This is a genomic window from Nonomuraea sp. NPDC048901, assembly GCF_040649695.1.
In the GTDB taxonomy this organism is placed as follows: Bacteria; Actinomycetota; Actinomycetes; order Streptosporangiales; family Streptosporangiaceae; genus Nonomuraea.
Genome location: NZ_JBEZFW010000003.1, coordinates 1 through 56295 on the forward strand (window position 1 = coordinate 1; position 56295 = coordinate 56295).

Sequence of the window (56295 nt, forward strand, 5' to 3'; positions counted from 1 at the left end):
CCTTGGCATCTTCCACCTGACCGGCGGTGATGGTAATGGTCTTCCCCATCTGGAGGATGGTCTCAAAGGCGAGGGCGTTGACCAGCCACGGTTGTCCCTGGGTCAGCTCGAAGACCCGGTCTACCGCGTCCTTGGTGAACTCCTGGCCGGTCGCCTGTGTGTGCTGGCCGTACAGCTCGGCGATCTGATCAGTGGTGAAGTCGCCCAGGCGCAACGACTCGGCGACGATGTTGAACGGGCTGGCCGGGTTGGACCGGCCGGGTTCGCCGCCCGAGGCGACCTTGTAGTCACGCAGGTCACGCAACCCGCACAGCACCACGGACGCGGGGAACGGACGTCCCTTATGGCGTGTGTTGTGACCGTCGCGAAGCTGGCTGAGAATGCTGACCAGGCTGTTGCCCTGCAGGGCGTCGATCTCGTCGAGGAACAGCACCACCCGGCGCGGGCAGCGGTGGCACCACTCGGTCAGCGCCGAACCGAACCGGGTGCCCGCTGGGGCCTCCGGCCAGGGATCCGGCGGCAGCAGTTCGTCTGGCCATCCCGCCCACTCGACGGCCTGGCGGAGGGACTTCAGCAGAATCTCCTCCGCGGCGGCATAGTCGTCGCCGGCCGATTTGGCGCGCTCGCAGGAGAGCATCAGGGCGGCGGTGTCGCCTTCGGCGGTCAGCTCGGAGGCCAGGGTGTCCAGCGTGGTCGTCTTGCCGGTCTGCCGGGGCGCGTGCAGCACGAAGTAACGGTCCATCTCGACGAGCTCGCGCGCCTGCGGGAGCCGCTCCGCGGGGGGAAGAATGTAGTGGTGCTGAGGACTGCACGGACCGGTGGTGTTGAAGTATCTCGCTCGGGGTGGCCGCATGGTCACATAGTGCCATCACCTAGTCACTCGCGTCCGGCCAGTCGGAACCATGTCAGTGGGTCGGTGACGGTGATGTGCTCCAGGTGGTGGATGAGCACGTCGATCGGGGATGATGGCCCGCGAATGCCCGCAGTTGTCCCACCCCCTGAGAACGCTTCGGCCCTGGACCCGGCTAGGGGGCGGTAGCCCAGACGAAGGCCGTGCTTGTCTATAGCCAGCCGGGTTTCACCAGGCCGGATTCGTAGGCGATGACGACGAGTTGGGCGCGGTCTCGGGCGTGGAGTTTCATCATGGCTCGGCTGACGTGGGTCTTCGCCGTCGCGGGGGACATGAAGAGGTCCGCGGCGATCTCGTCGTTCGTCTTTCCGGTGCCTACCAGTGACAGGACTTCGCGTTCGCGGTCCGTTAGTTGGTCCAGGTGGTGGTTGGTGGTCGAGGGTTCCTTGGCGCGGGTGGCGTACTCGGCGATCAGGCGGCGGGTGACGCTGGGGGACAGGAGGGCTTCGCCGGCCGCGACCACGCGGACCGCCTGGATGAGCTCCGCCGGCTCCGTGTCCTTGACGAGGAAGCCGCTGGCGCCGCCGCGCAGGGCCTCGAAGACGTACTCGTCCAGCTCGAACGTGGTCAGGATGATGACGCGCGGGCCCGGTGGCATCTGGCGGGTGGCGGCCAGGCCGTCGGTGCCGGGCATGCGGATGTCCATGAGCACCACGTCCGGCTCGTGCTCGCGGGACAGGCGTACCGCCTCGGCGCCGTCTGCGGCCTCCGCGACCACCGTCATGTCGGGCTGGGCATCCAGCAGGGCCTTGAAGCCCGCCCGGACGAGAGCCTGGTCGTCGGCCAGTACGAGCTTGATCATGAGGTCTCCTCGGGGAGGGGCAGTGTGGCCTCGACCTGGAAGCCGTTGCCTGCGGGGCCGGCGGTCAGGGTGCCGCCGAGGGCTGAGGCGCGTTCGCGCATGCCGGGGATGCCGTTGCCGCTGCCTGCCTCGGTCAGTACGGCCGGTTTCGTCGCGCCCGTGTCCGTGACCAGGATGCCCAGCGCGCCTGTGCCGTACTCGAGCCGGACCGTCACCTGGGATCCGGGCGCGTGGCGGGCGGCGTTCGTGAGGGCCTCCTGGATGATCCGGTACGCGGCGCGTTCGAGCTGCGGCGGCAGCGGCCGGGAGCCGACGCGTTTGAGCGTCACGTCCAGGCCGGAGCGTGTCACGAGTTCGTCGAGGCGGTCCAGCCCGGCCGTGGGGGAGCGGGGGGCTCCTTCGCGCAGCACGTTGAGGACTGAGCGCATCTCGCCGAGAACCTCCTTGGAGGCGGACTTGATGGTGGTCAGGGCGGTACGGGCCTGCTCGGGCTGATCGTCCATGAGATGCAGGGCGGTGGACGCCTGGACGTGGATCAGCGAGATGTTGTGCGCCAGCACGTCGTGCAGCTCCTGCGCCATCGTCAGCCGCTCCTCGCTGGCCTGTCGCCTCGACTCCTCCTCGACGACCCGCTGGTGCTCGGCGCGCCGCTCGCTGCGGATCCTGACCAGCTCGGCGATCACCATGAACAGCAGGATGAACGCGGTGATCGCCAGCGTGTGGAAGATCCAAAGGGTCTGGTTGGCCACCAAATAGGCATAAATCAGGAAAACGGCGAGCGTGACCCCCGAGAGAATCCACGCGACCAGCCGCCGCCCGCTGACGACGAGCGACCCGAGCATGTACACCGGCGCCAGAAAAACCGGCCCATACGGGTAGCCAACCACCACATACGCATATGTCGCCAAAAGCGTGATGGCAGTCGAAAGAACGGGAAATTTCCGGCGGGCCACGATCGCCACCGGCCCCACCAGCAGCAACACGTACGCCAGCGAATCCAGCGGCGCCCTGAACCCCTGCTGCCCCCAGGCCGCCCCCTGCGACAGCACCACCTGGATCACCGCGACGACCAAAGCGATGTAGACGTCGTTCCCCGGCTTCTTTCGCACCCCCCAACGCTAGGCCACCCGCTTGACCTGCGCATCATCCTCCCGCCGCAGGGGGCCCTACCACGATGGGCGTACCTGGGCCAAGGTGGATACATGCGCCGAGTGATCGTTCCTGCAGCAGCAGCAATCCTCATCTCGCTGGTGTCCACCCCCGCGCTGGCATCCACGCCAACGCTTGTGTCCACCCCAGCGCCGGCCGCCACCCCCACACCGCAGCAGAAGGCCCCCGTCGCCGAGGGGTACGGCGGTGCGGTCGCCACGGTGGACTTCGACGCCAGCAAGGCCGCCATCGCCGTACTCAAGCAGGGCGGCAACGCCATGGATGCGGCCGTCGCCGCCGGCGCGGTGCTCGGCGTGACCGAGCCCTATTCCTCGGGTCTGACCGGCGGCGGCTTCATGGTCTACTACGACGCCCGCAGCCGCAGGGTGGTCACGCTGGACGGCCGCGAGACCGCCCCGAAGGCCATGACCGCCACCACGCTGGAGGGCATCCCGTTCGACGAGGGCGTCACCAGCGGCCTGTCGGCCGGCATCCCCGGCACGCTCGCGCAGTGGGATGTGGCCCTGCGGAAGTACGGCACGCTCTCGCTGAAGCAGGCGCTCCAGCCCGCCATCGAGGTGGCGTCCAAGGGCTTCGTCGTCGACCAGACCTTCTACGACCAGACCGCCGCGAACCTCGCCCGCTTCAAGGACATCACCTCCACCGCCAAGCTCTACCTCCCGAACGGCGCCCCGCCGCCCGTCGGCTCCGTCTTCAAGAACCCCGAACTCGCCGCCACCTACCGTGAGCTGGGTAAACGCGGAATCGGCTGGCTGTACGACGGGCAGCTCGGCAAGGAGATCGTCGCCACGGTCAAGCAGCCGCCCGTCACCCCCGGCGCCACCCGCAACGTACGGCCGGGCCTGATGGAGCTGTCCGACCTGCGCGCCTACCGGGTGCTCCAGCGCGACCCCACGCGCGTGGACTACAACGGCATGCAGGTGTACGGCATGGCGCCCCCCTCCTCCGGCGGCTCGACCGTGGGCGAGGCGCTCAACATCCTGGAGTCCCTGCCGAGCGTGGGCCTGCACGAATACCTGGAGGCCTCCCGTCTGGCCTTCGCCGACCGCAACAAGTACGTCGGCGACATCCCGAACGTGCCGCTCAAGGAGCTGCTGTCCGACGGCTTCGCCAAGGAACGCGCCTGCCTGATCGGCGACAAGGCGATGCCCAACCCCGCTCCCCCCGGCAACCCCGACGGCAGCTATGAGGCGTGCGCCACCCCGGCGGGTACGGCCACGGCGACCACCGACGAAGGCCCCGAGACGACCCACATGACCATCACCGACCGGTGGGGCAACGTGGTCGCCTACAACCTGACGATCGAGTCCACCGGCGGCAACGGCATCGTGGTCCCGGGGCGCGGGGTGCTGCTCAACAACGAGCTCACGGACTTCACCTTCGGCCCCGCCCCCGGTGACCCGAACCTGCCGGCCCCCGGCAAGCGCCCCCGCTCGTCGATGGCGCCGACGCTGATCTTCGCCCATGGCCGGCCGCTGCTGGCGGCCGGTTCGCCGGGCGGCTCGACGATCATCACGACCGTGCTGCAGATCCTGGTCAACCGCTTCGAGCTGGGCATGAGCCTGCCCGACGCGGTCGCCGCGCCGCGGGCCACGCAGCGCAACACCGAGCAGACACTGGCCGAGCAGGCCTTCCTCGACAAGTACCGAGCCGAGCTGGAGGCGCGCGGGCACAAGCTCGCGCTGACCACGGAGATCGGCGCGGCCACCGCGCTGGAGTTCCTGGGCCGGGGCAAGGTGCAGGCGGTCGCCGAGCCGGTCCGGCGGGGCGGCGGCAGCGCCCTCGTGGTGAAACCCGGCTAGTAGATCAGTTCGTACGCGCCGGGCTTCATCTTCCGGGTACGCGCCCAGTACTCGAAGGTGAAGCCCGGCCACAGCGTCCGGTTCACCCCGTGCTCGTCCAGGTACCAGGACCGGCAGCCGCCCGCGTTCCACACCAGCGGGTCGAGCCGTTCGCGCAGCCGCCGGTTGAACGCCCGCTGCCGTCCCGGCTTGACGTCGATGGCCCTGGCCTGGGTCTTGGAGAGCAGCCGCAGGCAGTCCATCACGTAGCGGACCTGCGACTCGATCATGAAGACGACCGAGTTGTGGCCGAGGCCGGTGTTCGGGCCGAGGAGGAAGAACAGGTTCGGGAACCCGGCGGTGGAGATGCCGTAATAGGTCTCGATACCGTCCTGCCAGGCGTCCTGGATCTTCAGCCCGTCGCGGCCCACGATCCGCTGCCGCTGGAGCGCCTCGGTCACCTTGAACCCGGTGCCGTAGACGATCACGTCCACCTCGTGCTCGACCCCGGCGGCGTCGACGATCGAGTGCTCCCTGATCTCGGCGATCCCGTCGGTGACCAGCGAGACGTTCGGCCGGGTCAGCGCCGGATAGTAGTCGCTGGACAGCAGGATGCGCTTGCAGCCGATCGTGTAGTCGGGCGTCAGCCGCTCACGCAGCTCCGGGTCGGGGATCTGCCTCTCCAGGTGCTTGAGCGCCGCTTGCTCGGACGCCTTCATCAGTTTCGGGTCGACGGTGAAGCCCAGCGCCCTGGTCTCCAGCAGCCAGTAGATGGCGTTGCGGACCGTCCTGGCGGCGCCCGGCAACCGCATGAGCCGCTGTGCCCAGGGCGAGAAGCCGAAGTCCGGCTTGGGGTGGATCCAGGGTGGTGTGCGCTGGAACACGGTGAGTCGCGCCGCGCGTTCGGCGATCCGCGGCACGAACTGGATGGCCGAGGCCCCGGTGCCGATGACCGCGACGCGCTTGCCGGTCAGATCGACCGAGTGGTCCCACTCGGCGGAGTGGAAGGCCGCCCCCGCAAAAACCTCACGTCCCGAAATTTCGGGGAACGATGGGATGTGTAGGGCACCGATGCCCGACACCACGGCATTCGTCCGCAGAGTCTCGCCGTCGTCCGTGGTCACCGCCCACCGGCGGTCGAGGTCGTCGTACTCCAGCGCGACGACGCGCTTGCCGTACCGGAAATGCGGGGTGATGCCATGCTTCTCGCCGCACGCCCGCAGGTAGTCCCAGATCTCCTCCTGCGGGGAGAACATCCGCGACCAGCCGGGATTGAGGTCGAACGAGTAGGAGTACATGGGCGACGGCACGTCGCACGCGCAGCCGGGATAGGTGTTGTCGCGCCAGGTGCCGCCCAGGTCGGCGGCCTTCTCCAGGATGACGAAGTCGTGGTAGCCGGCGGCCTTGAGCTTGATCGCCATGCCGATCCCGGCGAAGCCCGAACCGATGATCACTATTCCTGGCTCGTCCACTGCTCCTCCGCTTTATTAGACGACTTGTCCAATGTAATGAGAGGCGTCCGGGTCCGTCCAGGGTGACCCATATCACACCGACTGGTCGGTATGTTACCTGTCCTCAAGGCACACGAAAAGCGCCGAGAGCGGGTGGCCGTCGGCGCTCTGAAGTGCGCGGGGTTAGCGCAGGAGCAGGAAGGCCGCGACGCCGATGATCACGACGACGGCGATCACCGCGACGATCGGCAGAATGGGGGACTTCTTGCTCGGCGCCGCCTCCTGCTCGGACCGCTGCGCGAACGCGCGGAACTGCTGAGTGTTGCCGGCAGGGTCGATATGCTGGTCAGACATGCCCAGCAGCTTAGCGTGATCGTCTGGTGCGCTTGCCGCTTTTGGTGTGATCTGTGGACATGGGCTGATTAGGGGACCGGCCTAGTGGCCGGATAGCTTTGAAGCATGCTCCGGACCCTGTTCTCCCCACGCGTGGTGGGGTTGCACCTGCTGACGATCGGGGTCCTCATCGCGTTCATCCTGCTCGGCCGCTGGCAGCTCGGCGTGTTCCAGGATTCCGGTAAGCCGCACGCGGACACCGATCCCGCCGCCGTCGGCGTCGCCACGCTGTCCCAGGTGGGCGCGCAGCTGACCGGGCCCGCAGTGGGCCGCAAGGTCTCGGCGGAGGGCGTCTACGACGCGCCGCGCCAGTTGCTCGTGGCCGACCGGCCGGCCGACGTCGACGCGCCCGGCGGCAACGTCTCGCGCGACGAGGGCTACTGGGTCCTCACGCCGCTCCGGCTCGACGACGGCACGCTGGTGCCGGTCGTTCGCGGCTGGGTGGCCAAGGCCGGCGATCCGGCGGCGGCCGTGCCCGGTGGCAAGGTCGCGGTGACCGGGCGGCTGCGCCCGTCGCAGGGCACCGACAGCGTTCAGCGCCGCACCGAGGGGCTACCCGCGGGGCAGGTGCAGACGGTGTCCACCGGTGAGCTGATCAACCTGTGGAGCGGGCAGAAGGTGCGCAACGGCTATGTCGTCGCCCAGCCCGCCTCGGGGCCGCTGACGCCGGTGAAGGTCCGGCCGCCGGTCGTCGGCGGGGAGTTGACTTGGCGTAATCTCGCTTATGCCGCCAACTGGTGGATCTTCGCGGGGTTCGCCGTGTTCATGTGGTTCCACTTCGTACGCGACGCCGTGCGAGCGGATCGTGATCGGGACAGTGGCAAGTCCCCTGAGATGGTTCTGGAAGGTTAACGGTGGAATCGGCTCTGAAGCCCTTCCGGGTGCTCGCCTACATCGTCGGCGTGATGCTGCTCGTGCTCTGCGTGGCCATGGTGCTGCGCTACGGCTTCGGCATCGTGGGCCTGTCGAAGATCGTGGCGCCCATCCACGGCTTCCTCTACATGATCTACCTGATCACGGTGATGAACCTGGGGATGAAGGCGCGCTGGAGCTGGCCGTACATGCTGGGCATCATGCTCGGCGGCACGGTGCCGTTCCTGTCGTTCTACATCGAACGCCGGGTGACGAGCCGGGTGCACACGGCCCTGGCCGCGGCGGCGGCCTGAGGCCCCGCCGCGCACCCGGCCCGGGTCGGGCTGGGTTCAGCTGCCGATGCCGCGTCTGCGGGCTCGCTTGAGCCGCTCGCGCTGCGACGGGTCGAGCATCAGGTAACCGACCACCGGGGCGGCGACCACGCCGAGGACGACCAGCAGGGTGAGCCAGCCGGGCAAGAAGATCAGCGAGAGCAGAACCGCGGCGCCTGCGCCGATGGCGTACTTCTGGACTGGTGACATCCTCAACTTCCTCCGTACGCGGAGCGCGCGCCCCGCCTCTCCCATTGTGCGTCTTGAGTCCAACGAGTGGACCACTCCAGTGGTTCCATTCGCGATATGTCTTAAAGATTCGTATCTCAAAACAGGTCCGCGACGGCCTTAAGGTCCTTGCGGAGCGCGTCCGGCCCCGGCCGGTGCGCCGGGAACCCCGACAGCAGGCGGAACAGGACCGGCGCCAGCGCACCCGCCTTGGCCAGCGGGGCGCCGGGCGCGGGCGGATGCCCCTCGACGGCCGCGAACAGCGTGGCGCCCAGCGACCACAGGTCCGCCGCCGGTCCTGGCACGCGTTCTGGCGCCGTGTAGGCCGGGATCGTCGCCGGCATCACGGGCGCGTGCGACACCGGCCCGGGCAGGGGAGTGGTGGCCAGCGTGGCCCGGCCGGCCGTGTCGATCAGGACGTTGCCCGGCTGTACACCGCCGTGATGCGATCCCCGGGCGTGCAGGTCGGCCAGTTGGTCGAGCACGGCCAGCCCGATCTCGGCCACCCGGGCGGGCGGCAGCGGCCCGGCCGTGGCGAGGACGTGCCCGAGCGTCTGCTCCACGGCGAGCCGGTCGAGCATCCCGGCCACCACGTCGACCGGAGGCGGTCCGGAGGGCTCCAGCATGGCCCTGACCAGCCATCGGAAGGCGTCGGTGCTTTCCGCGGGGGCCCGCCCCGGCGGTCTGCCCTCGACGGCGAAGTGCAGCGTCGCGGCCATCGACCACATGTCGGCGGCCGGCCGCATGCCCAGCCCCGGCAGCCCGAACCCGGTGAGCACCGCCCGGCCCGTCGAGGTGAGCAGCACGTTGCCCGGATTGACCCGCCCGTGCACGATCCCCGTGTCATGAGCGGTCCGCAACGCCGACAGCAGGCACACGCCCACCCGGGCGGCCTGCTGCACGGGCAAGGGGTGCCGCGAGTCCACAGTCTGCTCCAGCGAGGTGCCGGAGACGAACTCCATCACCAGCCACGGCTCGCCGTCCTCCACCACCACGTCGAGAACCGGTACGACGGAGGCATGCCGGAGCCCGGCGGCCCGCCGCGCGTCCTGCAGCGCGGATCCGCGTAACTCGGCGGGCACACGTAGCTCCCTGACCGCGACGTCACGATGTTCTACCTCGTCGAATGCCAGTCGTACGGAACCCGCGCCCAAAGGGTTCAGCAGCCGGTAGCGACCGGCGAGCTTCTTGGTCTCTCCCATCCCGAGGTGCACGATATCGCCACGTTCTATGGCAAAGCCATGGGCTAGGCGTGGGTTCCCGACAGCCACTTTTCATGCGCGTCGTGAACCTTCCCGAACAGGGCTTCTTTCTCTTCTTGACTGACGTCGTCCAGGTGCAATCCGAACACGTCGGACAACGCGGAGTAGTAGTCACGAGCCGTGTGGAGGGTGATGGAATGGGCACCGTTGCCCACGCGCGACAAGGCGAGCCCGCGGAGGAGGTCCACGCCGGAAGCGTCCCGCCGGGCGACCGTCGCGACCCGCACGAAACCCGACTCCCGCGACGTCGACAGGTGATGATGCATCGCAGTAAAAGCTGACATGTCGGTCGGGGCGGGGTCGAAGTCCATGCCCGGGAACGAGCCGCTCGGGTCGTGGTCGAACCGCCAGCCTCCCGGCGCGACCTCGGAACGCCGCAGGCCGTACGAGAAGGGCCCCTGCCGGTAGACGCCCGCGACCAGCGGGAGCGGCTCATGCAGCGCGTCGCCCAGCCCGAGGTCGGCCAGCCACTCGCCGTCCGGATTGTCGTCGGACGGCAGCCCGCGCACGGTGAGCACCAGGTGGTTGGCGGTGATGCCGGGCGCGCCGTTGGGGACCTGCACGCCGCCCACGTGCCTGGTCACGTCGTAGCCGAGCGTCATGAGCAGCAGGGAGAACGCGCCGTTCAGGTGGTAGCAGTAGCCGCCGCGGCCGCGGATGATCCGCCCGGCCGACTCGACGGGATCGACCGTGGTGGGACGGCCGAGCCAGATCTCCAGCGCCTCGTACGGGACCCGCTCGATGTGCGCGACGTGCAGCCGGCGCAGGTTCTCGGCCGTGGGCGGGGCGGTCAGCAGGTCGGGAAGCCCGAGGCGGCGCAGGTATCCGTCCGTGTTCACCGGCTCAGTCTGCACCGGATATGCACAGATTGGGGAGTGCCGTCTGCACAGCCCCCTTCTAGGCTTTCGTCCGTGGCAGAGCAGCGACGCATCCTCCTGGTCGAGGACGACGAGACCATCGCCCTGGCCGTACGGAACCGGCTGGCGGCCGAGGGGTTCGACGTCAGGGTGGCGGGGGACGGGGAGACGGCCCTGACCGAGTACGGAAGGGCGGAGCCCGATCTGGTGATCCTGGACCGGCTGCTGCCGGGACTCGACGGGCTGGAGGTGTGCCGCCGGATGCAGGCGGCCCGGCCGGTGCCGGTGCTCATGCTGACCGCGCTCGGTGAGGAGACCGACGTGCTGGTCGGGCTCGGGGTGGGCGCGGACGACTACCTGGCCAAGCCGTTCAGCATGCGAGAGCTGGTGGCCCGGATCCACGCGCTGCTGCGCCGGGTCGAGCGGGCCCTTCAGCTCGCCTCCGAGGACACGGTGATCAGGGTGGGCGAGGTGGAGATCGACACCGCGGCCCGCCGGGTGTTCGTCCGCGGCGCCGAGGCGCAGCTCACCAGGACGGAGTTCGACCTGCTGCGCCGCCTGGCCGAACGGCCCGGCCAGGTCTTCGAGCGCGACCGGCTGCTGTCGGACGTGTGGGGCTTCTCCGAGGCCGCCGCGACCAGGACCGTGGACAGCCACGTACGCGCGTTACGCCGCAAGCTCGGCTCCGGCGTCGTCCGTACGGTGCACGGCGTCGGCTACGCGCTGGTCCGCCGATGAGGCAGCCGCTCGACTTCCTCGGCCGCATCAAGGTCAAGCTCGGCCTGGTGATCGTGCTGGCCGTGGGCACCGCCTTCCTGGTCAACGAGGTCGGCATCAACTCCGGCCTGTCCCGGCCCATCCGGATCGTGGTCGCGCTGATCCTCGCCCTGATCATGGTGCAGGTGCTCGCCATGGGCATGACCAAGCCGCTGCGCCAGATGGCCAGGGCCGCCCAGACCATCGCCAAGGGCCGCTACACGCTGCGCGTCCGCGCCACCTCGCGCGACGAGGTCGGGGAGCTGGCCAGGGCGTTCAACGCGATGGCGGCCGACCTCGGCGAGGTCGACCGGCAACGGCGCGAGCTCGTCGCGAACGTCAGCCACGAGCTGCGCACCCCCATCACCGGCCTGCGCGCCGTCCTGGAGAACGTCGTGGACGGCGTATCCGCGGCCGACCCGGTCACCATGAAGACCGCGCTCGCCCAGACCGAACGGCTCGGCCGGCTCGTGGCGCAACTGCTCGACCTGTCACGGCTCGACTCGGGCGCGCGCCTCATGGAACCGGAGGCGGTCGAGCTCGCGCCGCTGCTGGAGCAGGCCGTGCGCGAGGCCGCGCTGGCGCGGGAGGACGTCCGGCTCACCCCGGCGGCCCCCGCCGACCTCGTCGTACGCGCCGACCCCGACCTGCTCGCCCAGGTCCTGGCGAACCTGCTCGACAACGCGGTACGCCACAGCCCGCCCGGCGGCTCGGTCACCGTGACGGGCGCGCCCGACGGCGACGGGGTCCGCATCACCATCGCCGACCAGGGGCCGGGGATCCCCGCCTCGGCTCACGGGCGGGTGTTCGAGCGCTTCTCCCGGCTGGACGCGGGGCGGACGGCGGACGGCGGGGGTGCCGGGCTGGGGCTGGCGATCGTGAAGGAGATCGTCGAACTGCACGGCGGTTCGATCCGCATCGACGACTGCGCGGGGTGCCGCATGATCGTCGATCTACCAGGGAGGACCATCATGGCGGATACGCCATTAGAACCCGTTTCGGGGGCCGACGAAGGGGTGGCGCCCGTTACGGCGGGTGATGCCTTACTTGAGGGCGGGGTGCCGGAGGCTCGTGTGGCGCCGGCCGTCGGTGTGGTTGAGCCGGGTCTGTCTGAGGTGAAGGCCGCGGGGGATGCGGAGGCCACGCCGGAGACCGAGACGGCGGGGCAGGCGGTGCTCGCGGCTTCGTCGGCTCAGGAGCCGGAGTCGCCGGTGTCGTCGGCCCCACCGGTCCCGTCGGCCCAGCCGGTCCCAGCGGCTTTGTCGGACTCGTTGGCGCAGCTGGTCGCGCTGGCTCAGCCGGTGGTTTCGGGTCAGCCGATGGTCTCGGGTCAGCCGGTCGCTCTGGCTCCGGCGGGGGGTTCGTCGGGAGCTTCGCCGTCGTCGGCGCGGGCGGCCATGTCGGCGGTGCCGGTGTCCGCTGGGCGGCTTGCGCGGATGGTCGGGGGAGGAGTCATCGGGTTGCTTCTCGGGTTCCTGGCCGGGCTGTTCGGGGCCGTGTTCGTCAGTGTGGCGACGGGCAGCGATACGGCCGCGCTCATCACGCTCGTGCTGGTCACCGCGCTCATCGGGGGTGTCGGGGTGTCTCTGGGGGCGGGCACCGGGCGACGGGCTGCCGGTGCATTGCCGTACCAGCCCGCTCAGGGTCGGCTGCCGGGCCAGCCGTACCAGGGGCCGGGGCAGCCTGGTCCGCAGGTCCACGGGCCGCAAGTGCCTGGTCCGCAGGTGCATGGGCCGCAGTCCCCGCCTCCGCCGTACGTCCCGCCGCCGCTCTTCCCACGTCCGGACCTGCCCGAGACGCCGCGCTGGCTGCTGCCGGCGGCGGCGGGGGCCGGCGTGTTCACGGCCGTGGCGTTGCCGGACGCGCAGGTGGGACTGGGCATCGTCCTGGTCACGATGGTGCTGGGCGCCGCGGCGCTGCCCGCGGTGCTGCGGCGGATCACGCCGTGGACGGTGCTGTTCGGCCTGACCGCCTACTGGCTGATCGCGATGGCCGCCGTACGGGACGCCGACTGGCTGGTCGGGATCCTGTTCATGGCCGGGTGCGGGCTGCTGGCGCTGGCCGTCTCCGGGGCGGGGTTCGGCTGGCTGGGCGTGATCAGGGGCGGCGTGTCGGTGCTGCTCGCGCTGGGGCCGGTGCCGTGGTTCCTGGCCAAGCCGCTGAAGCGGCTGACCGCCAAGCGGCGCATCCTGCCCATGGTCGCGGCGCTGGGCATCACGGCGGTGTTGCTGGTGGTGTTCGGGCTGCTGTTCGCCTCGGCCGACGCCGTGTTCGCCACCTACCTGGAGCGCCTGACCGCGACCCCGGACTGGGCCGAGTCGGTGCCGCTGCGGATCTTCCTGTTCGTGGTCGGGGCCGTGCTGCTGGCCGCCGTGGTGCTGGTCGCGCTGCGGCCCGTGGTGGATCCGGTCGGGCCCGAGGTCAAGTTCAGCGTCTCCAGGAGCGTCTGGGTGGTGCCGCTGACCGCGGTGAACCTGCTGTTCGCGGCGTTCGTGGCAGTACAGATCACCGTGCTGTTCGGCGGCGACTCCTGGGTGCTGAAGACCGCCGGCCTCACCTACGCCGAGTACGCCCGGCAGGGCTTCTTCCAGCTCGTCGTCGTCAGCGTGTTCGTGCTGTGCATCGTCGCCGTCGTGGCCGGCCTGCTCCGGACCGAGCGGCGCGAACGCTGGCTGCTGGCCGGCCAGCTCGGCGTGCTCTGCGCCCTCACCATGGTCGTGCTGGCCTCCGCACTGCACCGCATGGACCTCTACACCGAGGCGTACGGCCTGTCCCGGCTGCGCCTGTCGGTGCAGGCCACGGTGTGGTGGCTGGGCGCGCTGTTCGCCCTGGTCATACTGGCGGGCGCGGCCCGGCTGGCCGGTCGCGGCTCCGGCTGGCTGCCCCGCACGGTCGTGCTGGTCACCGGGCTCGGACTGGGCGCGTTCGCGATCGTCAACCCGGACTTCCAGGTGGCCCGGACACAGGTGGTGGTACGCGGGCCGGCCAAGCTGGACGCGGACTACCTGGGCGACCTCGGCGCGGAAGCCGTACCGGCCCTGGACCGGCTCCCGGAGCCGCAACGCAGCTGCGTACTGACCGACGTGATCAAGACCAACGGCCTGAACCAGCCGGACGCGTGGAACGGCTGGAACCTGGCCAGGTCGCAGGCCCGCGAACTGCTCGCCAAGCATCCGGTCGCCACCACGACCACGGGCTGCGACCGCCCGGAGCTCCGGATCTCCGACTGACGGCCGGTGGTCCTAGCAGTGGGGGTTGGCGGCCTTATAACCGTGCTTGAATGTCTTCGACCGGCCCTTGAAGTGCTTCTTCACACACCGGTGGAACCTGGCCGCGTCCGCGGCGCCCCGTCTCTTGCCCTGGTGCCTGGACTGGGCGCGTCCGGAAGTACCGCCCCCGCCACAGCCGGCGTGTTTCCGGCCCACCGCCCAGCCGACCTTGTAGCCGAGTCTGTAGTCCGGCTGGCCTGAGGCCGGGTGTTTACCTGGGCGGGAGGGCTGGCACCGTACGCCGTTGGCGTAGCCGTCGGAGTAGCCCTTCGGGCAGCCCTGGCCCTTGTCGTCGCACGGGTTCAGCCGTGTCGACAGGGCCGCCGTACGGGTGGCCGGGATCGCCGCGGTGAAGCCCTGAGGCAGGGCGAGGGCGGCGACAAGAGCCGATCCGAGGACGACGAGCGCACCTCTTTCGATCATGACCTTCTCCGTCTCCGGCGAAGAGCACGGCCATGTGTCCCGCCTCGACCAACGAGCGTCTTGAGGTAATTCCCGCTCATATAGTGGACAAATAGCCATGTAGCGCATTAACCATCTCAAGCTTGATCAAAAGTGATCATGTTCTGTTTTGTCGGCCGTTCGAGTCGACGACAGCCGCCGGACGGGTTTCCCGGGTAGGACCGCAGCCGCGCGGTACCTGCTGGATCATGTTTAATCCTTGAGTGGCTTTCGATGTGATCATCAGCGGCGGACACGTGCTCGACGGGACGGGGGCGCCGCCGTACCGAGCCGATGTGGCGATCACCGGCGACCGGGTCGCCGCCGTGGGCCGCCTCGACGGCGCGGAGGCCGCCTCCGTGATCGACGCGAACGGACGGTTCGTCGCACCGGGGTTCATCGACTGCCACGCCCACGGCGACGCGGCCGTCTTCGACCCCGCCGTACAGTTGGCGACGCTTCGCCAGGGAGTGACCACTTTCGTACTGGGACAGGATGGCCTGTCCTTCGCCCCCGGCTCCGCCGACACCGTCGCCTACGCCGAACGCTACTTCGCAGCGGTGAACGGCCCCCGTGTCTCGGATGGCGTGCGTTCCGGTGGCGGGCTGTCGGTCGCCGAGTTGCTCCAGGGGTACGACCGCGCGGTCGCGCTCAACACCGCCTACCTGATCCCGCACGGCACGATCCGCTACGACGTCATGGGCCCCTCCTCAGGCGTCCCCGCACCCGACGAGCTGACCCGCCTGCTCGCCCACGTCGAACGCGGCCTGGCGGACGGCGCGGTCGGCCTGTCGAGCGGCCTGGAGTACCTGCCGGGCCGCTACGCCTCAGCGGCGGAACTGGCCGCCCTGTGCGCACCACTCGCGGGCCTGCCGTACGTCACCCACATGCGCGCCTACGGCGAGCGAGCCGACGTAGGCATGTCGGAGGTCGTCGAGATAGCCCACCGATCCGGTACGGCCGTGCACATATCCCACCTGCACGGACCCGCCGACGTCCTGCTCCCCCTGGTGGAGGAGGCACTGTCCGATGGCGTGGACCTGACCTTCGACTCCTACCCCTACCTGCGCGGCAACACCATCCTCGCGATGGTCGTCCTGCCGCCCGAGGTCCCGGGCGCCGAGCCGGACCGCGCCCTGGAGATGCTGTCGTCCGGGGAGCTCGACGCCTGGTGGCCGGAGCTGGCGCAGACCTGGCCGCGCCTGACCATCTCCCACGCTCCCGGCCTGGAGTGGGCGGAGGGCCTGGGCATGGTCGAGGCGGCCGAGCGGGCGGGCTTGGCGCCGCACGAGTTCTGCCGCCGCCTGCTCATAGAGACGCGCCTGGAGGCGGGCTGCGTGACGGCGCGTCCCGACGAGGGCCCGGAGGGGGAGGAGTCGGTACGCCGCGTGCTGCGCCACCCTTCGCATACGGGCGGCTCGGACGGCATCTACGTGGGCGGGCACCCGCATCCTCGTGGCTTCGGCGCGTTCGCCCGGTTCCTGGGACGGCACGTGCGTGAGCTGGGCGACTGGACGTGGGGGCAGGCCGCCGTTCACCTGTCGTCGCACCCGGCGCGACGCTTCGGCCTGACGGACCGCGGCCTGCTCCGGCGCGGCTTCGCGGCCGACGTGGTGGTGATCGATCCGGCGACGGTGACGGACCTGGCCACGTACGAGACTCCGCGCACACCGGCGATGGGCGTGGACGACGTGCTCGTGTCGGGGGTGCCGGTGCTGGCGAACGGCGTCTTGACGGGCAAGACTCCGGGACGAGCACTGCGCCCGTAACCGGTCGGCGCCCCCTGGAACCACGGACGGGGCCCAGAATGCGCACGTCACGGCGCCCAGCCACCTCCACCGGAGGAGCGTGCCCCTGGACAGGGCCCGGCCCCGTGCGGCGGGTGGGGCTCACCGGGCTTGCCGTACAAGATCATAAAAACATCGGCGCCCAGCCACCTCCACCCGGCCCGCCATACAAGATCATAAAATAAACATGAGATAGGGTCAGGCGCGGACAAATGGGGGTGTTGTGCAGGGAATCCACGAACACAATCGGTCCGTCTTCGACGGGGCCACCCTCCCCCTGATGCTCGTGCATCAGGAGGCGCTCGAGCACAACATCGCGACCATGGCCGCCTTCGCCCGCGATCACGGCATGGAGCTGGCGCCGCACGCCAAGACGCACATGTCCCGAGAGATCGCCACCATGCAGCTCGAAGCGGGCGCATGGGCGCTCACCGTGGCGACGGCGCGGCAGGCGATGGCGGTGCGGGAGTTCGGCGCGGCCAGGGTCATGGTGGCCAACCAGATGGTGGACCCGGCCGGGCTGGAGTGGGCGGCGACGGAGCTGGCCGCCGACCCGGGCTTCGACTTCCTGTCCTTCGTGGACTCCGTGGCCGGGGTGGACATCCTGGCCCGGCATGCCTCGTCGCGGCCGTTCAGCGTGCTGGTCGAGCTCGGGCATGAGGGCGGGCGGGCCGGGTGCCGGACGCTGGATCAGCTGCTGGAGGTGGCCGCGCATGTACAGCGGACCGACGGGGTGGAGCTGGCGGGTATCGCCGGGTACGAAGGGGCGCTGAAGACGGCGCCCGAGGTCCGGAAATATCTGTATCTGTTGCAGGATGCCGCCGAGCACATCCGCGTCAAGAATCCCATCCTGACCGTCGGCGGCAGCCAGTGGTTCGACGTGATCGGGCGCGAGCTCGTCGCCACCCAGGCCAGGATCGTCCTGCGCGCCGGAGCGTACGTCACCCACGACGACGGCTACTACCGCGAGCGCACGCCCTTCAACCGCGTCCCCGGCGAGCTGCGGCCCGCGATGGAGGTGTGGGCGCACGTGCTGTCCACGCCCGAGCCGGGGCTGGCGATCGTCGGCCTGGGCAAGCGGGACGCGCCGTACGACGAGGGCCTGCCCGTTCCCCGGCGCGGCGGCGTCACGATCGTGAAGATGCAGGACCAGCACACGGTCGTTCGCGCCGACGGGCTCAAGCCGGGCGACCTGCTCGCCTTCGGCATCTCGCACCCGTGCACCGCCTTCGACAAGTGGCGCACGCTCCCGGTGGTCGACCGGGACTACCGCCGCGTCGGCACAATAAGCACCCAATTTGGCTGATAAATGCTGGTAAATAGGGAGATGTTGTGAAGAAGGAATTGAGGACCACCGAGGGCGCGGCCCCGGTCGGCGCGTACTCCCAAGGTCTGGTCGTCGGCGACTTCGTCTACACCTCGGGCGCGGGGCCGCTCGACCCGCAGACCGGTGAGGTCGTCGGCGACGACGTGGCCGCCCAGACCCACCAGACCATGCGCAACCTCGGCGCCATTCTCGCCGCCCACGGCCTCGGCTTCGACGACGTGGTCAAGGCCACGGTCCACCTGCAGCATCTCAAGCGCGACTTCGCCGCCTACAACGAGGTGTACAAGTCGTACTTCAGCCAGCCGTACCCAGTCCGCACGACCGTCGGCTCGGACCTGATGGACATCCTGGTGGAGATCGACTTCGTCGCGCACAAGAGCGCGTAAGGTCGGTCCGTGGACAGTTCGGTGTACGTCTTCGTCGAAGATCTACGCGGCGAGGGCGTCGAGCGGGTGCTCGACAGGATCAGCGGGTACGGCGTTGCGGGCGTGACCGTCGGCGCCGTACACCATGCCTCCCGCGACGTCACCCCGCATGGACTGTCCAGGCTCACGCTCCGTCACGACGGCGCCCACTTCGTCCCGCCGGCCGACCTGTTCTCCGGTCTGCGGCTCAGGCCGACGGCCGGATACCAGAACGCGCTCGACGGCCTGCGCGAAGCCTGTTCGGAGCGAGGGCTGAAGCTCCATGGCTGGACGGTTTTCCTGCGCAATGCCACGATCGGCACCCAGCATCCAGATGTGACCGTACGCGACTGCTTCGGCGATCGAGGCTCGCTCACCGACCTGTGCCCGGCGCATCCCGATGTGCGGCAGTACGCCGTCGCGTTGGCCAGGGCGGTCGCCCGGCTCGGCGTCGACAGCGTCGTGGCCGAGTCACTGCACTTCAGACCGCTCAAACCGCAGCGCTCGTTCGTACCGCTCGGGCCGATGGACGCCTACCTGTTCGGCCTGTGCTTCTGCGACTACTGCATGCGCCGGGCCACTGACCTGGGCGTCAACGCCGAGGTGGCCCGCGAGGAGTGCGCCAGGATCGTGGGCGGGGTGTTCGACGGCGATCCGCCCGCGCAGGGCGAGGTGACGCGGGCGGCGCTGACGGCGTACGCGGGGCCCGAGGTGGTCGCCTACGCCCGCGCCCGGTCGGAGACCGTCACCACGCTGGTCTCCGACGTGGCCTCCGCCGTGGCGGACGAGGGCTCAAAACTGGTGTTCATCGACTCCACCGGCGCCGTCAAGGGCTACACCGACGGGCTGCCCTCGCCCGGCCTGGCCGCGCACGACGCCTGGCAGCTGGGCGTGGATCTGGTGGCGCTCGGCGACCTCGTGCCCGCGTTCGGGGTGCTCGCCTACGCGCGCGACGCCGCCCGGGTGGCCGACGATGTGGGCGCGTATCTGCGGTCGGTGGGCAAGGATCGGGAGGTACGCGCGGTGCTGCGGCCCGGTTATCCCGACAGCGACTCGGCCGACCGGCTGGTCGCGAAGGCGCGGGGGGCCAAGGCGGCGGGGGCGTTGGCGGTGGACTTTTACGCCTATGGACTGATGTCGTACCCGGTGCTGGACCGCATCCCGGCCGCACTTGCCGAGGCCCTCTGACAGGCTGCGTGGGCGGTCCCGATTTATCCCACTAAGACATGACACCGCCACCAAGCATCACGGGCACCGCCTGGCTCGCGAAGTCGTCCCTTAGGACATGACACCATCGAGCACCATGGACACCGCCTGACTCGCGAATTCGTCCGTGAGCGGCAACCCCCGGAACACCGCCCTGACCCACACCGCCCCGGCCAGCAGATCGACCACGAGCATCGGGTCGACCGACCGCTTCAGCTCGCCCCGCCGTACCGCACGCTCGAAGACCTGCCGCTCCCGCGCGAACCGATCCGCGAAGAACCGCCGCGCGTCCAGCTCGGGATGGCGTACGGCGGCGCCGAGCGCGGCCACCGCGATGTCCCTGGCCGGCGGCTGGGTGAGGAGCCGCCTGACCCCCTCCACGAGCGCGACGAGATCGCCACGCAGGCTCCCCGTGTCCGGCGCCTCGAACTCCAGCGCCTCCGCCTCCACCAGCGCCGCCCCCAGCAGTGCGGCCTTCGACGGCCACCAGCGGTAGATCGTCGTCTTGTTGACGCCCGACCGCTCGGCCACGCCCTCGACGGTCAGACCGTCATACCCCTTCTCCGCGACCAGCAGCAGCGTCGCGTCGAAGATCTCCTGCTGCTTCCTCGGCGCCATGCGGTCATTTTCTCCCGGCGAACGCCGTGATCACGCCCAGCCCCAGGTACACCACACCGCTGAAGAGCCGCAGCCCCCTGGCCCTCCTGACGAGGCGGCTGCCGAGCGCCCCGGCGGTGAACGCGTACACCAGGTCAGAGAGCACCCCCAGCACCAGCAGCGTGACGCCGAACACCACGATCTGCAGCGCCGGCGACCCTGCGGACGGCTTCACGAACTGTGGCAGCAACGCCAGGAAGAACAGCGTGACCTTGGGGTTGAGCAGGTTCACCACGACACCTTCGAGGAACACCTTGCCGAGCGGCTGCGGCGGCCGCGCCACCTCGGATTCGGCCTGCTCCTTGCCGGTGAGCGCGCGTACCCCCAGATAGACGAGATAGGCGACTCCTGCCCACTTGACGATCCCGAACAGCGTCGCGGACCTCGTGATCAGATACGAGAGCCCGGCCGCGGCCGCCACGATGTGCACCAGCGTGCCGGTCTCCACGCCGAACGCGCTGGCCAGCCCCGCCGCCCGGCCCTGGGAAAGGCCCCTGGCGGTGATGTAGAGGTGGTTCGGACCCGGGATGAGCACCAGTGCGAGCGAGGCGCCCACGAAGAGCACGTACGTGGACCAAGGGATCATGAAATATAAGCGTAAAGCGGCTTTGGCCCGCTGTTGAGAGCCAATCGGGTACCCCGTTCCTGGGCCAATCGGAATGTCGGCCAGGCGTGGCATAGTTGCTGCCGTGAAGGGTCTCCTGGTCGGGCGCGCTGCTGAGCTGGCGAGACTCGCGCGTGTGCTCGAATCCGCCGCCCTCGGCACCGCCGAGGTGGCGCTCGTCGGCGGCGACGCCGGCATCGGCAAGACCCGGCTGGTGTCCGAGCTGGTCGCCGAGGCCGGTTCCCGTGGCTTCAACGTGCTGGTCGGGCAGTGCGCCGAGCTGGGCGACACGCTGCCCTACCTCCCGCTCGCCGACGCCCTGCGCGGCGCCGAGCCCGCCGTCCGCGAGGCGGCCGCCGCCCATCCCCTGCTCGGCCAGCTGCTGCCGGGCGTGGAGAGCGCGCCTCCGGCCGGGCTCACGCAGCAGCGGTTGTTCGGCTCGCTGCTGGGGCTGCTGGCCGAGGTTCAGCCGGTGCTGTTCGTGATCGAGGACCTGCATTGGGCCGACCGCTCGACCCGTGACCTGCTGGTGTTCCTGAGCCGCATGGTGCAGAGCGAGCGCGTGTGCGTCGTCGGCACCTACCGCACCGACGACCTGCACCGCCGTCACCCCCTGCGGCCGGTGCTGGCCGAGCTGAAGCGCCTGCCCAGCGTCACCCACCTGGAACTGGGCCCTCTCGACTCCGGCGAGATGTCTGATTACGTCGCGACATTGGGCGATGTGGACGCACAGGAGCTCGGCGTGATCGTCACCCGCGCGGGCGGCAACCCGTTCTATGCCGAGGAGCTGTTCGCCGCCCTGGCCGAGGGCGACACGCTGCCCGACGGGCTGGCGAGCCTGCTGATGTCCCGGGTCGAGGTGCTGTCCGAGCCCGGCCAGCGAGTGCTGCGCGCCGCCGCGGTCGCCGGTCGCCGCGTCGAGGACGAGCTGCTGCGCGAGGTCTCCGGGCTCCCGCTGGCCGACTTCGAGGAGGCCGTACGCGAGATCGTCTCGCGCGGCCTGCTCCGCGTCGACGGCTACGGTTACGCCTTCAGGCACGCTCTGCTGCAGGAAGCCGCCTACACCGACCTGCTGCCCGGAGAGCGCAGCAGACTGCACGCCGACTTCGCACGACTGCTCACCTCGCCCGCCGAGCTCGCCCACCACCACCTGGCCGGCCACGACCTGGCGGGAGCCCTGGCAGCCTCGGCGAAGGCCGGCCGGCTGGCCGAGCGCCTGGGCGCGCCCGCCGAAGCCCACAGCCACTACGACCGGGTGCTGAGCCTGTGGGACCGAGTCCCCGACGCCGCCGAACTCGCCGGTGAGGAGCGGGTCACGCTGGCCTTCCGCAGCGCGGTGATGGCGGCCGACAGCGGCGACAACCACCGCGCCGTCCAGCAACTGCTCGCCCTGCCCCCGACCTCCGAGGTCAACGAGCGGCTGGCCTATTACCTGGTCGAGCTCGACGACCAGGAAGGCGCCATCGCCGCGGCCCAACGTGCCGTCGAAGCCGCCGCCGACCCGCCCACCCTCGCCCGAGCCCTGGCCACCCATGCCCGTACGATCACCTGGTCCGCCTGGCACGCCGAAGCCGAGGACATCGCCCGCCGCGCCATCGAGACGGCCAGAGCCGCAGGCGCCCGCGACGCGGAAGCGGGCGCCCTGCTCACCCTGGCCCTGCACGCGGAAAACGAAGGCGACATGACCCGGGCCCGCTCGCTCGCCCAGACCGCCGCCGCCGCGAACACCGGCCACCTGGCCATGGACCTCCGTGCCCGCTTCCACTACGCCCGCATCCTCTACGAGCAGGGCCTGCTCGTAGAGGCGGCCGAGATCGCCGACGCGGGCATCCACCTGGCGGTCGAAACCGGCCTCAACTGGAGCACCTACGGCACCGACCTGCGCTTCCTTCGCTTCCTGATCCACTACGTGGCCGGCGAATGGGACGAGGCCGAGGCCACCGCCGCCGGCTTCGGCGCTCGAGTAGGCACACTGCCGGAGGCGGTCCTGTCATCGTTCGCCCTGTTCGTAGAGGTCGCCCGCGGCCTGCCCGCCGTCGAAGCCCGCCTCAACTGGCTACGCCCGTTCTGGTCCGACCTCCTCGTCGCCTACATGTCCCGAGGCATGGCCGCCGAACACGCCCTCTGGTGCGGCGACCCCGCCCTCGCCCTGGAACACGTAGAGGCCGCCATGGCCACCCTCGAACCCGGCGAGACGGGCACTTTGCGCGTCGCCGCCATCGGCCTGTGGGCACTAGCCGACCTAGGCCAGGTGGAGGGCGCCGACGACCTCCTCAACCGCGTCCGCTTCGCCGTCGAATCCGGCCCAGTGGGCGAACGCGGCCCCATGGGCCCGGAGGGCCAAGCCTGGGCCCTGCGAGCGGAGGCCGAATGGCACCGCGTCCACGGCCGCCTCGACGTGGAGCTGTGGCGGCGCGTGGTGGCGGCCTTCGACTTCGGCTTCGTCTACGAGGCAGCCCGCGCCCGCTGGCGCCTCGCGGAGGCCTTGCTGGCAGCAGGCGCCCGTACAGAAGCCCAGGCCGAGTGGGACTTGGCCCGCGAGGCAGCCGGCAAACTCCGTGCCACACCGCTGGAGACCGCGCTGAGCGACTTCGCCCGCCGAGCCCGCTTCACCACCGGCGGCGGCGGGCATGGCGACGGGGGCCTGACGGCACGCGAGACCGAGGTGCTGAGGCTGGTGGCGGAGGGGTTGACGAACCGGGAGATCGCGGAACGGCTGTTCATCGCGCAGAAGACGGTGAGCGTGCACGTGTCCAACATCTTGGGCAAGCTGGAGGTCTCTACGCGTACGCAGGCTGCGGCGGAGGCCCGGACACGCGCACTGCTGTAGCCCCGACGACCTTCGTGCGCTCCTCTTGCCCTGTGCCCTCACGCGGCTGCACTGGGCGCCCGTGGCCCTGCGTGCTGCCCTAGCTCTATCGCTCTATGCCACCCGCACGCCTGCACTGGGCCGAGGACCGATAGCCCCGCGTGCCTGGCTGTGGCGGACGCTGACGCTTCGGTGGTGGGGGAGTGGCCCGACGACGACGTCAACGGGCCCTGAGGTCGGCACATCGGGACACTTCGCGCATTCTGCGCCGCAACTGCCCACCCCGCCCGACCCAAACCCCTACCAGAATCCTTCACCCGAACAGCGACCTGATTGACGGCGATCACCATCGAGGCCGCTCGATCTCAACGCCCATCGAGGCGCTTGAGCTCAACCCCACTCACTCGTTGAACGAAACGAGTTGGGCTCAGACCCGGCTTCCCGCCGCAAGATCGCGGACCACCTCAATGAGCTCCGCCGGGTCGAACGGCTTGGTGAGATAGGCGTCGACGCCGATCCCTCGCCCCCGCCGCTTGTCGTCGTCCTGCGCCCGCGCCGTGATCAACACGACCTTGATGTGACTGGTCGCCTCATCGGTACGCAGCCTCTCCGCTGTCACCCAGCCGTCAAGAAACGGCATCATCACGTCAAGCGTGATGACATCGGGCATGACATCGAGCACCCGCTCGAGACAGTCCTGCCCATCGGTGGCGGTGGCGACTTCGAACCCTTCCAGGCTCAAGTTCACCGCGATCAACTGACGGATGACCTCGTCATCGTCCACGACCAGTACCCTGCCAAGAACCTCGCCCACGGCCGCAAAGCTACCCGTAGTGGCGCGGTCACGTGGGGTTTTCCTTGGATGTGTGGCTGGACCTTTATCGTGGTGCGGAGTGGTGGCCCGATACTGGTAGCCTTATCACTCGTTGAGCCCCCTTAGCTCAGGGGATAGAGCACCGGCCTCCGGAGCCGGGTGCGTAGGTTCGAATCCTACAGGGGGCACTCATCAGATCTGCGTAGCGGGCACTCTTCGCCTTTCGGGGCAAAGGGGGCCCGTTTTCGTCTTGTTGAGGGCGGTTCGCCCGACTTGCTTCACCGCGATGCGTCGGGAGGCGATCGGTCGCTGATGCGCCAGGCGGTCTCGACCCGACCGACACGGTGCAGGTCACGGGCCTGCCGGAAGGTGACAGCTCACTTACCACTTTTCTGCTCACCGTCATCAGATGGCCGATCGTGTCACTGTCCAGCGTGACCCTGATGGTGGCGAGGTTGGTGCGGGCGTCGTAGCGGATCTCCAGCTTGAAGACCTCGAACAGTTCATGTCGGAGTTCCTCCGGGGCGTGCGCCAAGTTGCCGGTCAGGATGGGCAGGCGGTCGATCAGATCTTCCGCGTGGTCGGGTTCAGGCGGGTTGGCGTCGAGTTCGGCGAGCCGGTCGGACCTGGCGCGGTGGTCGGACTGCAACTCGATGAAGCGGACGTTCAGCTTCTGTGCCAGGACCGGATTGAGGTCGGTCTCCTCGAACTGCCGGGTCAGTCGGTCTATACGCAGGCCCAACTCGGTCAGAGTCCGACTCACCGCCCCCCGGGTCGCCTTCCAGTCCGTCAGTGCCCGTTGGTCGGTCTTGGGCAGTTCGACTGCCAGTAGTTCACGGCGGTGCGGTCCGAACACGCGGCGCGCGAACAGGTCGTGAACGGTCGTGAGGAGATGGACCTCACGGACTCGAATGCCAGTGGGGTGGCCTTCCGGAACCGCTCGGTTCTTGCGGTTCTGACCCGGCTGGCAGGACATGTAGACGGTCTTGGCGGCATGACGCAGATCGCATTTGCCGTACATGCGGGTGCCACAGATCTCGCATACAACGAACGACCTCAGCACATAGGTCCGCTTGGTCTGGGGATGCTTGTTCACCGTTGAGCCGACGCGCGAACGGGCACGCTGCCGGCCGACGCCTTGGGCGGCGTCGTACATCTCGCAGGTGACGAGCGGTTCGTGCGTGGGGTAGTCGGACCAGACCCAGGCGCTGGGCGGGTTGTTTGTGCCCCGACCTTTGCCCTTGCGGCTGGTGGTGGCCTTGCGGTTCCACACCATGTAGCCGGTGTACTTGGGTTCTTCAGGATTTCGACGATGGCAGAGCGCCCCCATCCGGGCGTGCCGCGGTAATTGGGATTGAGCGACTGCCCTGGGGGATAGCGGTCCAGGTCGGCGTTGAGCCGATCGACGATGTCGCCGTACCCGAGGTGCTCGGTGACCCGCCAGGTGTAGATCTGAGTGACGATCGGTCCTTTGATGGGATCGGGGATCAGGCGCGTCTTGTGCTTGCCTTCGGCGGCTTTGGCGGGCACCGGGTGGGGCACCTTGTCGGCGCGCTTGCCGTTCAAGGTGATGGGCTCGTCGGCGGCGAACAGGGCGACTCCGGCCTGCTCCAGATCGTGCAATGCCGCAATGTTCTACGACCCATCCTCGTAAGATGTCTCATGTACGAGGAGGGCGCCATTGCGATTCGGGGGACGATGGGCAGGTCAATCCGCGTTACCGGGCTGGCTGCCGGGCGTTGGCTCCTGTTCGTCATGCTCGTACTTGGCGTCTGTGGGATGCACACGCTCGGGCACGTGGCCATGGGCGAGATGTCCGGCGACCGCGCCATGGAGTCGCACCAAGCGGCTGCAGCGCTGCCGTCCTACGCCAGTCGGGTGTTGAACGATGAGATGCCCGGGCTCGACCCGACGTCTGTCTGCCTTGCCGTACTGACGTCGCTTCTGACAATCGCGCTGATCGCGAGCGCCGCCCTGGCGCGGTGGACACCGGAGGCCGAGTCCAGCAGGCCCTCCTGGGTGGCCCGGACGGCTAGGCCGCCTCCCTCGCCGACCTCGATACAGCTGGCTCACCTATCGGTGCTGCGCATATAGGCCCGGCTGCTTGGCAGCTCAGGACCCGTACGCAGACCAGCAGAGAGATGGCCAAATATGACCACGAACCGGGTATTCAGCATCGGCATCGCCGCAGGCGCCCTGGCGCTGCTAACGGCGTGCGGCGGGGGCAGCGAGCACGACATGTCCACCATGTCCAGCAGCGCTCCGGCCGCTAGCCAAGCGAGCAGTGCTCCGACCGCGACCGAGTCGAGTAGTGCGGCGTTCAACGACGCCGACGTGATGTTCGCGCAGATGATGATCCCGCACCACCAGCAGGCGGTCGAGATGGCCGAGATGGCGGAGACGCGCGCGAGCGACAAGGAGGTCAAGGAGCTGGCTGCGAAGATCAAGGCGGCGCAGGATCCGGAAATCCAGACCATGCAGGGCTGGCTGAAGACCTGGGGCAAGCCCGCGCCCTCCGGCGGCATGGGTCACAACATGCCCGGGATCATGTCCGAGGCGGACATGAAGAAGCTGGAGGCGGCCAAGGGCGCCGCGTTCGACAAGCAGTTCGTCCAGCTGATGACCGCTCACCATAACGGGGCGATTGAGATGGCCCGCACCGAGCAGTCCCAGGGCTCCAACCCTGAGGCCAAGGCTCTGGCCAAGACCATCGAGACCGCCCAGCAGACGGAAGTCGAGCAGATGCAGGGCCTGCTCAAGCGACTCTGACCAACAGCGGCACCCGGGCTGCGGCCCGGGTGCCCATGGTTCAGCGAGGCCATACCCTTTCGCGGCCGGCTCCGTACCGCTGGGGGCGCCACAGCCGCCGCCGAGGCGCATAAGGGGCTGTTCGTGACCACGCTTGACCTGGGGCTCCTCCGGCGTGGAAGAGGCCGGATACGAGTTGGTGAACGCCTAGGGGCTGCGAAACGTCAAAAGGGTATGGCCGCCATACTGCGGATCAGCCTCCTATGCGCCATCGTGGGCGCGGCCCTGGCGGTCGCGCCGGCAGCTGCTCTCGCCGACTGCACAGGGACCCCTCCGCCTTCTCCGCACGTGTTCATCGGCGTGGTGCTGTCGGTGGAGCGAGACGGGCGCGTCGCGCACGTACGCACGGACGACGGTCAGGACGTCCAAGTGGTCGGTACGCCGTCGGAGAGCGGTATTACTACGGCTGATCGGACGTATAAGACCGGTGCGCGGTACGAGTTCCATCCGCTCAACGCGAGCAGTCCGTTCCAGGACAACGCCTGTACTCGTACCAGGTCGATCGCCATCGAGCAGGGCGGGACCTCCCCGTACCTGTTGGTCTTCCTAGGTGTCGCGCTGGTGGGCGGAGTGCTGGTTCTCTATCGATGGCTGCGCCGTGCTCCTATAGCTGATAGTTGACCTATCAGCTCGACACGACGATTGCCGCAGGTTGACGGGATGCGGTAATGCGGAATCGCCATGCCCTCTTGTCCGGCTTTGACCAGCCTGTTACGTTTCGTTCGCCTCAGATCTGACATGCGTAACAAACGCTGGCACGTGCCTTCCGCACTTTCACCCCCCCCGTGTCGAAGGAGGTGCAGCCTTGCGACCCATCAGGGCAGCACTCGCAATGGCCGCAACGATCGGACTCGTCCTGGTCTCCACAACGCCACCCGCGTTCGCGCACCAGTGGGGCAGCTGGCACTGGAACCGCTACGGCGCCACCGTCACCATCCAGATCCAGGACACCGCGACCAACTTCAGCCAGGCCGAGGCGTCCATCAACGACTGGGACAGCCACACCCTCCTGTCCCTGCCCCGTGTGGGCTCCCACACCGACATCAGTGTCTTCGACGGCAACTATGGCAACACCGGCTGGGGCGGCCTCGCCGAGATCATCAACTACACCTCCGGCAGCCACATCACCCACGGTCATGCCCGGCTGAACTACTACTACAGCTACACCTCGGCCGAGAAGACCGGCATCTTCTGCCAGGAGGTCGGCCACCTGTTCGGGCTGGACCACTCCAACGACGGCTGCATGGGGATGGGCTACTACAACAACCTCACTAACACCGTCCAGCACAACTGGAACGACATCTCGGCCATGTACCGCACCTCGCACCACACGGCGGCGGTCGAGGGCACCGAGACGATCGGCGGCCCGCCGCAGTACGCGGCCATCTGGCGCAGCCAGCCCAGGTCACTGAGCCAGGCGGTACGGATGGGCAGCGCCGTGGTGCGGGCGACCGTGACCGAGGTGCGTCAGGCAGACGACCTGGTCGTCGGAGCCCAGGCCGAGCCGGGCGGAGTAGACCGGGTGCCCACCCAGGCGATCACCCTGCGGACCGATGAGACCCTCAAGGGGTCCGCGGACGCGACGGTCACGCTGTTCAGGACCGGTGACGACGCCTCCGGCATCGCCGACGACCCGGCCTACCAGATCGGCCAGCAGTATGTACTGATCCTGGACGGCAAGCGGACCGACGGCCGGCAGGTCGTACTTTCACCCGAAGGCCGGTACCTGCTGGACGGCGGCGTGGTCCGCACCTTCAGCACGGTTCCGGGTGTGGCGCGTCTGAACGGCACGCAGCAGGACGCGTTCCTCGCCCAGGTCCGTCGCCACGCATAACGGCAATACAGGTCAGCGGGGTGGGTGGGACTCACCCCGCTGATGTCCGTCTCGAACCGGTAGGGGTGAGCACCTTGCGGATAGGCGAGCTGAGCAACAAGAGCGGCTTGTCAATCGCTACGATCAAGTTCTACCGGCGCGAGGGCCTGCTTCCTCCTGGGCGTCCGCTGCGCTGCAACCAGGTCGAATACGACGACGGCCACCTCTATCGCCTGCGGCTGATCCGGGCTCTGGTAGAGATCGGCGACCTGTCACTGCCCACCATCCGCACACTAATCGACGCGACGGAGGACCCGTCGCAGCCGGTACGGCAACACCCGCCCGCGGGTTCGCGGCGCACCCCGATTCGGCCCGCCAAGTGGGGCCAGACCAGGGAACAGCTGATCAACCTGCTCCTCGCGGGCGGATGGCGGGTGCAGCCCGAGGCGGAAGCGCTCGACACGGTGGCGGACGTGCTCGTGGCCTTCGAAGAGCTCGGCCACGACCTCCAGCCCGCCCTGCTGGCCGGATACGCGCGGCTCGCCAGGGAAACGGTCGCCATCGAAATGCGCCTGGTCAGAACGTCGCGTCGAACTCCGCCGCTGACGCAGGCCGCCGTCTTCTACGAAAAGCTCTTCGACGCGCTGCGACGGCTCGCCCGAGCGGACTGCCACGTCGGCAGGAGGCAGGCAAAGGCCACCGGGTAGGCAGATCTCAGGTGACGCCCGCTATCAACGCCGTGACCACCTGGCGCAGCGTTCACGCAGGTCGGGGGCATACAGGCCACGGGTGAGCAGGAGCTGGTGCGCCGCGCCGACCAGCGCGAGCGCGAGCGAGGCGGTGTCGGCGTCCGCCGCGACCCTGCCCTTGTGCTCATGAGCAGTGAAATCACCACCCAGTAGTGCTGGAACAGTCCCCATCTGGTGCCCCATGACCGCAGCAGTCCGGTGGCCAGCGAGGCGATGCTCACGGGAACGAGGACGTACCAGCCGATCACGTCCAGCGTGAGGTACGCGATCAAGTCTGCTGGTATCCGAGGAGGGTCATCATCCCGGACTCGGCGTGGTAGACGTTGTGGCAGTGGATCATCCAGATGCCCGGGTTGTCGGCGTTGAAGTCCACGTCGAGCTTGTCGTTGGGCATCACGATGGCGGTGTCCTTGCGGATGCCGGTGGGCAGGGCGAAGGTGTGTCCGTGCAGGTGCATCGGGTGCCACATGGTGGTGCGGTTGACGAAGGAGAGGCGGACCCGTTCTCCTGATCGGATGGGCGTGATGGTCCTCGGGTCGTACTTCTTGCCGTTGATCGCCCAGCTGTAGTCCATCATGCTGCCGGTGAGCTCCAGCCTGATGGTCCGATCCGGCTGCTTCTGTGGGAGTCGTACGGCGTCCTGGGGTTGGAGCTTGGCGTAGTCGATGACGTCGCTGTCCAGCTCTTTGGGGCGCAGCGTGGGGTTTGGCGCGGAGGCTTGCGTGCTGGTTCGGATCAGGCCCCGGGTCAGCGCGTCCTTGCCCTCCGCCAGGGCGACCAGGGGGAAGACGCCGTCTTTGAGGGTGACCAGGACGTCGTAGCGTTCGCCCATGCCGATGAGCAGCGCGTCGGTGTCGGCGGGTTGTACGGCGAAGCCGTCGGTGTGGGTGACGGTCAGCCGGTGGCCGGCGAGAGCGACGCGGAAGGCGGTGTCGCCGCCCGCGTTGATGATCCGGATGCGTAGCCGGGTGCCCGGCTTGGCGCGGAAGGTCGCCGGATCTGCCGGGATGCGGCCATTGAGCAGGAAGTGCGGGTAGCGCACGTCGCCCGCGTCGCCGCCCAGCAGCGGACTTGTCGCCCCCATGAGCATGTGGTTGCCCATGCCCGATGATGGGCTGGGCGTCATGTTCATGCTGCCGTGGTCCATTCCGGGCATCGAGGACGCCGACGAGCTCGGTTGCATCATGCCGCTCATACCGCGCGAGAGCTCGGCCAGTACCTCGTCCGGGTTGCCGGTGACACCGTCGAGCCAGTCGTCGAGTACCACGACCCATTCCTCGTCGTAGTCCAGCGGCTCGCGCGGGTCCTCCACGATCAGCGGCGCGTACAGGCCGCGGTCCAGCTGGGTGCCGGAGTGTGGGTGGAACCAGAAGGTGCCGGGATGCGGCGCGGTGAACTCGTAGACGAACTCGGCCCCTGGCTTGATCGGCTGCTGGGTGACGCCGGGCACGCCGTCGGCGTCGTTGCGTAGTGCCAGGCCGTGCCAGTGGATGGTGGTGTCGGTAGGCAGTTGGTTGGTCAAACGGGCCCTTACCATCTGGCCCGCGTTGACGCGGATCTCGGAGCCGGGGATGCGCCCGTCGTAGGCCCAGGTCCGTACTGTCGTACCGCCCAGATCCACCTGCGCTTGCGCGGCGATCAGGCGGAAGTCCCTGACGGTGCCTGGCCGGCGAGCTTGCTCCGCGGCCCGCACCTGTGCGCCAGTCGGCGTGACATATGCGGGCGATGGGGTGGGGCCGGCATCGCTGCAGGCGGTGAGTGCGGCTCCGCCCAGCAGGCCGAGTCCGGTTCTGAGCAGGGTGCGTCGATCGATGTCCATGGGTGTCGCCTCGTTTGTAAGGTCGCGCTCAGTGGGATGACGGCGGTCCGGGGACGGTCTAGATCCGGAGCACGACCAAGCGCGTCAGCTCGGGCGGCGGCGGTCCGCGCAGGGATCGACTGAACCAGAGGCCCCCACGCGATCCCGCGTGTGAAGGAGCCTGGCCGGCACTGCCGGAGCGCGGCCGGAGAAGCAGCCAACCGGCGGCCACGCCGAGAATCGCCAGGCATACCCAGGCCGATGTCGTCGGATCGCCGGGATGCTGTCCCGAGTGGGAGATGACGTCGCTCAACGAGGCGTGGTTGCCCACCATGGGCGAATCGTGCTCGCCCGCATGGCCGATCGTGTGCATCGCCATGACGCCGAGAACCACGAGCATGAGCAGCATCAGGCGCGGAACGACCCGATGCGCATGCTTCATGAGCAGAGCATATGGCAAGCGCTATGGTGCGTCGTAAGATACACCGCCTTTCGCCATGATCGGCAGCGAAGTAGCAGGTGAAGCTTCCCTACAATTTACTATCAGCAGTAGCAGTGGTTCTGTACCGTTGCTCGATTTTGGCCAGCCTCCAGTACGCCATGCTGCCCAGCCAGGTGATCAGGAACGTCCCGACGACGAAGTAGCCGATCGTGTTGAGATCCAGGCCGGTGAGGAGGGCCCAGGGCTGGCGATCGGCGACGCCGAGCTTGTCGGTCAGCACGCCGATGAGCTCGATCGTGCCGACGACGAACGCGACGAAGATCGACAGGCTGGTGGTGGACAGGTTGTAGTAGATCTTGCGCAGGGGATGAGAGAAGGCCCAGCCGTAGGCGCGGCACATGAGGGCGCCGTCGAGCGTGTCCCACAGCGACATGCCGCCCGCGAAGATCAACGGCAGTGAGATGATCGCCAGCGGGGGCAGGGCGCCGCCCGAGGCGGCTCCCGCCGAGATGCCGATGACGCCGACCTGGGTGGCGGTGTCGAAGCCGAGCCCGAACAGCAGGCCGACGGGATACAGCTGCCAGCTCTGGATCGGCCGGTTGAACGAGCGCACCTGCGCCACCGTGGCCGTCACGGGGCCACGACCGTCGTGCACCGGGTCCAGCGCGTCACCTCGGCGTCCGCTGGGTGGCCGATGTGGTCGGGTTCGGTTTCGGGCTCGCAGTCGAGCAGGCCGTGCTCGGCGCAGTAGACGTCGTTGAATATCGTGTCGAAGTATCGTTGTGGCCCGTCGGGGAAGATCGCCGCGATGCGGGTACCAGCGGGTTGCGTTCTGGCCAGCCAAGAGGCGACCAGCGCGACCGCGCCAACGCTCCATCCACCGGAGGCGTAGTGCCCCGCGGCCAGCCGGCGGCAGGCCCACACCGCCTCGGGCGGCGCCACCCAGTGGACCTCGCTGAAGCTGTCGTAGGCGACGTTGCCGGGGTGGATGCTGCTGCCCAGGCCGCGCATCAGCCGAGGGCGGGCAGGCTGGCCGAAGATGGTCGACCCGATCGTGTCCACGCCCACGAGACGTACCTCTGGGCAGAGTCGCTTGAGCGTGCGGTACACGCCCGCGCTGTGTCCACCGGTGCCGACGCTGCAGACCAGGATGTCGACGCCACCCACCTGCTCGGCCAGTTCACGGGCCAGCGAATCGTAGGCACTGATGTTGTCGGGGTTGTTGTACTGATCCGGGCAGTACGCGCCCGGATACTCCAGCTTCAGCTCACGCACCCGCTGGCGCCTGGCCTCCTGCCAGCCGCCGACAGGATGCGGCCGAGTCACGGTTTCCACCTGCGTGCCGTACGCGCTGAGCAGATGGTGCATCATCGGCTCCATCCCCGGATCGCTGACCAGGATGACCGGATGCCGGTAGACGATCCCGGCCAGCGCCAGCCCCAGGCCAAGCGTGCCGCTGGTGGATTCGATGATCGGCTCACCCGGCCGCAGCTGCCCCCGGCACCGCGCCTGACCGATCATGTACAGTCCAGGTCGGTCCTTGATCCCCCCGGGATTGTGACCCTCCAGCTTGGCCCAGAAGCGGTGCGAACCGCCGCCCCACAGCTCCGGGATCCGCAGGACAGGCGTACCGCCGACAAGTCCCGCGAGAGAGGTACGCCGGGTGGCCGCCCGTATTCGGGCAGGCTGACGCCAATAGATGGTGTTCATGATGTAAGTCCTCGCCCCTGATGGCTACACATGGATGTACGGCAGGCGCGGCCAGACAAGGCACACGCCAGGGACGACTACACCCGAGAAACGCACACCACAGACAGCAGGGAAGTGCCCGCACGCGAATCAGCTCGTGACAGATCGGCAGACAGAACTGAACGCGAGAGTCCAGCCACCACGCCTGCGACAGGCACGGTCACCCGGCAACGCTCGGCACCAGCAGGTGCGAACTCCGACGGCGGTTGGACGGAGAGACACTCGCAGACGCAACGCTACATCGCTAACTGTAAATCACCTGTAGACGTTGAGTAATCAAAGGCAGAGTCTGTGACCTGCCGTCACGCGATCGACGGCGACGTGGCAAATGACCTAAGAGGCGCCGTATCTTGGGCTCACGTTCGGTCGAGATGAGTATCTACTACACAAGATCGTACATACTGTGGCCTGCCGTCAATTCGTAGGCGCTGCCAAGCCGAGACTCAGGGTGCCGAGAGGCCTCGCGATGCGCGGCCCATCAGGGTGATGGCGGTCCGGCGCGGTAGCAGATGGCTGATCAGCGGCGCGCAGGCACGCATCAGTGCACCCGGGACGATACGTGGTCCTCGCCCAAGTGCCCGCAGGGCGGCGGCGGCCACGACGTCGGGCGTGACCGTGCCGGGGGCCGGCTTGGCCATGGCCTCGCGCAGGTTCGGTGTCGCGACCGCCCCGGCGACGCAGGTGAGGACATCGACACCGCTGCCGTGAAGCTCCGACCACAGCCCCTCGGCCAGCACGGCGCCGAACGCCTTGGTCGCCGCGTACGCCGCAATGCCGGGCGAGCCCTGATTGCCGGCCAGTGAGGACATCACCACGAGCCCGCCACGGTGCCGGGCCGCCATCGCCGGCAGGTAGTGCCGCGCCAGCAGGAGGGGAGTGCGGCAATTCAGGTCCAGCATCGCGGTCAGCGCGGCCTGATCGAGGTCCAGGAACGAACCGACCGGCGCGTATGCCGCGTTGCACACCACCAGTCCGACCTCGCGGTCCTCCGTGGCCGCGAACACCTCAGCCAGCCCGTCCGCGGTGGACAGGTCGGCGCTGACGGTAATCGTCTGGACGCCCAACTGCGTGGACAACTCGCTCAGCGGCTCCGGACGCCGGGCGACCAGCACCAGGTTGAGCCCCCGCTCGGCCAGCGCGCCCGCGAACGCGGCGCCGATGCCCTCGGAGGCGCCGGCGATCACCGCCCACTTCCCGTACTTCTGCGCGAACCTCATGCCATGACCGCCGATCTTGAGGACAAATGCGTGGAGACAGTAGCAACCGCCCCGTGAACAGACTTTGCCGGGTCGCTTCCGCGATGATCGCGTCCTCATAGATCTGGTGGTACGCCTCAATCACATCGCTGCCTGGAAGGTGCTGTGCAGCGCGAGCGAGGGATGGGCGACTCATCGGGCCGGGAGAGGTTCGGCGTCTGCGGCTTCGACCTTGCCTGGGACGGGCAGGCGCAGGCGTTTGAGTGCCAGGGCGTTGACGGCGACGATGACGCTGGAGCCGGACATCGACAGCGCGGCGATCTCGGGGCGCAGCACCAGGCCGAAGGCGGGTTCGAAGACGCCCGCGGCGATGGGCAGGGCGATGGCGTTGTAGCCGATCGCCCAGCCGAGGTTCTGACGCATCTTGCGCAGGGTGCCGCGGCCGATGCGCAGTACGGTGGGCACGTCCAGCGGGTCGGAGCGCATGAGCACCACGTCGGCGGTCTCGATCGCCACATCAGTGCCTGCGCCGATGGCGATGCCCAGGTCGGCCTGGGCCAGGGCGGGCGCATCGTTGACGCCGTCGCCGACCATGGCGACTTTTCGTCCGGCCGCCTGCAGTTCGCCCACCTTGGCGGCCTTGTCGCCGGGCAGCACTTCGGCGATCACGGTGTCGATGCCCAGTCGTTCGGCGATCCGCTGGGCGGTGGCGGCGTTGTCGCCGGTGAGCATGACGACCTCGACGCCGAGTTCGTGCAGGGCGGCCACCGCCGCCGCGGAGGTCTCGCGGGGCGCGTCGGCGATGCCGATCACCGCGGCCACCGTGCCGTCGACGGCCACCATGACCGCCGTCCGGCCGCCGGCGGCCACCTCCTCACGGCGCGGACCGAGTTCGCCCAACTCGATTCCCTCGCGCTCCAGCAGGCGCCGGTTGCCCACGACCACGGTGTGTCCGGTCACTTCGGCGATCGCACCATGCCCCGGCACGTTCTCGAACCGGTCGGCGCGCACGATGCCCAGGCCACGCGCGTCGACATGGTGGACGATCGCCTCGGCCAGGGGATGCTCGGATTCGCGTTCCACGGCGGCCACCAACCGCAGCAGTTCGTCTTCCGTCCAGCCGTCGGTGATCACATCGGTGACCTCGGGTTCGCCCTTGGTCAGGGTGCCGGTTTTGTCCATGACCACGACCTGGATACGTGCGGAGGTCTCCAGCGCCATGGCGTTCTTGAACAGTACGCCGCGCTTGGCGCCCAACCCGGTGCCTACCATGATGGCCGTAGGGGTGGCCAGGCCGAGCGCGTCCGGGCAGGTGACGACCACCACCGTGATGGCGAACAGGATCGCGGCGCTGAACGGCCGACCGGCGCCCAGCAACCAGACGGCGAAGGTGAGTCCACCGCCGATCAAAGCGACGAACACCAGCCAGAACGCGGCCCTGTCGGCCAGACGCTGCCCGGGGGCCTTGGAGTTCTGGGCCTGCTGGACGAGCTTGACGATCTGGGCCAGCGCGGTGTCGGCGCCGACGTTGGTGGCCCGCACCCGCAGCGTGCCGTTGCGGTTGATGGTCGCTCCGACGACGGCCGAGTCCGGCCGCTTGTGCACCGGGAGGCTCTCGCCGGTGACCATGGATTCGTCCACCTCGCTCTCGCCCTCCTCGACGACGCCGTCGACGGGGACCTTGGCCCCCGGGCGGATCAGCAGCAGATCCCCGACGGCCACTTCGGCGGTGGGCACCTCCACCGGCTGTCCGTCGCGGATAACGACCGCCTTGGGCGGGGCCAAGTCGAGCAGGGTACGGATGGCGTCGCTGGCGCCGCCCCGGGCGCGCATCTCGAACCAGTGCCCCAGCAGCACGAACGAGGCCAGCACGGTGGCCGCCTCGTAGAACACCTCCCCACCGCCGGTGAGGGTCACCACCACCGAGTACAGCCAGCCCGCGCCCACTGCGACGGCGACCAGCACCATCATGTCCAGGGTGCGCGCCCGCAGTGCCCGCACTGCCCCGTCGAAGAAGATCCAGCACGAATAGAAGATCACCGGCAGGCTGAGCACCAACGCCCAGACGTCTATGCGCAGCCCGAACGGCACCGCCAGGTTCAAGCCCAGCACGTCTCGGCCGATCGGCGACCACGCCACGATCGGAACCGACAGCAGCGCCGCCACCAGGAACCGGTTGCGCATGTCGGCCACCATCGCGGCCATCGACATGCCGGCGTGCCCGCCATGTCCCATCATCTCGTGCGGAGAGGATGGCTCCCGGCCGTCGCCGTGTTCTGCCTGATGCTCTACGTGTGCGGGCGCTGCGTGGCTCCCCGGTATGTTTTGACGAGGCTGGCCGGGTTCGGCCATCGGGTCGCAGATGTTAGACGGCACCGCTTGCCCGGCGCAGTGGTAACCGCACTCGATCACCCACTTCCGGAGGTCGGCCAGCGACGTCCGGGACGGGTCGAACACCACCGTCGCCGTCTGGCCGACCGGATTCACCTCGACGTCGAGCACGCCTGGCCGGCGGCCGAGCCGGGCGGCCACGGCGTTCTGCTCCGACGCCCACTGGAGGCCGCTCACGTCCAGGATCGCGGTGCGGGAGCCCTTGTGATGATCGTGGTGAGCATGCATGGGACCTGTCACGGGCCTGCCTCCTTCACACCGGAGGGTGCCCGGCAGGCACTCTCCTATCACGTATCGTAGATTCACTCTTCCTGGCTCCGGACTGAGGCTCACGCCCAGTCACGGCGCTCGCCGACTCCACGCCGCTGATCGCACCGACCACCCAAGAGCCCTTAAGTGCAGGTGAGGCGGGGTTCGGGGGCGTACACGGTGTGAAACTGCTGCTTGCGTACGGTCTTGCCGTTCTCTTTGAAGATGCGCCACACGTCGATGGTGAAGCCCTCGGCGCCGCCCATCGGGATGCACTCGGGGCCGGAGTCGGTGATCGTGGTGATGGGTTTGACCTGGTAGCGGGATGAGCTTTGCGACTCGATGTCGTAGCGCTTGGTGCTCCAGAACTGGACGGTGATCGAGGTGCCCGTGTACGAGGTTTTGATCAGCACGCCGTACGGGGAGTCGTTGCGCCAGCGGAAATCGGGCTGGGGGAAGGAGACCGTGGACTCACGTCCGGCCGGGTATCGGGAGATGTAGTACTGGTGCGGAGTGTGCTGCACGTCTTGGAAGCCGCCGAAGAACACCGCGTTGAACATGGTGGTGGCGAACTGCGAGACGCCGCCGCCGACGTCGTTGACGAACCGGTTGTTAAGGATCATGGGTGCCTCGACGAAGCCGCGTGCCTTGTCCCGCTTGCCGACCAGGCCGTTGAGCGAGAACGTCTCGCCGGGCTTGACCACGTATCCATCGACGATGTCGGCGATGCGGTGGATGTTGGTCACGCGTGGCGCGCAGCAGGGATGGCGGGTGGTGAAGGAGCTGACCTTCTCCTTGATGCCGAGCTTCTTGGCCGCCTCGGTGGTCACCCGAGGTTGTGTCAGGGCGACGGGCACGTCCACACGTCGGCCGCCCGCCGCCAGAGTGGCGGAGATCGCCGTGCCAAGGGCGTTGACGTCGATACCGCGTCCAACGCGGGCGTGGATGAGCTGCGGCTTGCCGTTCGAGATCTTGAACGAGGCGTCCCTGGGGCGTTGAGGGGGCAGCGCACGTACTTGCAGGTCGACTGACTGGCGTTTGCTGGTGAAGGCCGCGCGTATGGCTCTCCCTGCGGCTTCACGGTCGAGAGCGCGTCCGGCTTTGGGCCGTACGACCTGAGGTTCGAGCCCGCGGTACCGTACGGTGCCCTCGCGGGGCGTGGCATCGATGCTCTTGGCCAGGTCGGCGAGCTTGGTGGTGAGGCGCTGCTCGTCCACGGTGACCGTTGGCTGGAGTTGACGGCTGCCGAAGAGTGATCGGAGGATGCCCGCCGGCGTGGTCGCGCCGTCGAGGGCGGCCCGTACGGTTGCTTCTGCATCGAAGGCCAGGCCCAGGTCGGTGGGAGTCACCCGTCTGGTCTTGCCGACCGCGACAAGCGCGAGCGGAAGCGCGGTCCGTTTGCCGAACTCCCGCTCCAAGCGGGAGCGGGCTTCGGCCGGAGACAGACCGCCGATGTCGACGTTGTCGACACGTGTGCCCGGCGGAACCTCTCCGGCAAGCGCGATGGCGGGCAGGGCGTAAGCCAGCACTGGAACGGCGATGACGGCGGTCACGACGACGGCCAACCGGGCCCGCCGACTCCGCAGGGCACGCCGGGAGCCGCTCCGGGACACCGGCGGGCTTGGCTGGGTGCTCGTCGAGCGGTTCATGGCGTCGCGGGACGGTAGGCTGACACCCCTAGCCGTGGATCGCGCATGGGAAGAGTGTAGCCCGCTCTACTAATGTTCATAGTAGGTAGGGCAAATCTTGAGGGCGCGCATCCGGCGGCGGAGCGCCTCGCCGAGCATGAACACCGAGGCGATCGCCAGTACAGGCTGCACCGGAGCGAAGTAGGTGAGTGCGCCGCTCGTCCCGAGAGCGGTGACGACGAGCTTGTTGCATATGGGGCAGCCGACGGCGAAGGCAGAGAGCAACCCTCCGCTCAGCGTCTTCTTCTGCTGGCTCGGCGGGGGCTGAACCGGGGCGACATAGGTGGCGACGATCAGACCGCTCAGGATCGCGGTGACCAGCCACACCGGGTAGTTCCACCACAACACCGGCGTCATGCGAGAAAAGTACGAGGTGGGAATGATCCCGGTGGGAACGCCGACGATCACTGCGGTGACGCACCCGGCCACGAATCCAACGAGCCACTGTCTCCTGGTCCAGATACGCATCGCGAGAGGTCCTTTCGACTACCCGATGACCGGGCAGGAAATCAGAAAGGTGATCAAGGAGGGGACGATCAGCGCGAACCCCGGCGCCGCCAACAGCCCGCTGACACCGAGAATGCCAAGCACTCTGTCGCGCCCGCAGGCCGGCGTGACGGGGCTGAGCAGGCGCTTGACACGGGTGACGGTCGACTCGCCGCCGGCTCCCAAGGTGGCCGCGGGGGTGGATGCCCTGGCGACGGCTATCAGCGCCGACGCGATTACGCCGCGCGCATGCTTCCGTGCGGCGACGTCATCGGCCAGCAGCTCCACAAGGTGGGGCACCGCGGTTCCCGTCGCGGCGAACACGGGAAGTCCGGGAAATGCCTTGGCGGCGACCTGGGCGGCCGTGAGCAGGAGGTGATGACGGCCGGTCACATGGGCCCGTTCGTGGGCGAGCACCGCAGCCACCTGACGGTGATCAAGCGCCGCGAGTGCTCCACTGGTGATCACGATCACAGCGCGGCGGCCTGGGACGCAATAGGCAGCGGGCTCGTCGTGCTGGACGACGAGCGCGCCGAGCTCTTGCCGCTCGCGTCCGATCAGCCGGACAGCCTTCCGGTGCCTGATTCGGCAACGCCGTCCGGTCCAGAGCACGGTCAGGCTGGCCCAGCCGACCCTGATGGCGATGCCGCCGGCGACGGACAGGCCCGCCAGCGCGGCCAGCGGGCGGGCCGTGAACGGAGAAACATGACCCGACAGCATCTCACCACAGGCCATGATCAGCGCGGCGACCTCGTCCCCGATGGCGTGGGCGGGGAAGGCGAGCTGCAGCCCGGCCAAGGCTCCCGACGCGATCACCGATGCACAGCCGGCCAGCCACGCGGCGATCGACAGCCGGGGAGAGTCGCGAAGCCGTTGGCTGCGCATGATTAGTCGTGGCAGTCCCCATGCCGTGATCGCCGCATGCGCAACAAGGGCGCCCTCGACGATCACTGCTGGTCGCTTCGGTGAATGGCGGCATCGAGGGCAGCGTGCTCCTCAGGGGTGAGCCGCTCCAGGAAATGGACGAGCGTCATGGCCTGGTTGCCGCCCTTGGCCAGGGCCTCCTGCATGATCTGGGCACTGTAAGCCTCGTGGCTCATCACGGGCTCGTACAGGTAGGCCCGGCCGGATGGGTGGCGGCGCAACAAGCCCTTCTTGTGGAGGTTGTCCATGACCGTCATCACCGTGGTGTAGGCAAGGACCCGGCGGCGCTGCAGCGCCTGAAGCACCTCACGAACAGACACAGGGCCGTCGCATGACCAGATGTGGCCCATGACAGCGGACTCCAGCTCACCAAGACCGCGCGCCATTCCGCCCCTCCTAATCCTATCCATCATAGTAGCGATGGTTGGCGACGGCGCGAAGACTGCTGCTCGGATGTGGCCCGTCTCCCTGCATTCATCTCCGTCCGGAGCGGTCGACTATCTACTGCTTCGTGTAGTGGGAGAGGTGTTACGTGCGCGGGGGGATGGGTAACGGAGGTCTGAGCCGCCGTCGCGGTGGCCGGTGCAGCGAAAGCGAGGACGAGAGATGACGTTGCAAGTCGGGGAGATGCTCTCCGCCTACCCCAAGGACCTTGGTGATGTCGACCAGGCGAAGCTTACGAAATGCATCGAAGAGTGTCTCCGGTGCGCTCAAACGTGTACGGCCTGCGCGGACGCCTGCCTGAGTGAGGACATGGTGGCCGAAATGGTCAAATGCATACGCAGCGATCTGGACTGCGCGGACATCTGCGAGACCACTGCTCCTAGGACGACGTGCCCGGCATCACGGGGGCGAATGCCGAGTACGTCCGAACGGATGGCTGCGGTTGTCCCCTCCCGGGAGGACCAGCCAGCCGACTTTTCACTATATGACATAGTAGGATCGGCCGCTAATGCTGATGCGCGGATAGCCGCATAGCAGCTCTCTTACAGCAATTGCCGAAGCGACGGCTTCCCTGATGTCAGGACTTGTACTGCGGATAGCCATAGCCGACGACGTCGGACTTGGGTCGCACCCGCTCCTCGACCTTCCCATTGCCGGTGTTGCCTTCGATCGCGGTGATGGTGCCGTCGCGGTTGTCCTTCTTCACCAGGCCCATGTGGTCGATGGAAGTAATGCTCTTGTCGCCGCCCCATGCGTAGTAAACGACGGCTCCGGGCTTGGCAAGGGTGCCCCAGCGTCCGTTGTTCTTGAACCACCGCGCCCATGTGACCGTATAGGCGTCCCATCCCATCGTCGGCCTAACGCCGGTCTGCTCACCGACCCAAGAGACGAACATGGCGCACCACGGAGCGTTGGCGTAGGCCTGAAGGCTTCCTCCGTCGCGGGCCAGAGTCTCCTGGGCCCTGGGGGAAGTCATGTACCAGCTGTGGAATCGGGTGCCGCCGCCGCTGGCGTTCTCCGTCGTCCCCACCTGCTGCTGGGCCAGCTTCAGCACGGCGTCCGCTGTGACCTGGCGCTGGGGCTGGGAGGAAGTCGCAGACCGCGAGACGCCAGTTTGGGTCTCGCTGGCGTGGTCGCTGGCGAAGGCGGGCGTACTGGTGATGAGTGCACTGGCCACGGCCGCTGCGGCGAGGGTGAGGCCGTGCTTACGGGCGGACCTGCCGTAGCTCGGCAAGAGGTGTTTGGACATGCGGGGAATGGCTCCTTGCTTCCATGCCGCCTACCGGGTTAGCTGACGGGTTCGGGCGTGGAAGTGCCCTACGGAGCCCCGTTGGGACGGGCGCACCGATTCACCCCAAGAAAGTGGATCCCCGGCTCCGCGAGAAAGCGGACTCGGCGGCCGCGGCTGCGATCTGCACACAACGCCGGTGCAGACGAGACGCGGTCTCGGCAGTACAGGCCACCATCGGAACGCTGCGGCCTTGGGCCTGTAAAGGTATGCAAGCCAAATGGCCAGCGCAAGCGAAACCTTTGGAAGCCGACCCGAAGGCCCTGTGTGGCCTAGGGTTCAGCCATTAATCCTTTACCTTTACCACGGCGTGGTGCCGTGCCTGAGCGGTGGGCCGCTGTGTCGCTGTTCGGGTTGTGCATAATGTCGCAGTGACTATGAACCGTAGTAGCGTGCTGCCCCGAGCGGTGTACCTCGTGGCCGGACTCGTGGTTGCAACGCTGGTGGCGGGGATGTTAGCCCTCGTCGACTACGAGCGACCGGCGAAGCCGCCCCGGCGTCTTCGGGCTGGACGCGGGAAGCCGGGCAAAGCTCGCCGGCGCCTGAACCGCCTGTTGTGGCGGCCCTCGACCGTCTGCGGGAGCCACACCTGCTTGTGGTCGCGAATCGTCCGCTGCCTGAACAAATGATCGAGCGGGTTCGAGTACGCAAAGGCGTGAGCTCCATGGAGATCGTCGATGCGGCGGCGATACCGCTCGGCGGTAGGAGGGTGGGAACGGTGGGGGTGGAACCATCGACCTTCCGGGCCTACACGCCCAAGCCGACCGTGCGCGGCGGCGAAGAGCAAACTGGGCGCCCCGTATGTCTGGGGCGCCGAGGGACCTGACGCCTTCGACTGTTCCGGCCTGATCCAGTGGGCCTTTGGCAGGGCGGGCATTCGGCTGCCGCGGGAGACGCATCAGCAGTTCGCCAGTGGACCCCGGGTCCCGTTTTCCCAGATGCGATCGGGTGACCTGATCTTCAGGCGGCTGGACCCCACCAACCCGGGCTACATTTCCCATGCCGCGATCTACTGGGGCGACGGAAAGATGATCCAAGCCCCGCAGGCGGGGGACGTCGTCAAACTGGTGCCCGCCCACACGCGCAATCTCGCAGGCGTGGTGAGGGTGATTGAGTGATCACGCGTTGACCCGCTGCGGTGCTTGCCTTGCGTATAACAACGTGTAGCGCACGGTATTGGTCGGTCTGCGTTGGATAGATCTTTTATGCCAAAAATCTCATTTCGGTAACCAGCCACCCTTTCTACCTACTACAGTCCTTCGTACTTGCCGGTGACTTGCCTTCGCGGTGGAGGCGGCCGGCTGGTGCCGAGGCCCGCGCCGCGGGAACCGGGGAACCAGAGCCTGGAGCGATCCACGCATGGGGTGAATCCGCCACGGATGCGGCGGTAGGGCGTCATCTCCTGGCCCGAACCCGTCAGCTAACCCGGTAGGCCATAAGGAGAAAGGGTCAAACCCCGGACCTATGCCATCCATTGTGGACGGGCTGCTCGACGCTGCCCAGAAAAATCTCGGCTATCGCGAGAAAACCGACGGCTACAGCAAGTTCGGTAACTGGTACTACGCCAACGTGGACAACAGCGACCCCTACTTCAAGACCGCCCCATGGTGCGACATGTTCATTACCTGGGCCGCCAACCAGGCGGGCGTCGAGAAGTACGTGGGGGATTTCGCCTACACCGTCGACCACGCCAAGTGGTTCAAGGAGCAGGACGCCTGGAGTGACAAGCCGGAGCCCGGCGCCATCGTCTTTTACGACTGGAGCGGGTCACGCGATGTGGAGCGGATCGACCATGCGGGCATCGTCGAGAAGGTACAGGGAGACCAGATCTCCACGATCGAGGCCAACGTCGACAAGGTGTGGCTCAAGCGCAAGGACAGGGACCAGAGCAAGGTCGTCGGCTACGGCCTTCCCCGCAAGGTCAAGGAGAAGTTCGGGGAGGGTGAGACGTTCGTCCTGACGGGCGGCAACCCGCGGACGCCTCTGGTCCGGAAAGGGGTCGTGCAGGCGGCGGGGAAGGCGCAGGAGACCGATGTCGTCCTGCCGACGGCCTCCACGGAGAGCATCGCGGTGTCTGGGGTCGTGTTCGCGGGCGTGCTCTGCGTTGCCGTCGTGGTCAGGCAGGTGAGACGTCGAAGCTCTGCCAGAGGCAGGCAGCAGCGGTATGCCGGCCGTCACCGTTCGATCATGGCGTAGCGGTTCATGATCTGGCAGGGCGGAAGGCGACGGTGAAGTCCGGCCCGCCGTTCTTGGACCCATAGACCGTGCCGTCCTCGGTGGCGGCTACCAGTCGCTGCGGGTCGGGTGTCCGCCAGCGCAGCAACCTGCCGAAGCAACTGGGCTGCGCCATGTTGGAGGACGGCTTGGTGGAGGTCAACGAGTTCGGGCAGAGCTCGGTGAAGGGAGTCTTCGCGGCCGGCGACATGGCCAGGCGGGCGTCCATGCCGTTCCCCGGCTGGCCAGGTGATCATCGCCGCCGGTCAGGGCGTCACCGCGGCCGTCGTGATCGATCAGGAGTTGCTGTACGCCTGAGCTCAGAGCAGCGAGAGCGTGTGGCAATGATGCGCGATCAGCGCGCTCACCCCCGGAAACACCGCCAGAGCCGCCGGTCCTGCGAGGAACAAGGTGACGGCCACCGTGCCCACCAGCCGCTCGCGGCGGTGGAGCGGCGCGGCCGGATTGAGCATGCGGCGCACCCTGCTCAACGCGTTCTCGCCTGCAGCGCCCAGAGCGAACGCGGGCACCCGCCCGGTGGCCAGACCGACCAGAGCCGCGGCGAGGTGCAGGCGCGGATGCTGTCCCGCGGCCACATCGTCGGCCCGCAACTCCACCAGGCGGGCCACCTCCGCTTTGGCCGTTGCGAACAGCGGGAGAGCAGGAAATGCCTTGGCCAGGCCTTCAGCCAGGGCAAGGAGAAGATGGTGGCGTCCTCGGAGATGGGCTCGCTCGTGCGCCAGCACCGCGGCCACATGCTCGGGCGGCAGGGCGTGGAGCGCCGCCGTGGTGATCACGGCCTTGTTCGCCCTGCCGGGCAGGCAGTACGCGAGCGGCTTGTCGTACTCCAGGACCACCGCGTCCAACTCGCCGTCACGCCGGCCCAGCAGGCTCAGCATCTCCGAGTGCCGGGCACGCTCGCGCCGTGAGGTCAGCAGCACCCTGATCACGCAGAACACAGTCCGTGCGGTGATGAACCCGCTGACCAGGACGGCCAGCCGGAATCCGGCGGAGGCCACGTCGACGTCGGATCCGTGGCCGAGAAACTGCTTGCACACCTCGAACAGCCTGGCCAACCCGTGCCCGACCGCGTCGCCGGGGATCGCGGCACTCAGCGCGGCCATCACCGCCGAGAGGACCGCGGAGATGTCCGCGGCCAGCCACATGGAGATCGCCAATCGGGGGGCCCGCTCGGCCCAGGCGGCCTTGACGAGCAGTCGCGGCAACACCGTGGCGGCACCCACGGCGTAGACGACGAGGACCAGGGCGACCGTCATGATCGACGGGTGTGCGCCGGGAACACCTGAAGGGCGGATTCCAGCGCGGCAGCCTCCTCCGGGGTCAGCCGCTCAAGGAAGTGAACCAGCGTGGCCGCCTGGTTACCGCCGCTGGCCAGCGTCTCGCGCATCAGCTCGGCGGTGTAGGACTCCTTGGTGCCGACTGGCTTGTACACGTACGCCTTACCCACCGGCTCGCGCTTCAGCAGGCCCTTTTTGTAGAGCTTGTCCATCACGGTCATCACGGTGGTGTAGGCGATCTCGCGATCCTGTCGCAAATCCTTCAGCACGTCTCTCACCGCGGCGGGGCGGTGGTACGACCACATCCGGTCCATGATCACCGACTCCAGGTCGCCCAACGTCCGCATCTTCTTGTGGCCTCCTGCCGCGATTTGTTTTCATGCTACTTGGGATCGTTGATACGGGGCCACAGTGTGCAACCTTGTGGACAACGCACATAGCTCCACGTTGCCAGTACTTCCAGCGCCATTTCGACGTGCGGGGCTCGGCGGCGGCTTTATGGGCGGACTGCGCCGAGGAGGCGGTTGCGCCAGTAGTCGTCGAGCTCGACGACCTTGATCACGTCTCCGGTCTGCGGCGCGTGGACCATCTTCCCGTTGCCCGCGTACATGCCCATATGTCCCAGGCCCTTGCTGAACAGCAGGTCCCCAGGCTGGAGGGCGTCCAGCGAGACGCGACGACTGGCGCCCCAGGCCCACTGTGTGTACGTCGTGCGGGGAATGGCGACCCCGGCGGTACGCCAGGAGGCCTGGGTGAGGCTGGAGCAGTCGTAGGAGTTCGGCCCATTGGCGCCGTACCCATACGGCTTGCCCACTTGCGCGAACGCGAACTGCAGCGCGATGCGGGCGTTGCCCGAGGCCGGGCCGGTGTACTTGATTCCCGTGCTGTTGGGATTGCCCGACTTGAAGGCGCCGAGCTTGCGAAGGATCTTGGTCTGCTGGGCGATCAGCTTCTCGACCTCGGTCTTGTCGTCGTCCACCTTCTCGCGCGCCTTGTCGGCCTCGGCCAGGACATTCTTGGCCTCGTTGCGCCGGTCGCGCAGGTCCTTGATGCTGTCCTCGTACGCCCGTAGTTTGGCCGACCGCTCGGTGGCGATCTGGCCCAGTGCCGCCATGCTGCTCAGCGTCTCGCCCTGGCCGGCGTAGGTCTGCCAGTTCTCGAAGCCGCCGTACTGGTACTGGTTGACCGCCACCGTGACGAGATCCGCGCGCAGGGCGTCCGAGCGCACCGCCTTGCGGCCGAGGTCGGCGTTGGCCGCGTCGTACTTCTGCTTGGCCTTCTTGTACGCCTCGGTGGCCTGGTTGTACTGCTCGACCACCTTGTCGGCCCGCTCGTTCAGCTTCACCAGCTTGGCCCTGGCCTTGGCGGGTGACGGCGCGGCGGCGGCGGTGCCGGGGGCGGAGACTAATGTGACCAATGCCAGCGCTGTGGCCCCTGCCATCTGCCCAAGCCTTGTCGGCGCAGCCACTACGATGCCTCCTCGTAAACATCCAAGATCTGGGCGAATAGTACCGAAGTGAAGGGTTTTATTAGCCTGTTCGAGTCGATTGGCCTCGAGGGCGGGACGTACTACCCGGCATAGCGGAAGGCCGCCGCCCATGTATGGATACGCGCGCCATCTCCGGAGTGTTCAGGTGCTCAACTTGCCCTGCTGTCGGCGGGCTGTTCGTCCATCGCGGACACACATCACGGGCCACAACGGCGCCACCTGTAGCCACGTCGTCCACGTCCACGATCCCATCGCGCACGGCCGCCACCTCCGGTGGCTGTTCTGTGACGCTGCCGAGCGCTCCCCGGCCCTCTGGCCAGACGCTCGGTCCGTTCTTCGGAAGGGAAGGTTCTGGGAGGTCACTGGGCAGGTCAGCGGAGTGAAACTCAGCTTCGTGACCTCCGTGGTCAAAGCCGCTGGTTGAATCTGGCATGCCTCGGCCCCGTACGGCCGGGCGCCGTACGGGATCCGCCGCGGCTAGAGCGTCGGGAGCAGCTGCTTCAGCTCAGCGAGCTCGCTGCGCAGGCTCGTCTGGATGGTCTTGGCCATCGTCTTCGTCTTGGCGTTGCTGCCCCTGGCGATCTCGTTCTGGGTCACCTTGATGGCGCCCTGATGGTGGCTGATCATCATCTGGGTGAACATGCGGTCGAACATGCCACCCTTCATCTGCCGCATCTTGGCCATCTCGGCGGAGGACATCATGCCGGGCATCGACGTCATCATCGGGTCGTCGTCGGCCATGGGCTCCTTATCCCAGGCGGTGAGCCAGTTGTTGAGCTTGCTGAGCTGCGGCTGCGCCTCCATCTGCATCTTCATGGCGAGATCCTTGACCTTGGCGTTGGAGGCGTTGGTCTGGGCCCACTTGGCCATCCGCAGGGCCTCCTGGTGATGCGGGAGCATCATCTGGACGAACATCACGTCGCCATCGTTGAAGTCCGCCTTGGGCTTCGACGAGGACATGTCCATGCCGTCCATGTTCGTGACATCTGCGCTGGCCCCGTCGTTCGACGAGGCGGCCGGAGCGGCTCCCGCACCGGCGGCGGTGGTCGTGGGGGTGGATGAGCCGCAGGCGGTGAGCAGGGCGACGGCGCCGATTCCGGCGACGGTGAGCATGGTGATCCGGTGTGCGACGGTCATGGGGAATCTCTCCTTCGGAAATGGGGGATCGGATAGGACGGGTCGGATTGGAACGACCCTCCTAAATCCGCAGAACCGAAAGAAAAGCCAGATCGGCCGCCGGTGGCTCCCTCCCTCGCTGTACCAGCCTCCAGCCGCGACCATCACGGGCGTCACTGCGCCGCTCGCTCGGCAATGCCAGGGCCAGCAGAAAGGCGATCGCCGTGGTCAGTACGGCCACGCACATCGACGCGGGTCCGTGAGATGGGGCGCAGGCCACCCTGGCGCCATCGCCTGGAGAACCAGATGCGACAAGCTGCGAACTCGTGTGCCCCGACCGATCCTGGCATTCCAGAACGTGCCCGGCGACGATGCCGGAGGTGAGTGTGACGAGCAGCAGCCAGACCATCCAGCGTCGGCCCGTCCAGCTCATGTCACCTCCCGATCGGGAATCTTCCGCCTCACCCCGCGTCAGGCGCCGTCCCAATGCGGGCACCTCGCAGGCGTTAGAGGAGGCGGGTGTTATTGGGTACGCGGGCTGATGGCCTCGGGTTCACCGTCATCGGAATCTCGTCTCTGAGGGGTGAGCTTGTACGACGGATTGTCGTAGCAGGCTTGCCCTCTGGAAGACATGTCGAAGTTGCAATATGCATGTATCGATGAGACGACGCCCCTATCTCTCCCCAACTGCTGGGCCGTCGCGATGGCCGGACTGACATGACAGTGGCCGCCTGGCCCGCCGATCGCCGGAGCACCATGTCCGCTTCAGCCGCTGTGGCAGAGGGGAACGTACGGGCACCCGCCAGCCACAGCATCGGCTTGAACCTTGCGCCCGTCGCTCGCATGATGGGCGGTATGAGGTACAGGCCCCTGGCACTGATCCTCGCCGCCTTGCTCGTGACCACATCGTGCGGCCGGACCGACACCCCCACCGCTTCGGCGTCGCCTGCGGGATGGAATTCCGCGTTACCTGTCGCGACAGACAAAGGGCCTGTGGCCATGTGGCGCCTGGAGGGCGGCTTCCTCCCCCCGGGACTGCTCGCGATCCGTCCGCCACGGGTCGTCGTGTACGCCGACGGGTGGGCGATCGTGGATGCGGCCCGAACCCTGCGGCTTGCGAAGGCCGATCTGAACAAGCTGCTCGCGGCGCTTGATCGCGATCTGTCGGGCCAGCCGGCGACGGCCACGCCCCGGCCCGGCGCTCCCGTAGTGATGGACGCACCCACCACGGTGTTGGGCGTCCGTACGGCGGGAGGCAAGCGAGAGGTGAGGATCCCGGCCCTTGACGTGACGCGCGGCTCCTACGCGAAGGCCCTGTACGACGCACGCGATCGTTTCGACCGTCTCGCCCGGCGCATCACGGCCAAGGGCCAGAACTACGTGTCCAGACGCGTACGGCTGGTCGCGGAGCAGACGACATTGAGGGGTGGCAAGGCCCGACCCTGGCCGAGGGGGGTGCCTGAACCACGGGCCGCGGGCTCACCCGTTCGCACCCGCGACCTGTCCGGGAAGGCCGCCATGGCCGCCATCCGACTGATTCCGCGCGACGCGGACCAGCGTGGCGGGTGGCGGGTGTTCCGTGCTCGGTCGGGTGCCTCGCTCGCGGTCTCCTGGCGCTATCTGCTGCCCGACGAATGATCTCTAAACGCCGCCCGCGTCACAGCAGTTGTGCCTGCACGAAACCGGCCAGAAGTACGGCGAAGCCGCCGATCTCGCCGACGATCAGCGAGACCATGAACGCGGTTGTGCCGCGTACCGGATGGCACAACTGGTTGTCAGTGTCACGGCGCCAGCCGTGGTAAGCGTAGGTCCCGATTGCGGCTACGAAGAAGAAGATCACGATGCCCGCCGCAGCCAGGTTCACCCACGCCGACCAGCCGCTCAGGGCGACAAAGACTGCGAGCAGCAGCGTAGCGAACGAGTAGAGCAAGGCGGCTCGATGCGCGATGTCGACGTAGGGATGAGCCATGTGTTCGGCCGAGACGGCCATCTGGCGGTATTTCCACACGCCGAGCACTAACGCCAACAGAAAGATCAGTCCGGCCGCCAGGAGAACCAGCTTGGCTTCCGTGCTCAGCACCACCACCATTACCCTCGATTCTCGTTAACTCGAACAGATATGTACGACTTACGGTGGGGGGCGCAGCACCATAAGTCAAGGCGGGAGCTGGAGGGCGCCGAGCCAGAGAATGAGGACCGGAGCCGAGTCCGCCCAAGGCCCTTCTCCTTGAAACTGCGCAGCTCTCCTTGAAACTCCGCAGCCGAAGGCCGTTGCTGACCACGAACACGCTGGAGAACGCCATCGCCGCTCCTGCGATCAGGGCCGGGGGGAGATTCTCCAGCTCATCGTGGGTCATCGCCGCGCCGGCGGGGTCCGCCGGCGCGGCGAACAGGCTCGCGGAGGCGGCAACCCCCTCGATCTCCTCGATAACCCCTACGAGGATGGCGGGTCGGCGTAGCGTGACATGCGGGCTCTTCTCTCTGCAGGGGGTGGTTGACACCCTCCAGCGCGGCGAAGAGCCTCGCCGCTTGCGATCATGATGCCTGGCTGCCGGACCCCTTGCCGGGTCAAGGCGAAGGCTCCCGGCTCGCTCTCGCTCAGCCAGTCCCTCGTGGCGATCCGCTTCAGCCTCGACCGCTCGACATGTCGTTTCTCGCCCTTGACTCCCGGCTTCTCCAACGCGGGACATGATCGCCTACTTGGAATCGGCCACGCTCGCGTTCAGCGGCTTCATCAGATCCAGCGCCTGGCCGTCGCCGATGGCGGCCATCTGGTGAACACCAGCCCAATTAGCTAGGTTGCCCCCACCTCGTCCGATTCTCACAGGGGAGTGGCAGCCATGCGGCAACAGCACAAGACCTTCCAGGCGATCGAGGTCGGCGACGGCGGCGACGGGCGGTGGGCCGCCTACGCCCGGGCCCTGTGGCAGGACATGGAGCGCCTGCTGACCGAGGAGGGCCGGACTCCGGAGGGCGCGGACCGCGTTCGGGTGCTGTTCCGTGCGCACATGCCAGAACTGGTCCCGGTTCTGGACCGCCTGGCCGGCCAACTCGACCGGCCCGAGGCGGAAGTCTTCCTCACCCACGCGGCACTGCGGCCGTTCTCCCAGGCCTGCACCCAGATCGGCCAGAACGGCACTCTGCTGCGCAACTATGACCTACGGCCCGATCAATGCGAGGGGACCATCGTCTCCTCCTGCTTCCTGCGCCCCGTGATCGGGATGCAGGACCTGCTGTGGGGCTTACTCGACGGGATGAACGACGCCGGTCTCGCGGTCTCGCTCACCTGGGGCGGACGTTCCGTCTACGGACGCGGCTTCGCCATTCTCATCCTCGTGCGCTACTTGCTGGAGACGTGCGACACCGTCGATGAGGCGGTCGACAGGCTGCGGTCCCTGCCGGTCGCCGTCCCCCAGAACCTCACCCTTGTCGATCCCACCAAGGCGATGACGGTGTTCGTGGGACCGGATATGTCCCCGACGGTGGCACCGGACGCCTGCGCCGCCAATCACCAGCACCTGCCGGTAACCGACGAGCAGGAGCGGGCCATGCGGACGCAGGAACGGCTGCGAGCCATCCGCGCCGCGGGTACGGACGTGGCGGCAATGCTCAAGCCGCCGCTGTATCGATCCGTCGACGAGCAGGGGACGGTAACGCTCTACACCGCCCACTACCGGCCCGCCGAGGGCCTTGTGACGTACTACTGGCCCGGTGAGTCCTGGCAACAGTCCTTCGGCGACTTCACACCCGGAACCCGCACCGTGACCTTGGGCCGGGCCAGCTGAGAGGCTTTCCGGACTCCTGCTCACCCCTACACGAAGATCTTGCAAGAACGTGATTTCACCCGCCGCCGCCAGCCGCGCCCGCCGCAAGGTCCACGCCACGGACCGGCCGGCGTGCCCCGGCCGCGAGCGCCAGCAGGTCGTCCAGGCATTCCGTGCTGCCGCAGTCAGTGGCGACTTCGAAGCGCTGCTGCGGGTCCTCGATCCGAACGTGAAGCTGACAGTTGACACCCCCGACGGCATGGTCGTCACCCTCGGCGCCACCGAGGTCGCCGCCGGTGCCCGCGTGTTCTCCGGTGAGGTCGCCCGCCAACGACCCGTGCTGGTCAACGGCATCTCGGGGCACATGTCTTGGCGCTCGGACGGAACGCCGCTGTCGGTCATCGCTTTCACCGTCGCCGAAGGCCGGATCACTGGCATCCACATCGTGGTCGACCCGGCCAAACTCGCCTCGATCCAGCTGCCCGCCCCGGCCTGAGCCGGTGTCGTCCCCGTTGCCGATAATCGCGTAGGCCAGAGTAGGCGACGCCTGGGCTGAAGCGGTGCGCATGCCCGCCTGGCTCTCGCTCCCGTTGCCACTCGAAGGTGACCCGCTCATAGCCATGGAGAAGCTCGTTCTCGCCAACTACTTCGGCCAACCCGCCCCCGTTCCGGTCACGACCTGGCGGCCAGGCGGTGCAGGATCGAGTGCGGCAGCCTCTGTGCCAAGCAGATATTGCGGCTCGGGCAGTCGCGCTGCGCGGTGTTCCGCCCCATCCTGTGAAGGAGCAGCCGTCTGATGCAGCTCAACTCGTCCATCGTCGTCCCGCAGGACATCCGGCAGGTGTGGCGCTTCCTCGGTGATCCGCTGACCGCGCCCCGCTGGGACCGCAGTATCGCGGAGGTGGTCCCGCTGTCGACCGCGCCGGTCGGCCTGGGATATGAGGCGATGACCATCGCGCCGTATCCTCCACCGCATCGACCTGGATCTACGCAGTCCGCTGCTCGTTCCGGTGTTACGGCTGACGACCCGGAAGGCCCTTGGTACCGACATGGAATATTTGCGGGGGGCGCTGGCCAGGGACACTCACGACTGAGAGGCAACCCTTTCGGGAGGCATCACGCTCTGCATTCACGGAGCCTCTCGTCCGGGGTAGAGCGGAGACACTAAGCAAGGCCTGTAGCCTGCGATTTCATGTTGGCGTCAGCCTGGCGACGATACCCCCTGCTGACGACCTCAACCGGATTGTCCAGCAGCTCGGCGAACCCCAGCTCAGCGCCGCCGACAAGGGTGGTGTCATCTCCCAGCGCTGCGATCCGCAGTTTCACTCGTTCGCGTGAAACTGGCAGTACGTTGGCGGCGATACGACTCTGCACCTGTGCTGAGGCCCCTCGGTAAATATCGCGCAGTATCCCGCCGAAGACCACGACACCCGGGTTGAACAGGTTGATCAGATTGGCAACCCCGACACCCAGCCAATCTCCCACATGGGTCAGCGCCGCCTTGGCGGATTCGTCGCCTCGCTCAGCGGCATGTACCACGGACGCCACCGCGTCCCGCCCGATCAACCCAGGGGGCCAGTTGGCCGCACTGAGCAGTGCGTCCTCCCCGACCTCCGCTTCCAGGCAGCCGCGCGAACCGCACCCGCACGGCCGCCCGTCGTGTGCGTTCACGATCATGTGACCGGCTTCGGCGGCGTAGCCGTCATTGCCGTCCAGGCGCTTGCCGTCGACGATGATGCCGCCGCCCACGCCAACATCGCCGTGCAGATAGATGAGATTCCGGAATCCGATCCCAGCGCCCCTCTGGTTCTCCGCGACTGCGCCCAGGTGAGCTTCGTTGCCAACTCGCACAGGCAGGCCCAGGGCCAAACGGCGCTCGAGTTCCGGCCCGAATGCCTGATCTACCCAGCCGGTGTTGGGGCCGAATCGCACGGTGCCGTCCGCCGGCCGGATCATGCCGCAGAACGACGCGCCAATGCCGACGCACACGGCATCGCTTGGGACGTCGCGGAGCAGTTGGCGGGCGAACTCGGCGAGAGTTCCAACGACATCGTCCAGGTCGGGGTACTTGCGTTGGCGTACGGCCTCACGGCGATCGAGTATCACGCCGCCCAGGCCCACTCGCGCGGCCAGCAGGCGGTCCACTGCCACGTCAAAGGCGAGCACGAATACGCGATCAGTGTTTGGGCTGACCACCAGGGACGGTCTGCCCGCTCTGTGGGTGTCCTGGGGAAGCTTTTCTTCGACCATGCCCAGGGCGGCAAGTTCGGCGGTCAGCCCCATGATCGTGGTGCGGTTCAGCCCCAACTTCTCCCCGAGCACAGCACGCGAAGTCGGGCCATTCAGGTGGAGATGGCGTAGTAACGCCCCTAGGTTCCTCCGGCGGGTCTCCTCATTAGGCGCCCCGGGCTTTGTGATCTTCATGAACCGAGTCTCCCGGCTGCTTCAATCCATTTCCACTGCATCGGGGTCCACGGGAGATCCCGTCCCTCCGTGAGGGCGGCGGCCGCGACCAGTGCGACGATCGCTCGGTTGAACACGCGCCCAGGTGGGGTTCGAGGCACGCGCCAATCTTCGACCGTGTCGGCTGGCATGTCCACCGAGGTTCGACCCCAGCAGATCGGCTGTCGCCCTCATCCACGCCGCCTGCCTGAGGCAGAAGTGACGGATGGGCACATAGTGATACATCGGGCATGGCACCATTTCTGGTGTGAATAGGGTCAAGCAGGTGCCTCGGGGCGGGGATCGGCTGATCCGTGTGTCCATGACGGTTGTGGTGTTGGCGGTCGCGGCGGTGGCCGCGTGGGTGTCGTACTGGCATGCGGTGGCGGTGATCGAGAAGTACGGCGCCGAGGACGAGATGTCGGCGCATCTGGTCCCGGCGACCGTGGACGGCATGATCTACGCCTCCTCGATGGTGCTGCTGTGGTGTGCCCGCTACCGGCTGAAGGTGCCGTCGCTGGCTCGCTGGGCGTTGGCGCTGGGAGTCGCCGCGACGCTGGCGGCGAACATCTTGCACGGGATTGAGCGGGGACCCCTGGCCGCGGCGCTGGCCGCGTGGCCGGCGATCGCGCTGGTGATCTCCTACGAGCTGATCATGTGGGTGGTTCGCTCGGGTCGCGAACTTGCCGATCGCGCGTACGACGTGGGGCAGCCCGAGCGAGTGCTCGCCGAGCCCGCACCCCCGAGCGCCCCGAGCGGTCACTCAGACCAGGCGCCGCGGGTGCCGCAGCCCGGCCCAGTGGTGAACGTCACGCCGCAGATCGACCCGGGCGAGCCGATGCAAGAAACAGGCGAGCGCCGGTCAGCGCCCGCCGAGCCCGAACCGGCTGCCACACGGGCAGACCAAGACGCATCGGCGGGCGAAACCCGCGCGGACAGCGACCGGCGAGCGCGGGTGGCGGCCTTGCTCGCTCAGGATCCCAACATGACCGGCGCCGCGCTCGCCCGTACGCTCGGGGTGCACGAGACCACCGGCCGCAAATACCGCCGCGAAGCACTCAACGGCAACGGTCGTTCCGCATAACGCCAAACCGGGGCGTGCCTTCAGCCGGGTCAGTGCTGCGGGCGCTGGTTCCACTCGCCGTTCACAAACTAGGAAGTACGCACTCCTACGCTTCGGACGTGAGTGACGAGGCGATGCAACCGACCGGGCTTGACGTCAGAGCGCACGGGTGGCTGTTGACCCCCAGTCACGTCTGCATCCCACCGCTACGCGAGGAGAAGGCGTCATGAGCTCCACTGCGGTCAACGTCGTGCTCGTGCACGGCGCGTTCGTCGACGGGTCGGGCTGGCAGGGTGTCTACAACCTGCTCAAACAGGATGGCTACCGGGTCAGCGTCGTCCAGAACTCCACGGTGACGCTGGAGGGGGACGCCGAGGTCACGCGGCGGGTGCTGGATCTCCAGGACGGTCCCACCGTGCTCGTCGGGCACTCCTACGGTGGCTCGGTCATCACCGAGGCCGGTACTCATCCGCGGGTGTCGGCGCTCGTCTACGTCGCCGCGTTCGCGCCCGACAAGGGCGAGAGCGTGGAGTCGCTGCTCGCCGATTCGCCGCCGGGTACGCCGGCGCCGCCGATCGTGCCCCTGGAGGGTGGGTTCCTCGCTATTGAGCGGGACAAGTTCCACGGCGCGTTCGCGGGCGATCTGCCGGCGGAGTTGGCGGCGTTCATGGCCGATTCGCAGGTGCCGTGGGGCGTTGGCGCGGCCGGCGCCGCGGTTACCGAACCCGCCTGGCGCACCAAGCCGGCCTGGTACCTGGTCGCCACCGGTGAT

At 68.0% G+C, this 56295-nt stretch carries 55 protein-coding genes, 1 tRNA gene and 2 riboswitches (1 of these 58 only partly in view); of the genes, 24 read left to right on the forward strand and 32 right to left on the reverse strand.

The genetic code is table 11. The annotated features are described in order from the left end of the window. From AB0C30_RS09690 to AB0C30_RS09700, 3 genes are all read right to left on the reverse strand, one after another. The coding region (locus AB0C30_RS09690) for an ATP-binding protein (protein WP_357941510.1) at nucleotides 1–853 on the reverse strand (853 nt) is incomplete at its 3' end. A 208-nt stretch (nucleotides 854–1061) separates the two neighbouring features. Next, nucleotides 1062–1712 (reverse strand): response regulator transcription factor, encoded by a 651-nt coding sequence (locus AB0C30_RS09695; protein WP_357941512.1) that lies wholly within the window; start codon nucleotides 1710–1712, stop codon nucleotides 1062–1064. After that, nucleotides 1709–2821 (reverse strand): sensor histidine kinase, encoded by a 1113-nt coding sequence (locus AB0C30_RS09700; RefSeq protein WP_357941514.1) that lies wholly within the window; start codon nucleotides 2819–2821, stop codon nucleotides 1709–1711. The genes AB0C30_RS09695 and AB0C30_RS09700 overlap by 4 nt, the downstream gene beginning before the upstream one ends. A 93-nt stretch (nucleotides 2822–2914) precedes the next feature. Here AB0C30_RS09700 and ggt point away from each other — a divergent pair, with 93 nt between their 5' ends. Beyond that, nucleotides 2915–4684 carry a gamma-glutamyltransferase gene (gene ggt, locus AB0C30_RS09705; protein ID WP_357941516.1) on the forward strand — a complete coding sequence of 590 codons (1770 nt, stop codon included), beginning with the start codon at nucleotides 2915–2917 and terminating at the stop codon, nucleotides 4682–4684. On the opposite strand, the gene AB0C30_RS09710 is transcribed toward ggt, so the two are convergent. Beyond that, nucleotides 4681–6135, reverse strand: coding sequence for an NAD(P)/FAD-dependent oxidoreductase (locus AB0C30_RS09710; RefSeq protein WP_357941518.1), 1455 nt, complete (start codon nucleotides 6133–6135; stop codon nucleotides 4681–4683). The genes ggt and AB0C30_RS09710 overlap by 4 nt on opposite strands. A gap of 162 nt (nucleotides 6136–6297) precedes the next feature. Then, a complete protein-coding gene (locus tag AB0C30_RS09715) occupies nucleotides 6298–6468 on the reverse strand; it encodes a hypothetical protein (RefSeq protein WP_357941520.1) in 171 nt (56 codons plus the stop codon). 105 nt (nucleotides 6469–6573) lie between these two features. Here AB0C30_RS09715 and AB0C30_RS09720 point away from each other — a divergent pair, with 105 nt between their 5' ends. Both AB0C30_RS09720 and AB0C30_RS09725 read left to right on the forward strand, forming a co-directional pair. Next, the gene (locus AB0C30_RS09720; RefSeq protein WP_357941522.1) at nucleotides 6574–7359 is read left to right on the forward strand and encodes an SURF1 family protein; all 786 of its coding nucleotides are present in this window, start codon (nucleotides 6574–6576) and stop codon (nucleotides 7357–7359) included. Between the two features lie 2 nt (nucleotides 7360–7361). Next, a complete protein-coding gene (locus AB0C30_RS09725) occupies nucleotides 7362–7673 on the forward strand; it encodes a DUF3817 domain-containing protein (protein ID WP_357941524.1) in 312 nt (103 codons plus the stop codon). Nucleotides 7674–7709: 36 nt separating this feature from the next. Here the strand turns inward: AB0C30_RS09725 and AB0C30_RS09730 are convergent, their stop codons facing one another. The 3 genes from AB0C30_RS09730 to AB0C30_RS09740 all read right to left on the reverse strand — a co-directional run bounded on the left by AB0C30_RS09730 (nucleotide 7710) and on the right by AB0C30_RS09740 (nucleotide 10020). Beyond that, nucleotides 7710–7901, reverse strand: a complete 192-nt coding sequence (locus tag AB0C30_RS09730; RefSeq protein WP_357941526.1) for a hypothetical protein — start codon at nucleotides 7899–7901, stop codon at nucleotides 7710–7712. Nucleotides 7902–8017: 116 nt separating this feature from the next. Next, a complete protein-coding gene (locus AB0C30_RS09735; RefSeq protein WP_357941528.1) occupies nucleotides 8018–9121 on the reverse strand; it encodes a protein kinase in 1104 nt (367 codons plus the stop codon). Nucleotides 9122–9165: 44 nt separating this feature from the next. After that, on the reverse strand, nucleotides 9166–10020 hold the full coding sequence (locus AB0C30_RS09740; RefSeq protein ID WP_357941530.1) for an arylamine N-acetyltransferase: 855 nt from the start codon (nucleotides 10018–10020) through the stop codon (nucleotides 9166–9168). Between the two features lie 72 nt (nucleotides 10021–10092). On the opposite strand from AB0C30_RS09740, the gene AB0C30_RS09745 reads away from it, so the two are divergent. Continuing rightward, complete coding sequence (locus AB0C30_RS09745; RefSeq protein WP_357941532.1) at nucleotides 10093–10776, forward strand: response regulator transcription factor; 684 nt, start codon at nucleotides 10093–10095, stop codon at nucleotides 10774–10776. Continuing rightward, entirely contained in the window at nucleotides 10773–14024 is a 3252-nt protein-coding gene (locus tag AB0C30_RS09750; RefSeq protein WP_357941534.1) for a DUF4153 domain-containing protein, read from the forward strand. The genes AB0C30_RS09745 and AB0C30_RS09750 overlap by 4 nt, the downstream gene beginning before the upstream one ends. Before the next feature lie 12 nt (nucleotides 14025–14036). On the opposite strand, the gene AB0C30_RS09755 is transcribed toward AB0C30_RS09750, so the two are convergent. Then, on the reverse strand, nucleotides 14037–14486 hold the full coding sequence (locus tag AB0C30_RS09755; RefSeq protein WP_357941536.1) for a hypothetical protein: 450 nt from the start codon (nucleotides 14484–14486) through the stop codon (nucleotides 14037–14039). 242 nt (nucleotides 14487–14728) lie between these two features. Between AB0C30_RS09755 and AB0C30_RS09760 the strand changes: the two genes are divergently transcribed. From AB0C30_RS09760 to AB0C30_RS09775, 4 genes are all read left to right on the forward strand, one after another. After that, a complete protein-coding gene (locus tag AB0C30_RS09760; protein ID WP_357941538.1) occupies nucleotides 14729–16273 on the forward strand; it encodes an amidohydrolase family protein in 1545 nt (514 codons plus the stop codon). 298 nt (nucleotides 16274–16571) lie between these two features. Further along, nucleotides 16572–17597: an alanine racemase gene (locus AB0C30_RS09765; RefSeq protein WP_357941540.1), complete on the forward strand. Its 1026-nt coding sequence runs from the start codon at nucleotides 16572–16574 to the stop codon at nucleotides 17595–17597. 26 nt (nucleotides 17598–17623) lie between these two features. Beyond that, nucleotides 17624–18004: a Rid family detoxifying hydrolase gene (locus tag AB0C30_RS09770; RefSeq protein ID WP_357941542.1), complete on the forward strand. Its 381-nt coding sequence runs from the start codon at nucleotides 17624–17626 to the stop codon at nucleotides 18002–18004. Between the two features lie 9 nt (nucleotides 18005–18013). Beyond that, the gene (locus AB0C30_RS09775) at nucleotides 18014–19210 is read left to right on the forward strand and encodes a hypothetical protein (protein ID WP_357941544.1); all 1197 of its coding nucleotides are present in this window, start codon (nucleotides 18014–18016) and stop codon (nucleotides 19208–19210) included. Nucleotides 19211–19300: 90 nt separating this feature from the next. Here AB0C30_RS09775 and AB0C30_RS09780 read toward each other — a convergent pair whose 3' ends face one another. Both AB0C30_RS09780 and AB0C30_RS09785 read right to left on the reverse strand, forming a co-directional pair. Then, nucleotides 19301–19846, reverse strand: a complete 546-nt coding sequence (locus AB0C30_RS09780) for a TetR/AcrR family transcriptional regulator (RefSeq protein WP_357941546.1) — start codon at nucleotides 19844–19846, stop codon at nucleotides 19301–19303. 4 nt (nucleotides 19847–19850) lie between these two features. Continuing rightward, on the reverse strand, nucleotides 19851–20471 hold the full coding sequence (locus AB0C30_RS09785) for a LysE family translocator (RefSeq protein WP_357941548.1): 621 nt from the start codon (nucleotides 20469–20471) through the stop codon (nucleotides 19851–19853). Between the two features lie 103 nt (nucleotides 20472–20574). Here AB0C30_RS09785 and AB0C30_RS09790 point away from each other — a divergent pair, with 103 nt between their 5' ends. Next, nucleotides 20575–23319: an AAA family ATPase gene (locus AB0C30_RS09790; protein ID WP_357941550.1), complete on the forward strand. Its 2745-nt coding sequence runs from the start codon at nucleotides 20575–20577 to the stop codon at nucleotides 23317–23319. A 406-nt stretch (nucleotides 23320–23725) separates the two neighbouring features. Here AB0C30_RS09790 and AB0C30_RS09795 read toward each other — a convergent pair whose 3' ends face one another. Next, nucleotides 23726–24112 (reverse strand): response regulator, encoded by a 387-nt coding sequence (locus AB0C30_RS09795; RefSeq protein WP_357941552.1) that lies wholly within the window; start codon nucleotides 24110–24112, stop codon nucleotides 23726–23728. A gap of 116 nt (nucleotides 24113–24228) precedes the next feature. On the opposite strand from AB0C30_RS09795, the gene AB0C30_RS09800 reads away from it, so the two are divergent. Both AB0C30_RS09800 and AB0C30_RS09805 read left to right on the forward strand, forming a co-directional pair. Next, a tRNA-Arg gene (locus tag AB0C30_RS09800) sits at nucleotides 24229–24300 on the forward strand. Nucleotides 24301–24521: 221 nt separating this feature from the next. Continuing rightward, nucleotides 24522–24944, forward strand: a complete 423-nt coding sequence (locus AB0C30_RS09805) for a hypothetical protein (RefSeq protein ID WP_357941554.1) — start codon at nucleotides 24522–24524, stop codon at nucleotides 24942–24944. A gap of 260 nt (nucleotides 24945–25204) precedes the next feature. Here the strand turns inward: AB0C30_RS09805 and AB0C30_RS09810 are convergent, their stop codons facing one another. Next, the gene (locus tag AB0C30_RS09810; protein ID WP_357941556.1) at nucleotides 25205–25735 is read right to left on the reverse strand and encodes a recombinase family protein; all 531 of its coding nucleotides are present in this window, start codon (nucleotides 25733–25735) and stop codon (nucleotides 25205–25207) included. 39 nt (nucleotides 25736–25774) lie between these two features. Between AB0C30_RS09810 and AB0C30_RS09815 the strand changes: the two genes are divergently transcribed. From AB0C30_RS09815 to AB0C30_RS09835, 5 genes are all read left to right on the forward strand, one after another. Next, nucleotides 25775–26206, forward strand: a complete 432-nt coding sequence (locus tag AB0C30_RS09815; protein WP_357941558.1) for a DUF6153 family protein — start codon at nucleotides 25775–25777, stop codon at nucleotides 26204–26206. Between the two features lie 57 nt (nucleotides 26207–26263). After that, nucleotides 26264–26881: a DUF305 domain-containing protein gene (locus AB0C30_RS09820; RefSeq protein WP_357941560.1), complete on the forward strand. Its 618-nt coding sequence runs from the start codon at nucleotides 26264–26266 to the stop codon at nucleotides 26879–26881. A 213-nt stretch (nucleotides 26882–27094) separates the two neighbouring features. Next, nucleotides 27095–27541 (forward strand): hypothetical protein, encoded by a 447-nt coding sequence (locus tag AB0C30_RS09825; RefSeq protein ID WP_357941562.1) that lies wholly within the window; start codon nucleotides 27095–27097, stop codon nucleotides 27539–27541. Nucleotides 27542–27752: 211 nt separating this feature from the next. Then, nucleotides 27753–28754, forward strand: a complete 1002-nt coding sequence (locus tag AB0C30_RS09830; RefSeq protein WP_357941564.1) for a hypothetical protein — start codon at nucleotides 27753–27755, stop codon at nucleotides 28752–28754. A 65-nt stretch (nucleotides 28755–28819) separates the two neighbouring features. Beyond that, a complete protein-coding gene (locus tag AB0C30_RS09835; protein WP_357941566.1) occupies nucleotides 28820–29440 on the forward strand; it encodes a MerR family transcriptional regulator in 621 nt (206 codons plus the stop codon). Between the two features lie 24 nt (nucleotides 29441–29464). On the opposite strand, the gene AB0C30_RS09840 is transcribed toward AB0C30_RS09835, so the two are convergent. The 12 genes from AB0C30_RS09840 to AB0C30_RS09895 form a co-directional block, all read right to left on the reverse strand. Beyond that, the gene (locus AB0C30_RS09840; RefSeq protein ID WP_357941568.1) at nucleotides 29465–29653 is read right to left on the reverse strand and encodes a hypothetical protein; all 189 of its coding nucleotides are present in this window, start codon (nucleotides 29651–29653) and stop codon (nucleotides 29465–29467) included. Nucleotides 29654–29750: 97 nt separating this feature from the next. Beyond that, on the reverse strand, nucleotides 29751–31301 hold the full coding sequence (locus AB0C30_RS09845) for a multicopper oxidase family protein (RefSeq protein WP_357941570.1): 1551 nt from the start codon (nucleotides 31299–31301) through the stop codon (nucleotides 29751–29753). A gap of 58 nt (nucleotides 31302–31359) precedes the next feature. Next, on the reverse strand, nucleotides 31360–31722 hold the full coding sequence (locus AB0C30_RS09850) for a hypothetical protein (protein ID WP_357941572.1): 363 nt from the start codon (nucleotides 31720–31722) through the stop codon (nucleotides 31360–31362). Nucleotides 31723–31810: 88 nt separating this feature from the next. Further along, complete coding sequence (locus AB0C30_RS09855; RefSeq protein ID WP_357941574.1) at nucleotides 31811–32356, reverse strand: hypothetical protein; 546 nt, start codon at nucleotides 32354–32356, stop codon at nucleotides 31811–31813. Then, on the reverse strand, nucleotides 32353–33432 hold the full coding sequence (locus tag AB0C30_RS09860) for a PLP-dependent cysteine synthase family protein (protein ID WP_357941576.1): 1080 nt from the start codon (nucleotides 33430–33432) through the stop codon (nucleotides 32353–32355). Before AB0C30_RS09860 ends, AB0C30_RS09855 begins: the two co-directional genes overlap by 4 nt. Nucleotides 33433–33914: 482 nt before the next feature. Beyond that, complete coding sequence (locus AB0C30_RS09865; protein WP_357941578.1) at nucleotides 33915–34688, reverse strand: SDR family NAD(P)-dependent oxidoreductase; 774 nt, start codon at nucleotides 34686–34688, stop codon at nucleotides 33915–33917. A gap of 171 nt (nucleotides 34689–34859) precedes the next feature. Beyond that, the gene (locus AB0C30_RS09870) at nucleotides 34860–37298 is read right to left on the reverse strand and encodes a heavy metal translocating P-type ATPase (protein ID WP_357941580.1); all 2439 of its coding nucleotides are present in this window, start codon (nucleotides 37296–37298) and stop codon (nucleotides 34860–34862) included. Nucleotides 37299–37450: 152 nt separating this feature from the next. Further along, nucleotides 37451–38956, reverse strand: a complete 1506-nt coding sequence (locus AB0C30_RS09875; protein ID WP_357941582.1) for a VanW family protein — start codon at nucleotides 38954–38956, stop codon at nucleotides 37451–37453. A 69-nt stretch (nucleotides 38957–39025) separates the two neighbouring features. Next, nucleotides 39026–39463, reverse strand: a complete 438-nt coding sequence (locus tag AB0C30_RS09880) for a hypothetical protein (RefSeq protein WP_357941584.1) — start codon at nucleotides 39461–39463, stop codon at nucleotides 39026–39028. An 18-nt stretch (nucleotides 39464–39481) separates the two neighbouring features. After that, nucleotides 39482–40432: a M48 family metalloprotease gene (locus AB0C30_RS09885; RefSeq protein ID WP_357941586.1), complete on the reverse strand. Its 951-nt coding sequence runs from the start codon at nucleotides 40430–40432 to the stop codon at nucleotides 39482–39484. Continuing rightward, nucleotides 40429–40818, reverse strand: a complete 390-nt coding sequence (locus AB0C30_RS09890) for a BlaI/MecI/CopY family transcriptional regulator (protein ID WP_357941588.1) — start codon at nucleotides 40816–40818, stop codon at nucleotides 40429–40431. The genes AB0C30_RS09885 and AB0C30_RS09890 overlap by 4 nt, the downstream gene beginning before the upstream one ends. Nucleotides 40819–41426: 608 nt before the next feature. After that, nucleotides 41427–42098 (reverse strand): CHAP domain-containing protein, encoded by a 672-nt coding sequence (locus AB0C30_RS09895; RefSeq protein ID WP_357941590.1) that lies wholly within the window; start codon nucleotides 42096–42098, stop codon nucleotides 41427–41429. A gap of 12 nt (nucleotides 42099–42110) precedes the next feature. Continuing rightward, nucleotides 42111–42257, reverse strand: a riboswitch (cyclic di-AMP (ydaO/yuaA leader). 557 nt (nucleotides 42258–42814) lie between these two features. Here AB0C30_RS09895 and AB0C30_RS09900 point away from each other — a divergent pair. Both AB0C30_RS09900 and AB0C30_RS09905 read left to right on the forward strand, forming a co-directional pair. Further along, nucleotides 42815–43255: an NlpC/P60 family protein gene (locus tag AB0C30_RS09900; RefSeq protein WP_357941592.1), complete on the forward strand. Its 441-nt coding sequence runs from the start codon at nucleotides 42815–42817 to the stop codon at nucleotides 43253–43255. 177 nt (nucleotides 43256–43432) lie between these two features. Further along, a riboswitch (cyclic di-AMP (ydaO/yuaA leader) is annotated at nucleotides 43433–43587 on the forward strand. 14 nt (nucleotides 43588–43601) lie between these two features. Then, complete coding sequence (locus AB0C30_RS09905; RefSeq protein WP_357941594.1) at nucleotides 43602–44333, forward strand: CHAP domain-containing protein; 732 nt, start codon at nucleotides 43602–43604, stop codon at nucleotides 44331–44333. 338 nt (nucleotides 44334–44671) lie between these two features. Here AB0C30_RS09905 and AB0C30_RS09910 read toward each other — a convergent pair whose 3' ends face one another. The 5 genes from AB0C30_RS09910 to AB0C30_RS09930 all read right to left on the reverse strand — a co-directional run bounded on the left by AB0C30_RS09910 (nucleotide 44672) and on the right by AB0C30_RS09930 (nucleotide 48687). Next, complete coding sequence (locus tag AB0C30_RS09910; protein WP_357941596.1) at nucleotides 44672–45628, reverse strand: M56 family metallopeptidase; 957 nt, start codon at nucleotides 45626–45628, stop codon at nucleotides 44672–44674. Next, complete coding sequence (locus AB0C30_RS09915; protein ID WP_357941598.1) at nucleotides 45625–45996, reverse strand: BlaI/MecI/CopY family transcriptional regulator; 372 nt, start codon at nucleotides 45994–45996, stop codon at nucleotides 45625–45627. The genes AB0C30_RS09910 and AB0C30_RS09915 overlap by 4 nt, the downstream gene beginning before the upstream one ends. A gap of 149 nt (nucleotides 45997–46145) precedes the next feature. After that, a complete protein-coding gene (locus AB0C30_RS09920) occupies nucleotides 46146–47090 on the reverse strand; it encodes a C40 family peptidase (protein WP_357941600.1) in 945 nt (314 codons plus the stop codon). Nucleotides 47091–47615: 525 nt separating this feature from the next. After that, on the reverse strand, nucleotides 47616–48275 hold the full coding sequence (locus AB0C30_RS09925) for a DUF305 domain-containing protein (RefSeq protein WP_357941602.1): 660 nt from the start codon (nucleotides 48273–48275) through the stop codon (nucleotides 47616–47618). Nucleotides 48276–48336: 61 nt separating this feature from the next. Next, nucleotides 48337–48687, reverse strand: coding sequence for a hypothetical protein (locus tag AB0C30_RS09930; protein WP_357941604.1), 351 nt, complete (start codon nucleotides 48685–48687; stop codon nucleotides 48337–48339). Nucleotides 48688–49253: 566 nt separating this feature from the next. On the opposite strand from AB0C30_RS09930, the gene AB0C30_RS09935 reads away from it, so the two are divergent. Beyond that, the gene (locus AB0C30_RS09935; protein ID WP_357941606.1) at nucleotides 49254–49892 is read left to right on the forward strand and encodes a hypothetical protein; all 639 of its coding nucleotides are present in this window, start codon (nucleotides 49254–49256) and stop codon (nucleotides 49890–49892) included. Nucleotides 49893–49911: 19 nt separating this feature from the next. Here the strand turns inward: AB0C30_RS09935 and AB0C30_RS09940 are convergent, their stop codons facing one another. Beyond that, nucleotides 49912–50343, reverse strand: coding sequence for a hypothetical protein (locus AB0C30_RS09940; RefSeq protein WP_357941608.1), 432 nt, complete (start codon nucleotides 50341–50343; stop codon nucleotides 49912–49914). A 751-nt stretch (nucleotides 50344–51094) separates the two neighbouring features. On the opposite strand from AB0C30_RS09940, the gene AB0C30_RS09945 reads away from it, so the two are divergent. Continuing rightward, complete coding sequence (locus AB0C30_RS09945) at nucleotides 51095–52039, forward strand: C45 family peptidase (RefSeq protein ID WP_357941610.1); 945 nt, start codon at nucleotides 51095–51097, stop codon at nucleotides 52037–52039. Nucleotides 52040–52088: 49 nt separating this feature from the next. After that, nucleotides 52089–52514, forward strand: coding sequence for a hypothetical protein (locus AB0C30_RS09950; RefSeq protein ID WP_357941612.1), 426 nt, complete (start codon nucleotides 52089–52091; stop codon nucleotides 52512–52514). Between the two features lie 668 nt (nucleotides 52515–53182). Here AB0C30_RS09950 and AB0C30_RS09955 read toward each other — a convergent pair. Then, complete coding sequence (locus AB0C30_RS09955) at nucleotides 53183–54340, reverse strand: ROK family protein (RefSeq protein ID WP_357941614.1); 1158 nt, start codon at nucleotides 54338–54340, stop codon at nucleotides 53183–53185. 442 nt (nucleotides 54341–54782) lie between these two features. Between AB0C30_RS09955 and AB0C30_RS09960 the strand changes: the two genes are divergently transcribed. Beyond that, nucleotides 54783–55544, forward strand: a complete 762-nt coding sequence (locus tag AB0C30_RS09960) for a DUF2637 domain-containing protein (protein WP_357941616.1) — start codon at nucleotides 54783–54785, stop codon at nucleotides 55542–55544. A 205-nt stretch (nucleotides 55545–55749) separates the two neighbouring features. Next, nucleotides 55750–56295: the 5' portion of an alpha/beta hydrolase gene (locus AB0C30_RS09965; protein ID WP_357941618.1), read on the forward strand. The gene runs 144 nt beyond the window's last position; only the first 546 of its 690 coding nucleotides appear in the window; it begins with the start codon at nucleotides 55750–55752; its stop codon lies beyond the right edge, outside the window.

Excerpts from the sequence above, each read along its gene's own strand:
- AB0C30_RS09825 (WP_357941562.1), top strand. The coding sequence starts at position 27,095 with ATGGCCGCCATACTGCGGATCAGCCTCCTATGCGCCATCGTGGGCGCG.
- AB0C30_RS09905 (WP_357941594.1), top strand. The coding sequence starts at position 43,602 with ATGCCATCCATTGTGGACGGGCTGCTCGACGCTGCCCAGAAAAATCTC.
- AB0C30_RS09920 (WP_357941600.1), bottom strand. The coding sequence starts at position 47,090 with ATGGCAGGGGCCACAGCGCTGGCATTGGTCACATTAGTCTCCGCCCCC.
- AB0C30_RS09805 (WP_357941554.1), top strand. The coding sequence starts at position 24,522 with ATGGCCGATCGTGTCACTGTCCAGCGTGACCCTGATGGTGGCGAGGTT.
- AB0C30_RS09930 (WP_357941604.1), bottom strand. The coding sequence starts at position 48,687 with ATGAGCTGGACGGGCCGACGCTGGATGGTCTGGCTGCTGCTCGTCACA.
- AB0C30_RS09750 (WP_357941534.1), top strand. The coding sequence starts at position 10,773 with ATGAGGCAGCCGCTCGACTTCCTCGGCCGCATCAAGGTCAAGCTCGGC.
- AB0C30_RS09755 (WP_357941536.1), bottom strand. The coding sequence starts at position 14,486 with ATGATCGAAAGAGGTGCGCTCGTCGTCCTCGGATCGGCTCTTGTCGCC.
- AB0C30_RS09735 (WP_357941528.1), bottom strand. The coding sequence starts at position 9,121 with ATGGGAGAGACCAAGAAGCTCGCCGGTCGCTACCGGCTGCTGAACCCT.
- AB0C30_RS09730 (WP_357941526.1), bottom strand. The coding sequence starts at position 7,901 with ATGTCACCAGTCCAGAAGTACGCCATCGGCGCAGGCGCCGCGGTTCTG.
- AB0C30_RS09935 (WP_357941606.1), top strand. The coding sequence starts at position 49,254 with ATGTGGCGCCTGGAGGGCGGCTTCCTCCCCCCGGGACTGCTCGCGATC.
- AB0C30_RS09940 (WP_357941608.1), bottom strand. The coding sequence starts at position 50,343 with ATGGTGGTGGTGCTGAGCACGGAAGCCAAGCTGGTTCTCCTGGCGGCC.
- AB0C30_RS09925 (WP_357941602.1), bottom strand. The coding sequence starts at position 48,275 with ATGACCGTCGCACACCGGATCACCATGCTCACCGTCGCCGGAATCGGC.
- AB0C30_RS09845 (WP_357941570.1), bottom strand. The coding sequence starts at position 31,301 with ATGGACATCGATCGACGCACCCTGCTCAGAACCGGACTCGGCCTGCTG.
- AB0C30_RS09780 (WP_357941546.1), bottom strand. The coding sequence starts at position 19,846 with ATGGCGCCGAGGAAGCAGCAGGAGATCTTCGACGCGACGCTGCTGCTG.
- AB0C30_RS09910 (WP_357941596.1), bottom strand. The coding sequence starts at position 45,628 with ATGACGGTCGCCCTGGTCCTCGTCGTCTACGCCGTGGGTGCCGCCACG.
- AB0C30_RS09850 (WP_357941572.1), bottom strand. The coding sequence starts at position 31,722 with ATGAAGCATGCGCATCGGGTCGTTCCGCGCCTGATGCTGCTCATGCTC.
- AB0C30_RS09915 (WP_357941598.1), bottom strand. The coding sequence starts at position 45,996 with ATGCGGACGTTGGGCGACCTGGAGTCGGTGATCATGGACCGGATGTGG.
- AB0C30_RS09820 (WP_357941560.1), top strand. The coding sequence starts at position 26,264 with ATGACCACGAACCGGGTATTCAGCATCGGCATCGCCGCAGGCGCCCTG.
- AB0C30_RS09890 (WP_357941588.1), bottom strand. The coding sequence starts at position 40,818 with ATGATGGATAGGATTAGGAGGGGCGGAATGGCGCGCGGTCTTGGTGAG.
- AB0C30_RS09720 (WP_357941522.1), top strand. The coding sequence starts at position 6,574 with ATGCTCCGGACCCTGTTCTCCCCACGCGTGGTGGGGTTGCACCTGCTG.
- AB0C30_RS09880 (WP_357941584.1), bottom strand. The coding sequence starts at position 39,463 with ATGCGTATCTGGACCAGGAGACAGTGGCTCGTTGGATTCGTGGCCGGG.
- AB0C30_RS09785 (WP_357941548.1), bottom strand. The coding sequence starts at position 20,471 with ATGATCCCTTGGTCCACGTACGTGCTCTTCGTGGGCGCCTCGCTCGCA.
- AB0C30_RS09945 (WP_357941610.1), top strand. The coding sequence starts at position 51,095 with ATGCGGCAACAGCACAAGACCTTCCAGGCGATCGAGGTCGGCGACGGC.
- AB0C30_RS09875 (WP_357941582.1), bottom strand. The coding sequence starts at position 38,956 with ATGAACCGCTCGACGAGCACCCAGCCAAGCCCGCCGGTGTCCCGGAGC.
- AB0C30_RS09900 (WP_357941592.1), top strand. The coding sequence starts at position 42,815 with ATGCGGCGGCGATACCGCTCGGCGGTAGGAGGGTGGGAACGGTGGGGG.
- AB0C30_RS09960 (WP_357941616.1), top strand. The coding sequence starts at position 54,783 with ATGACGGTTGTGGTGTTGGCGGTCGCGGCGGTGGCCGCGTGGGTGTCG.
- AB0C30_RS09830 (WP_357941564.1), top strand. The coding sequence starts at position 27,753 with ATGGCCGCAACGATCGGACTCGTCCTGGTCTCCACAACGCCACCCGCG.
- AB0C30_RS09815 (WP_357941558.1), top strand. The coding sequence starts at position 25,775 with ATGTACGAGGAGGGCGCCATTGCGATTCGGGGGACGATGGGCAGGTCA.
- AB0C30_RS09860 (WP_357941576.1), bottom strand. The coding sequence starts at position 33,432 with ATGAACACCATCTATTGGCGTCAGCCTGCCCGAATACGGGCGGCCACC.
- AB0C30_RS09895 (WP_357941590.1), bottom strand. The coding sequence starts at position 42,098 with ATGTCCAAACACCTCTTGCCGAGCTACGGCAGGTCCGCCCGTAAGCAC.
- AB0C30_RS09695 (WP_357941512.1), bottom strand. The coding sequence starts at position 1,712 with ATGATCAAGCTCGTACTGGCCGACGACCAGGCTCTCGTCCGGGCGGGC.
- AB0C30_RS09715 (WP_357941520.1), bottom strand. The coding sequence starts at position 6,468 with ATGTCTGACCAGCATATCGACCCTGCCGGCAACACTCAGCAGTTCCGC.
- ggt (WP_357941516.1), top strand. The coding sequence starts at position 2,915 with ATGCGCCGAGTGATCGTTCCTGCAGCAGCAGCAATCCTCATCTCGCTG.
- AB0C30_RS09865 (WP_357941578.1), bottom strand. The coding sequence starts at position 34,688 with ATGAGGTTCGCGCAGAAGTACGGGAAGTGGGCGGTGATCGCCGGCGCC.
- AB0C30_RS09840 (WP_357941568.1), bottom strand. The coding sequence starts at position 29,653 with ATGGGGACTGTTCCAGCACTACTGGGTGGTGATTTCACTGCTCATGAG.
- AB0C30_RS09765 (WP_357941540.1), top strand. The coding sequence starts at position 16,572 with ATGCTCGTGCATCAGGAGGCGCTCGAGCACAACATCGCGACCATGGCC.